The following is a 57,671-nucleotide window of genomic DNA, read 5'->3' on the forward strand; positions in this document are numbered from 1 at the left end:
AATACAGGTTTATTGAATAACTATGTTTATCCACTTATAGGTGATAAAAAAATCCAATCATTTTCAACATTAAATGTCGATCAATATATTAATAAATTGACTAAAACTAAAAATGTGAATTATGGTGTAAGAAAAAATGCACCTCAATATGTATCGCCTAACACAATAAAATCAGTAGTAAAATTATTAAGATGTGCATGGCGACAAGCTCTTAGATGGGAAGTTGTAAAGAAAAATGTGTTCATTGATTGTAATTTACCTTATTGTGAATCTAAGGAAAGAGAAATATGGACAGCAACAGAAATACAGCATGCTTTAGAAATATGTGAAGATCAAATATTATATTTGTGCATAAACTTGTCTTTCTCTTGTTCACTGAGAATAGGTGAATTATTAGCACTTACTTGGGATAATGTATTTATTGAAGATGAAGATTTTGAAAAAGACAATACTAGATTAATTATAGATAAACAATTTGTTAGAATTGATAAGGAAATGATAGGTGTTTTAACTAAGGATGAAATCTATAAACAATTTGATACACAATTAAAAAGAGAATGTAAAACAGTATTGGTTTTAAAATCACTTAAAATGAATGGTAAAGCAAGAACTGTGTGGATACCTCGAACAGTTGCTTATATGTTAAAAGAGTGGAAGAAAAAACAAAATGAAATAAAAAAGAAATTTGGTAGTATCTATGATGAAAATGATCTTGTTATTTGTTTTGAAGATGGAAATCCAATAGAAAAAACAAATATTGAAAAAAGATTTAAAAAGTTTATAAAAGTGAATAATCTACGAGAAGTAGTATTTCATTCTTTGAGACATTCAAGTGCAACTTATAAACTTAAATTAAGCAAAGGGGACATCAAAGCAACCCAAGGGGATACTGGTCATAAATCAGCCGATATGATAACTAAAAGATACGCACATATTATTGATGAAGATAGAAAAGTTAACGCTACAAAATTTGAAGATGAATTTTATGCTTCTAATGAAACAGAGGAAAAAGATGATGCATCAGAATTGTTGGATATACTAAAAAATAATGATGCATTAAGAGAACAATTAAAAAAAATGTTATCTTTATAAATGGACTACAGGTCCATTTTTTTCATTGAATTTAAGGCTAAATTACTATAAAATTATTAAAAACAAGGGTTTTCCTAACAATGGCTGTCATAAGTGAGTTCGAATCTAACCGAGGATGAATTAGAAAACATAGTAAAATCAAGGCTTTTGAAGGAATATTTCAAACGAGAAAATTTGATGTTTTCTAACAGATTTCTAACAAAGACATAAAAAAACAGCAAAAAATAGATAAAATTAGAAAAATTATAAGAGATCAAGAAATCTTCAAAAGTGTTGGTGTATATAGACTTTAAGGGATTGGAGAAAAAAATCAAACTAAAAAAATTGGTGGTTGTTAGCCTCCTAAGCGATAGATCGGGTGTTCGAATCACCTCGAGGACGCCAATATGATTAAAAAGTCTTGATTTCTCAAGGCTTTTTTATTAATTGAAATTTGGCAATAGAAGTGAAAATAATAAATAAAAATTGATAGAAAGAAATGTGTAATGTAGATGATTGTTTAAATAGTTCAATTAATTACAATAGATGAGGTTGAATATGATAATAGGTTTTTTATTTACTATAAAGGGTGCATTTAATATATTGAAGGGGTTAAACTATTTTATTTTCAAAGATAATTTTAAAATGATTCCTATGGAATTAACATCTGTATATAAATCACCTGTTAGTGTTTATGAAATTACGTATATATATTGTTATCAATCTATTCATCAAGGAACGAATGTAAAATATAAAACCAAAGGACATGATTATAAAAAAGAAGTAGGAGATACTGACTTCTTTTATTATGATGAAAGATTACATATTGTTTATGAAGATGAAGAATATGTTACTTCTTATATGATTTTAGGAATATTTTTATTTTTATTTGGATTAAGAATAATTTTTTTGTACATATAAAAGAGGATATGATATTTTAAATTTAATGCAAAAAAGATTGTAGGACAGTATCTACAATCTTTTTTGTTCTATAATGAGAACAAAGCTCCTAATATTTGTATTTGTGTTCTGGTATCAGAACACAAGATGCTATTTGATGTTTTTTGTTCTATAATGAGAACATGAAATAATATGACATTTATCAATTGTATTTATATACAAAGATGATAAAATGAAGTCACAAGGGGGATTTGTATGGAAAAAGAATTGAATTGGGCAGTCATAGGAACAGGTGTGATTGCTAATGAAATGGCACAAGCTTTACAAAGGATGGATAAAACACTTTATGGAGTTGCTAATAGAACACAGGCAAAAGCTATTGATTTTGCAAAGAAGTATGGTGTTAAAAAAGTCTATGATGAAATTGATGAAGTGTTTGATGATGAAAATGTTGATATTATTTATTTGGCAACATCACATAATACGCATTATCAATTTATAAAAAAGGCGTTAGAACATGGAAAGCATTTATTTGTAGAAAAATCAATTACGTTAAATAGTCGTGAATTAGATGAAATGATAGCACTTGCTAAAGAGAAAAATTTAATTCTTGCAGAAGCCATGACCATTTGGCATATGCCAATCTATAAAGAATTATGGAAAATCGTGCAAAGCGGTGAACTTGGTAAAATGCAAATCATGACAGTAAACTTTGGAAGTTTTAAAGAATACGATATGAATAATCGTTTCTTTAATATGAATCTTGCTGGTGGGGCTTTATTAGATATTGGGGTCTATGCTCTTTCTGCAGTACGTAGTTTTATGTCTAAACAGCCAAATGAAATTGTAAGTCAAGTGAAGTTTGCACCTACAGGCTCTGATGAACAAGCAACGATTTTACTTAAAAATGAAGATCAACAAATGGCAACGATTGCTTTATCAATGCATTCAAAACAACCTAAAAGAATTATGATTTCTTTAGAAAAAGGGTATATTGAAGTTTATGAATTTCCTCGTGGACAAAAAGCAACGATTGTGGATGCTGTAACAGGGAAACAAACAGTTATTGAAAAAGGAAATACTGAAAAGGCACTTTATTATGAAATGTGTGATATGGAAGAAGCTGTTAGAAATCAAGATGATTCACATTTAAATTTAGAGTATACAAAGGATGTCATGGATATTATGAGTCAACTTCGTAAAGAATGGAAAATGCAATATCCAGGAGAAAAATGGTAAGGACAAATTTTTTGTCCTTTTCTTTATGCAATGATAAAATAAAGTAAATAAAGGAGGATCATTATGGATAAAGTATTAAAATTTTTAAAAGACGCAGAAACTTATTATTTAGCAACAGTAGAAGGTGATCAACCAAGAGTAAGACCCTTTGGAACAGTACATGTTTTTGAAGGAAAGCTTTATATTCAAACAGGAAAAGTCAAAGATGTTTCAAAACAACTTCATCAAAATCCTAAAGCAGAAATTTGTGCTTTTAAAAATGGAGAATGGTTACGAGTAAGTGGAAAATTAATCGAAGATGATCGTAATGAAGCAAGACAATCTATGTTAGATGCTTATCCAAGTTTACAAAAGATGTATAAAGCAGATGATGGCAATACGGAAGTTTTCTATTTTGAAAATGCTACAGCTATTTTTTCATCATTTACTCACGAACCACAAATTATTAAATTTTAATCATAAGTTATCTATTAAAGAAGCTATAATTATTTATATAAATGGACAAATAAGATGAATTGTCAATATATGGATAGATAAAGAGGATTATGCATTGTTGTTAATATTTCATTTAATATAATAGAATTAGATAAAAGAAAGGATGAAATATCTATGTTAAAGAATGAAAAAGGACAAGCAGTTGCACCAAAAACAGTCATAATGACAAAAAAAGATTTTGAAGATCAAGGAAATACCCGTGTTTATTGGTTAGGTGGAGGAGGAGCCATGATCAATGACCATGGAACAGTGATTATGATAGATCCCCTATTAGAAGGCTTTGATATGCCTTTATTGATTGATATGCCAATTGATGTAAAAGATGTACCGCATGTTGATGCTATTTTAGTATCCCATGTAGATAACGATCATTATTCAAGACCAACGTGTAGAGATTTAAAAGATATTTGTAAAGAATATCATACTTCTTATTATGTTGCTTCTTTAATGAAAGAAGAGTGTGGTGTAGATGGAATTGGACATGATATAGGAGATCATATTCAAATTAATGATATTGATGTTGAACTTACACCTGCTGATCATGCTTGGTAAAATCAAATTGCTAAATATAATTATCGTGTATGGGAAAATCGTGAATATTGTGGTTTCTATGTAAAAACACCAACAAAGAAAATTTGGTATGTAGGAGATTCTAAATTGATGGACTGTCAATTACATATGGACCCGCCAGATGTTATGTTCTTTGATTTTGCAGATAATCCTGTGCACATTGGTTTAGAAAATGCCTATAAACTTGCCAATATTTATCCAAATACAAAACTTGTTTTAATTCATTGGGGAAGTGTTGATGCACCTGAAGCAAGTGCCTTTAATGGAAATCCACAAGATATTTTAGACAATGTCGTTAATCCTGAAAGAGTTGTTATTTTATCACCGGGTGAAGAATATGTTGTTGATTAAGAAGTAGAAATCATGAAATACAGTGAAGTTAAAGATTTTAATTATGATGATTGTTTTAAACTTAGATGTTTAATTGTTGAAAAACATGACAAACATAAAGAACCATTTACGATTAGAATTTATATGGATGATCTTATTATCTTTCAATATATCATGCAAAGATGAAGGAAATGTTTCTCGTGGTAGAACCCTTCTTTGTACAAAGCAAAGTGAGTGTTGTTTTAGGTATCAAGCTAAGTTATGGTTATAAAGATTTATGTTTTAGCTTTAAAATCATCACTTCATCAACAAATGCCACTTGCTTGGAAAAAGGAACAATTTTTTTTACCAGCAACAACTGTTTTTATCAAATGTGCAAGAGAATACTTTAAGAGATGATAGAAATATCATCTATTTTAATACCTAAAAGGTATCGTTATTGATAAATTATAAGTATTAGATATTTAAAATAAAGCGAATTATAATAAAGATGTAAAGAAAGAGTGATACGAATAACAATTGAAGAAGCAAGTAAAAAATATAATATTCCAATTCATATCCTTAAAGAATATGAAAGTTGGGGATTGTGTTAAGAAGTTAAAAAAGTAATGGGATCTTGGCAATATGATGAAACAGACTTAAAAATATTAAGTTTGATTATGACATTATACGATTTAGATTTTTCGGTTTAAGAAATAGAAAAATATATGAAACTTTCTTTAAAAAAGAATGAAAATGAATGTTTAAAACTATTAAATAAAAAAAGAAAAGGAATCTTAGATGAAGTTCATCTAAAAGAAAAACAATTATCCAGAATTGATTATTTAAGATATGAAATGGATCGGGGAAATAAGAAATGAAAAAGATTTGTACATTGATGTAACCTTTACTTTTAGTTTTTACCTGTAGTGCTTGTAGTAGTAAAAAAGCAACCGCTAAAAAGAAAACAAAACACAAACAGATTTAAAGGAAGCCAATTCAAAATCATTAGTTATTTATTTCTCTTGGTTTGGAAGTACTCAAAATATTGTCAAGGAAATACAAAAACAAACCAATTCAGACATCTTTGAAATCATCCCAGAAGTAGCTTATAGTGATGACTATGATACGGTTGTTGATGATGCGAAAAAGGAATAACAAGAAAAATCAAGACCAAAGATTAAAAATAGAGTTGAAAATATTGATGAATACGAAACCATTTACGTAGGATATCCAAACTGGTGGGGAGATATGCCTATGATTCTTTATACATTCTTTGATGATTATAATTTATCTAACAGAACGATTGCACCATTTTGTACAAGTGGTGAAAGTAGATTGTTAGATACTGAAAAAACAATTCAAGTAGTGGTACAGTGGTAAAAGGATTGCACGTTTCAAAGTCAGCATTAAAAGAGGATTCAAACGATGTAAAAGAATGGGTAAATGAAATTAAATAAAAGGAGAGAAGAAGGATGAATTTATATGCAACAGATAAAGAATATAAAGAAAGATTTGATTATTTTTTAGAAGAAGTTAAAAATGATGAAGGAAATAAATTAGATGAACCTACTCGTTATTTAGCTATCTTATCCGTTTTAATGGGAAACCAAGGAATTTGTGCTTATGAAGAAGTTCTTGAAAAAGCTTTAGATGTTTTATCACCTATACAAGTTAAAGAAATGGTTTATCAAGCAACTGACTATTTAGGATATGGAAGAATGCTCGAATTTTTAAAAGTTACAAATGAAGTATTTAATAAAAAGGAAATCGAACTTCCATTACAGTCACAAACAACAACGACTATTGAAGATAGATTAGAAAAAGGAATTCAAGCACAAGTAGATATCTTTGGGGAACATATGAATGAAGCTTGGAAAAAAGCAACTGTCAATAAATGGTTAGCAGCTAACTGCTTTGGTGATTACTATACAAGAACAGGTCTAGATTTAAAACAAAGAGAAATGATTACTTTCTGTTTCTTATATGGACAAGGTGATTGTGTTCCTCAAGTTATGGCCCATATTCAAGGAAACTTAAATTTAGGTAATGATAAAGCTTTCCTTACAAATGTTGTTTTACAATGTGTTCCATATATGGGATATCCTCGTAGCTTAAATGCACTTGCTTGTATTAATAAAGTAGAAGACTAAATATTGAATATTTGTGGTATTGCAAAGCAATACCACTTTTCATATATAGAGGGGTGGGAAAACGATGGAAACTATTGTATTACAAGGAAGTCCAAATAGTAAAGGATCAATGAATATCCTCTGAAAACTTTATCAAGTGAGCAAATGAAAAGAGGTATGAAGTAAGAAGCTTTAAGGTTTCGAAAATGAATATTAAACCTTGTCTTGGCTGGGTTGCCAAATCATTATTACGTAATGATTTCTTTATGGACAAATATAGGATTTTATAACAAAAAAAGGGTTTAGCTGAACCCTTATTCAATTTCTATCCAATATCTTTGAATTGTTTTACTATCTTTAACAATTTCATTTTCTAAAATGGCACCATTGTTTTTAATTGATTTTGCAGAACCAATATTATCTTTATCACAAACAAGTAATACTTTATCAATATTTAACTTTTGACATTCTTTTAAAGCTAAACCGATGATTTTAGTTGCATAACCTTTTCTTCTTTCACTGGGTCTTACCCCATCTCCAATATGTCCACCATAATTTAATAAATAATCATTAAGTTCATGACGAATGTTGACGGCTCCAACCATTTTGTTTCTTTCTACATCTAAGGCGAAAAATGTTGAATCTTCTACCAAACCAGGTTTTGGATTTTTTAAATCAAGATTATTAATATAATAATCAAAATTATGATAATCATTTTTAAAAATAGAAGCTGGAGAAGTATTAGCTTCAGAATGATTATTATTATAATCAATCCACTCCTTCAACATATCAACAATTAAATCTTGATATTCATTTGATGCTTTTACTAATTTAATAGACATAATATAATCTCCTTTTATTGAAATATTTCTATTATTATAACATTTGTAGAACATAATAAAACCCTTTATTAAGTTGTACTTAATAGAGGGAAAGTGCGTATTATCTATTTTATTAAATATTTTAATAAATCTTTAATTGTGACAATGCCATAAAAACATGGGTTTTTTAAAACAATAATATCTTCATAAAAATGTGAATGTTCATTTTCAAGAAAAAGTTGACAAACATTTTTAATAGGAAGATGTGATGGAACAATCAAAGAATCTTTAAAAAGATTAGGTTCAACAATATCTAAATCACAAAGTATATTTTCTCTTTTTAAATAACCTAAATAATGTCCTTCATCATTGATAACATAAATTCTTTGAGTGGTATTATTTTCTTCAAAAATTTGATAAGCATTATTTATATTTTGATAGGTTTTTAATGTACAAGGGAAATGACAAAGAGAATCTATTGTAGGAATATCTAATGTTTTCTTATATTTGTTGTATAATTTTTTGATAGTTTCTTTGATATCTGGTAAAAGATCATCAAAATTATCAACAGGTTTCTTTAAATAATAACCTTGACCATATTCAATACCTAATTGAATTAAACATTCAAGTTCTTCCTTTGTTTCAATACCTTCAACAATTAATTTATAATGCATAACTTTACAATAGTTGACCATGACTTCTACCATTGTACGCTTATCTTTATTTAAATGAATATCTTGAATAAGTTCTTTATCTAATTTGATATATTCAGGTTGTGTATGATTGATTCTATTTAAATTAGAATAACCTGAACCAACATCATCAATAGCAATTTCAAAACCTTGACTACGATAATGTCTAACGGCTTGTTTAAATAAATGTTTATCCTCAATAGAAGTTGTTTCCGATAATTCAAAGACAATATTATTAGAATCTAAATGATATTTTTTTAAATATTCTTTTGTAAATCCTTGAACAAAATCTGAATCTAATAAAATATTAGCATCTACATTAATAAATAACTTCTTACCTAAAGGCATTTGTTGACTTGCTTTAATAGCACATTTACGACATAGTTGATCTAATTTCCATGATTGTTCAAGTGTATTGGCAATCTTGAACAATTCTTCAATATTAAGAGTACATGATTCTAAAGTGATACGGCTTAAGGCTTCAAAAGATACTATTTCTCCTGTTTTTAAGGAAACAATAGGTTGAAAAACACTTTTTATTTTCTTTTCATTAATTATTTTAAAAAATTCATTGATTTTCTTTTCGTTTAATTTCATTTATCTATCCTCTATTCTTTTTAAAATATATAGAAAGAAGAATGATATTTCTATCAATAAAAACTAAGGAAATTGTAAAAAATAGGTAAAAAGATTTTGTTATAATAAAACAAAGGAGAAAGCATATGAAAGAAATAGAATATAAAGTACTAGGTGTAGATGATTTAGAATTATTAGTAAAGATAAGAATAAAAGATTTAAAAATGTTTTCTAATCAAAAAATAACAAATTCTACAATAGAAAACATTAGAGTTTTTTATAAAGAAAAAATGTTAAAAGATGAATGTCATACATTGGTGGGCTATCATTTAAATCAAATTATTTCAACAGCTACAATTTACTATTATGATATCCTTCCAAGTAATGAAAATTCCAAAGGAAAAGTTGGACAAATAACGAATGTTTGGGTAGATGAAAATTATCGACATTTAGGGATTGGTAGATATATGGTAGAATATCTTATTGAAAATTATCAAAAAGATGTTGGAATGATTTGTTTGAATAGTTCAAAAGAGGGAATAAACATGTATTTACATCTTGGATTTAAAAAGAAAGATAATTATTTGATTTATAAGAATGGATAGTGTTGAATAATATTATTTACAATAACTATTTTTCTTTATAAAATTGGACGAGAAGTAAGTATACCGTTGCCAATATGCGGAATAAAAATGGTTGTAAGTAGTAATCCTTCACTATTGAGAGAGGGTTTTTATTTTATAAAAAAAGGAACATTAATTTTGTTCCTTTAAACTTTCTTTATAGCTTCTTCCAATAGGAAGATGTGTTTGTTCTTTTAAAATAACTTCTTGATTTTTAATTTCTTGAATAAATCTTTTGTTAATAATGTATGATTTGTGAATTTGAATAAAATCAAGAGATTGTATTTCTTTAATAAATTGACTTAATGTTTTTCTTTCAATCATTTCTCCATTAATAGAATGAATAATAATTTGATGTCTAAGTGATTCGATATAATAGATTTGTGATAATCTTATTTTTGAAGTAATTCCATTTCTTTGATAAAGATAATATTGAAAGTTTTTTTGAATTTGTTTTTGAATAAAATCATGATAATGAATAAATTGCTTTTCTAATTCATTATTAATGAAATAAAGATGTGTTTGCATTTGTAAACAAATGCTTACAAGATCAAAATCTTTAGGTCCAATAATATAAATAAGTGTACTATCTAATTTCTTAAGATGATTTAAAATATTTAAATCATTCTTTTTTTCTATTTCTACAAAATAAATATCTTGAATTGTTTGATGTGTATAATTCGTAAGTTTATATTCTATTTGTAAATCATTAAAGAATTGTTGAATAAGTGGTTCTATTTGTTTGTAATGTTTTGAAATAAGAGAAATTCTAATCATGTTTTTTCTCCTTTTCAATAGCTACAATATATTGATCAAGATTTTTATTTGAACGTATGACATCTAATAAATGATAAGAATCAATAAAACATACACCATTTTTTTTCATGAGTTCAATGCCTTTACTAAAAGTTTCTTTATCAGAACTTACTAAATTTTCAATAATATATTGAGAACCATCCAACATATTAAATTTAAACACAATTTTATTTCCAGAACCATTTACTAAATATTTTGATGGATAAAAAGAATAACGATAATAAGAGATTTGTACAAAATCAATTTGTGAAAGTTTTAAATTGATTTGATATCTAGGATATTTATTTTTAAAAAGAAAAGAATAAAGATACTTTGCTTTATCTAAATTTTTATCAAAATAAATGTATCTTAAATATTTTTGATCAACTTCCCACATAGTATTAGCGAAAACTATTCCTGGTAATACTAAACTATAAATTATTAATAATATAATAATAAGAACACCAAAAAACATTATTCTTTCATAAAAATGTTTATACATGATAAAGAAAACACCTAACCACCAAACAACAAAAAGTAAAATAACAAAGTTTAATAAGATGATTTTTCTTTTCTTTATTTTTCCAACAGTAACTTTCATAACTTCCTCCTGTACGCGTATTATAACATAGTTTTTTTATTTGGATTTTGTTGTTGGGGACAGGTTGATGGTTGTTGGTGCCTCTTTGCTATTTATTTAAAAGAATAGGATTAAAGTATAGATAAGGAGGAAAAGAAGATGAAGAAAAAGGTAATAATGATCGGTGTTGTTTTAATTGTGTGTTTAGGAACTATTTTTTATAATATGCAAAAGAGGGATCCTTATAAAAGTTATAATCATTTAAAAACAAGTGAAGTTTTAAAAGTAAAGGAATTTAATCGATATTGGGTTTATTTTTATTCAATGGATAATCAAGAAAGCATGGATTCTAAAAATGGGATAGCTCGTCTTAATAAGGCAGTAAGTAATGTTTATTTTGTGAAAATAAAGGATAAAGAAGTAGTTATTGAAAATCAAAAAGTTAAATCAGCTACATTACTTTATATAAAGGATCATCAAATAACAAAAGAATACAAAGGATTAAAACAATTAAAAGATCATAGTGATGAAATATTACAAATGAGTTGGTAGAAAAAAGTTTAAAGCTTTTTTCTACTTTTTTAGTATAATGATAAAAAAGAGGAAAAAGATGATGAAAGAAATAAAATTAACGGATATTAAAGGTGTAAAAGTAGGACAATATGAAAATCAAGAAGCAGCTACAGGATGTAGTGTTGTTATTGTAGAAAATGGAGCGACAGCTGGAGTAGATGTTCGTGGTGGAGGTCCTGCTACAAGAGAAACAGATTTATTGAATCCAATCAATATGGTGCAACAAATTCATGCTGTTATGTTAAGTGGTGGGAGTGCTTTTGGTTTAGATGCAGCTAGTGGTGCCATGCAATATCTTGAAGAACATGGTGTTGGTTTTGATATGTCTGTAGCAAGAGTACCAATTGTATGTGGTGCTTCATTATTTGATTTATCGGTGGGAAATTCTCATGTAAGGCCAGATAAAGAAATGGGGTATAAGGCTTGTCAAGATAGTGAAAATGATTTGATTAAAGAAGGAAATTATGGCGCTGGTTGTGGTGCTAGTGTTGGTAAACTTTTAGGATTTGAACATGCCATGAAAGGTGGTATTGGAACATATGGTGTACAAGTTGGAAATGTTCAAGTAGCAGGGATCGTTGCTGTCAATGCTTGTGGAAATATTATTGATTATCAAACGCAAGAAATATTGGCAGGTGTTAATATTGATAAAAAATGTGTTTCGGCTAGTCAAATTATTTTAGATCAAATGGATCAACTTAGAAAATTACCGGATGGTAATACAACCATTGGATGTATTGTAACGAATGTCAAACTGACTAAAGCACAATGTACAAAGATTGCTGGAATTAGTCATAATGGCTACGCTAAAAGTATTGATCCAGTTCATACAATGAGTGATGGGGATACAATTTTTGTATTAAGTACAAATGAAGTTGATGGAATGGTTGATGCTGTTGGTATTTTAGCTGTTGAAGTCATTTCTAAATGTATTCAAAGAGCGATTAAAAAAGCTAAGAGTGGATATGGTTTATTAGCTTATCAAGATTTGAAAAAATAATCGAAAAAGCATATAATTTTCTCGTTCGTATATTTTGATATTAAAAGAGATCTATAAGACTCTTATTAAGACATTTGAAATAGCGAATACCATAAAAACGTTGCATCTTTTATGAGCGACAGTAGGAGGATTATATGAAGTCGAAAAAGACACAGTACATGACTTCAATGGCTTTATTTTTAGCGATTGAAATCATTCTTGTTGTGACACCCCTTGGATATATTCCAATTGGACCATTAAATGCCACAACAATGCACATTCCTGTCATTATTGCAGGAATCGTATTAGGAAAAAAAGCAGGAGCTGAGTTGGGTTTTGTTTTTGGATTAACAAGTTTAATCAAGGCAACGATTCAACCAGGCATTACATCTTTTTGTTTTTCCCCATTTGTGACAATAGGCACAATGTCAGGAAATTACAAAAGTCTTTTGATTGCTTTTGTTCCTAGAATTTTACTTGGCTATTTAGCTGGACTCGTTTTTGGAATCATGAAAAAGAATAATCGTGAAAACTTAGGTGTTGTTGTAGGTGCTTTAACAGGAGCTATTACAAACACAGTGCTTGTTTTATCAGGAATATACATATTCTTTGGTGAAGCATACGCGAGTGCGGTAGGAGTGCAATACTCTACTTTAGTAACGGTATTATTAGGAGTTGTTTCTACAAATGGTATTTTAGAAGCTATTCTAGGGGCAATTGTTTCACTAGCTATCTACAAAGCATTAAAACCAATCTTAAAATCAAAGCAGGTCGATTGACCTGCTTTTTAAAGGAGATCTTTATGAAATACATATTTGTTAGACATGGAAAGACACATTTTAATGAAATACAGCTCAAACAAGGATGGTGTGATTCACCTCTTACAAAGCAAGGAATAAAAGAAATAGAAAATATGGCAGAACAGTTAAAGGATTATAAAATAGACGCTGCTTATACTTCTCCAATATTACGAGCAAAAAATACAGCACAAATAATTTTAAAAAATCATTCTGTTTTATTAAATGAAGATGGTCGTTTAAAAGAAGTGAATTTTGGTCTTTTAGAAGGATTACCCTGTTTATTTGTAGATAAACTTCAATTAGAATCTTCTAATTGGTTAGATGATTTACAAATGGATTATACTGGATATGAAGGTGAAAATGTTGAAGATGTAATTCAAAGACATTTTGAATTATTAAATGATATAGAAAAGAAATTTCAAGATGATGATACGATTTTAATGGTAGGTCATGGATGTTCTTTATATGCATTTATTAAAACGTTATTAAAAAATAAAACACTTGATTTTCCACAAAATGCCAGTGCAATTATAGTTAATAAAGTTAATAATGAATATCAATTAGAAACAGTATTGAATCCAAAATAAAAAATCTTGAAAATCTTGAAATAATCAATAATTTTATTGACATGAGTGGCATATGATGGTAATATCTACGTGCAATAAAAAGTAGTGGAAAGAAGAAGTGCCTACTTCTCGCCTGATTGATTTTGTCGATAGGCAAATGTCACTAAGATTTAATCTTAATGTCAATGGTGGGTACTCAGTGTGCTCACTTTTTATTTCAACTATAATAATTGGAGGTGGCTTTTATTAGCAGATTTGATAACAGAAAACCAAAACAACCTGATGATTTAGTAAACGAAAGAGTTCGTTTTAAGGAAGTGTTGGTTATTGATCAAAACGGTGATCAATTAGGAGTAAAAAGTAGTAGAGAAGCGTTGGATATTGCTTATGATGCAAATTTAGATTTAGTTTGTGTTGCACCTAATGCAAAACCACCAGTTTGTCGTATTATGGACTTTGGTAAATATCGTTTTGAACAACAAAAGAAAGCAAGAGAAATGAAGAAAAACTCTAAAGTAGTAACTTTAAAGGAAACTCAATTATCAGTAACTATTGATACTCATGATAAAAATGTTAAATTAAAAAGAACATTAAAATGGTTAGAAGAAGGAAACAAAGTTAAAGTTGCAATCAGATTTAGAGGTAGACAACTTGCACACGTTGATTTGGGTAAAAAAGTTATTGATGACTTTGTTGAAGAATGTGCAGAAGTTGGTCAAATTGAAAAACCAGCAAAATTAGAAGGACGTACTTTAACAGCTATATTAGCACCAAAAAAGAAAAAATAATTAATGGAGGAAACAATTATGCCAAAAATTAAAACACATAGCGGATTAAAAAAACGTTTAAAAAGAACAGGTAGTGGAAAATTAAAACGTAGCCATGCTTACATTTCACACTTATCACACAATAAAACTCATAAACAAAAGAAACACTTAGCAAAAGCTACAGTAGTAAGTGCTTCAGATTACAAGAGAATTAAATCAAGATTACCTAAATAATTTTAGTTAAAAATAAATACAGGAGGAATACACAATGGCAAGAGTTAAAGGTGGATATACAACTAGACATAGAAGAAAAAAAGTTATTAAATTAGCCAAAGGATATTTTGGAGCTAAACATAAATTATATAAAACTGCTCATGAACAAGTAATGCACTCAATGGCATATGCTTATAGAGACAGAAGAAACTTAAAAAGAAATATGAGAAAATTATGGATTGCACGTATTAACGCTGCAGCTAGAATGAATGATATCTCATATTCTAAATTAATGCACGGTTTAAAATTAGCTAATGTTGAAATCAACAGAAAAATGTTATCTGAAATCGCTATTTGCGATCCAGAAGGTTTCACAGCTATCGTTGAAACAGCTAAAAAAGCTTTAAATGCTTAATAAATCATGGACCAACTGAGTTGGTCCTTTTTTAATTATCATATTCGTTGACATTCTTTTTAAATAAGTATATTCTTAAATCATAGTAAAACGATAGGAATAAGGAGAAATGGAAAAATGAGCAAAGTAAAAAACAGTTTTTTAGACCTAGTAGGGAATACACCACTAGTAAGAGTAAACAACTTAATCAAGAAAGATGAATTGAAAGCGGATGTACTCGCAAAACTAGAATACTTCAATCCCGCAGGATCAGCCAAAGATAGAATTGCAAAAGAAATGATCCTAGATGCACTAGAAAAAGGATTGATCAATGAAAATACAACATTGATTGAACCAACAAGTGGAAATACAGGAATTGGACTATCAGCTGTAGCAACAGCATTGAATCTAAAGATCATTATTACAATGCCAGAAACAATGTCGGTAGAAAGAAGAAATCTTATGAAGGCATATGGAGCTGAATTAGTCTTAACACCAGGAAGTGAAGGAATGAAAGGAGCAATCGCCAAAGCAAAAGAATTGGCATCACAAATCGAAAACAGTTTCATTCCAGGACAATTTGAAAATCCAGCGAATCCAACAGCACACTATAAAACAACAGGACCAGAAATCTATGAACAAACAGAAGGAAAAGTAGATATCTTTGTAGCCGGAGTAGGAACAGGAGGAACAATTTCAGGGATTGGGAAATACTTGAAAGAAAAGAATCCAGAAGTAAAAGTAGTGGCAGTAGAACCAGCAAGCTCACCGGTATTATCAACAGGAAAAGGTGGAGCACATAAGATCCAAGGGATAGGGGCAGGATTTGTACCAGAGACATTGGATACAAAGATCTATGATGAAATCATTACAGTAGAAAATGAAGATGCATTTGCGACAGGAAAAGAAATGGCAAAGACAGAAGGAATCTTAGTAGGGATTTCATCAGGAGCAGCATTATATGCAGCTAAAGAACTAGCCAAGAGAGAAGAAAATGCAGGGAAGATAATTGTCGTCTTATTACCAGATGGTGGAGATCGTTATTTATCAACACCTTTAATTCAAGATTAGGGAAATTATTTTCCCTTTTTTTAAAAGGAGGATATAGGGATGAAAAATTTTCAATTCAAGATACAACAAGAAGTATTAGATTTAGGGGTAAAAATAAAAGGTGTAAGAATACATGGTATTAATAATACTGTGTATTTTTCATCTTTAAATGATTATATTGATGTTCATGTTAAACGTCTTTTAGAAAATAATACACTTGATACGTTAAAAGAAAATCAAATTATTCAAGGTTTTTATGATTTACATAAAGAAGTAGGAATTCCTAAAAGAAAGAATTTACCTGCAAGTGAAAATCTATTAAAGAATTTATTAAAAAAACAAGGATTTCATAAAATTAACCCATTAGTAGATATCTATAATCTAATTTCAATGGATACTAAACTTGCATTAGGGGCGCATGATTTAGCAAAAACTGAAGGAAATATTAGTTTAAAGTTAACAACAGGGAATGAAAACTATATTCCTTTAGGTAGCGAAGAAGCAAAAGTTGTTAAAGCAGGTATTTATAGTTATATAGATGATGCTAATGATATTATTTGTTTTAGTGAAATAAGACAAGTTGATAAAACTAAAGTCACAAATGAAAGTGAAGATATCTTTTTTATAGTTCAAGGAAATAAGGAAACATCTGATAAGTATGTAGAAGAAGTAGCTAAAGAATTGATTACAGTTGTGACTTATTATTTAAGAGGAGTAGGAGAAATTATTTAAGACATTTTAGAGCATATTCTAAAATATTTTTTTATTTTATGAAAAAAATCAAAATAAAAGGGTTAACATGATAAAATAATCAAGTCTTATCCAATTTTGCTAAATATGTCGAACTCGACATATTTTTTGTTGTTATTTAATGAAAGCGCTATTATAATGGAAAAAGGGAATTGGGGAGATGTCAATGAATCAAGAATATCAAGTGCTTGTTGTGTTAGATTTGTTGGTGACACAAATGAACAAATTTGCAAGTAGAAAACTAAAACCTTATGGAATCAAGTTTAATGAATTGAATATTATTCGTTTTATTGAAAAGGCGGATGGTCCGGTTTATCAAAAAACAATTTGTCAAGAATTTCAGCTTTCTCATTCAACAGTAGTGGGAATTGTTTTTCGCTTAGATGATTTAGGTTATCTTTTAATTGGTAATAGTCGTGTGGATAAAAGACATACGAATGTTACAATTACAGAAAAGGGAAAACAATTGATTCAAGAGACAGAAGATATCTATCAAGAAATCATAGGAAAGATGAAAGTGATTATTTCTGATGAAGAAATGAACACAATTATTCAATCTGTTGATCAAATCAAAGAATTATTTAAATAGGAGGTTATTATGGGAACATTTAGGTTTTCAATGAGAATGCTTGTTAAAGATTATAAAAAGAGTCTTTTTTATGGGATTACGTTAATATTTGCGGTTGCCGTATGTTTTGTATTTTTCAATATTATTAATAATCCAGATTTAGCTGATCAAGCGATTGCTAGAAGTGGTGGTACATGGAATGATGTACAAATGCCTTTTTCTTCAGTTTTGTCATTTTTAATTATTTGTTTTTGTTGTTTTATGATTTTCTTCGCAAATAATTTCTTTTTATCAAGAAAGACAACAGAACTTGCTATTATGGCTATGTCTGGTTCAGGGTACATTAATTCAACGATGTATGTTTTATATCAAACATTTACTTTGTTGATTCTTGCTACGCCTTTAGGAATTTTAATTGGGAGATGTGTGGTTCCTTTTTCAAATGATTACATGTATCAAATGTTAAGCGTTTCTAAAGATCCATCCATTATACCAAGTGAAGCTTATCTTTATTCCTTTATCTTAGTTGCCATTGTTTTATCAATGATTTGTGTTTTAACGGCAGGCTTTTTACATAAAAATGATATTCAAACTCTTTTAAGTCAAGAAAAAGAAATGAAAGTTAAAAAAAATACAAAAAAAGTGTTTCACTTACTTTTTTTGGAATCTATATTTTTGGAATTGTTATGATGTTTATGAATCCCCATGAACCAACTGCTTATATTGCACCAACGCTTGTAGGGTTATCGGGGGCAGTAGGGGGGATTCGATATGTATTACCAGATATTGTAAGGAATTTAAAAAGAGGAATTTTTCTTACAAAAAGATATATTCTTATTTCAATTTCTAATTTAAATTATTCAATTCAAAGATCACTTCTTTTATTTTCTTTAATGACGGTAGCTGTTACAGGAATGCTTGCCATTCTTGCTTCTAATATTCATTCACCACGTGAATTTACGACAGGAGTTATTGGTTATGTGGTCGTTATTGTTTTACTAGTTGTTTCGATTATTTATAAGTTATCGATGGAAGCTATGACTAGAAAAACACTTTTCTTGAATTTATGGAAAATCGGTTATACCAAAAAAGAACTTAATAAAATAGTACGACAGGAAGTTATTAGTTATTATTTTGTTTTGATTTTAATTCCGCTTGTTTATATTGTTTTTATATCAGGACGTTTTATTTATTATGGAGATATGTCACTTCAATTTGCATTTATCTATGTTTTATCTTATGTTATACCAATTATTATTTCAGGATTTATTACTTATGTTCAATATATCAATGCAGTAGTTAAACCAATCAAAGGAGGAAAATAAAATGGAAAGAAAAGAAATACTTGTTGCTGATAAAATTACAAAAATTTATGGAATTGGAACAAAAACACTTTATGAAGCTTTACATGAAGTTTCACTAACAATGTATGAAGGTGAATTTGTGTGTATTATGGGACCTTCTGGGGCTGGTAAATCGACCTTCATTAATAACCTTTCAACTATTGATATTCCTACAAAAGGAAAAGTCTTTATTAATGGTAAAGAAGTACGTGTTATGTCAGAAGGGGAAATTGGTAAGTTTAGATATGAAAATTTAGGTTTTATTTTCCAAGAATTTAACCTCTTAGATAGTTTAACTATTTTTGAAAATATCGCTGTACCACTAACTCTTGCAAATGTGGATAAAAAAGAAATTACCAAAAGAGTCGAAGAAGTTGCTAAAAAACTCGATGTAGCGCAAACTCTTGATAAATATCCTAATGAATGTTCAGGTGGTCAAAGACAAAGAGTAGCTATTTGTCGTGCTTTGGTTACTAGTCCTAAATTGATTGTTGCTGATGAACCAACTGGAAATCTTGATAGTAAAAACTCTCATGAAATTCTTTCTTTATTTAAAGAACTTAATGAAAAAGAAGGTGTCTCTATTTTAATGGTAACACATGATAGTAAGATTGCTTCTTATTCTTCTAAACTATTATATATTAAAGATGGCATTATTGATCGTACGATTGAAAGAGAAGGATTATCACAAAAAGAATATTTTTATAAAATAGTTGATATTAATTCAAGTGAATCACAAGAGTTGTTTGAATAATGGGTATCATTAAACTTGCATTTGTTTCTTTAAAGAAAGATATGTCAAAAAGTATCTTTTACTTTTTGACCTTTCTTCTTACAACTATTTTTATATTCTCTTTTTTTAATCTTACGTTTAATCCTTATTCAGGCATTCATTTGGGAAAAGATGATACAACCTTTGTGACGCCCGTTGCAGTCTTTGTGATTGTTATTGCTATGCTTTGTGTTTTTCTCGCAAATAACTTTTATGTTTCTAATAAAGGAAAAGAAATTTCGATTATTTTGATGTCAGGAGCAAGTATTTATCAATTAGGCTTCTACTTATTTTTACAAGTTTTTACAATCATGCTTTGTGCGATTCCTTTAGGTCTTGTTTTAGGTTATTTACTCATTCCAACAATCAATTCATTATTTATGATGACTTTTAAATATAGCGGACAGCTTTTCTATTTATCAAGCCAAACTTTTCCAGCAACATTTATGATTCTTGCTTTTGAAGTTATGTGGTGTTCTATGTTGAATTTAGGTTATTGTGTAAGAAGTACGATTAATTCTATGATTCATGATAAAAATAAAATAGATTTAAGTGGTTTAAAAGGTCCACAAATTACGAGTAAAGTTTTTATTATTCTTTATTTTGTGCCAATGGTTTTATTCTTATTTGTGAAAGATTCAACTTCTTATATGTTTATAGCTTTATTTGGCTTGATTGGTATATCAGGGCTTATTAAAAAAGTATTACCAGAATATATTCGAAAAAGACAAAGAAATAATTCATTAGAGAATTCAGAAGATTTAATTTCATTAGGATTTTTTCATAGTGATATTCAAAAAATCTTTGGATTATTGCTGATTTCGTTGCTTTCCTCTGTTTTACTTACTTGTATTATCGTTTATACAATAAAACAACCACTTGTTTCAATGGTTGCTTTAATGTCTTATGTTTCAGTGATGATCTTAATGTCATTGACGATTGTTTTTAAAATAGGAATGGAGCTTTCTAAAAGAAAAGGTAATTTTGAAAATCTTTGTCGTTTAGGTTTTTCTCTTGAACAATTAAAAAGAATCATAAAAAAAGAAATGATTTGTTTCTATGGTGTTATTCTTTTACTTCCATTATCCTATCAAATCATTATCTTATGTAATTTACTTCTAAGAGCTAAAATTACGTTTTATTTATTTTTAATTATCTTAATTATACAAATTGTTCCTTTATTTATAAGCTATTTATTAAGTATCAAACTTTATAAAGGCATTTTACCAACTTCAATCATTATGGAAAAATAATTATTTAAAGAATCTTTTAAAAAAGGATTCTTTTTTCTTTACTTCAAAAGGATTACAAGGAGAGTCGGTCTTTAAATCATAAAATGTGACTTCTTGGTTTGTGGTTTCAAATACACAATAAGTAGGATGAGGGTACTGACCGCGAGGAAAAGTCATACTTCCTGGATTGATAAAAATTGTGTTTTCTTTTTTATAATAAGTTGGATTATGTGTATGACCAAAACAAACGACATCTAGATGATGATTGGAAGCATACGCTTCAAGTTCATAAGGGGATTCATCAATGTGGAAAAGATGTCCATGACAAATAAAGAATTTCAAATGATCAATATCCAGTGTTAGATCTTTTGGTAAATCAACAAAATCATTGTTTCCTCGAACATTATAGAAGTGATCTACTTCTAAAGGAGTATAAGGCATATAGATATCACCACAGTGAATATAATAAGATGCTGGATGATTTTTAATAAATTGTAATAGGGTTTGTTTGGTCATGGAATGACTATCGGATAAAATCATAATTTTCATAAATAACCTCCTTAAATATGCTATAATTATTTTATCATAAAATAAGAAAGTGAGGTATTTTATGTCAGCATTTATACAATTTAAAGATGTGAAAAAAACTTATAAAGTAGGAGATGTTGAGATTCATGCCAGTAATGGTGTCAATTTTGAAGTTAATAAAGGTGAATTTGTGGTTATTGTTGGACCGAGTGGAGCAGGTAAAACAACGATCTTAAATCTACTAGGAGGAATGGACCAACCTACAAGTGGTTCGATTATGGTTGATGGTCAAGATGTTGCGCGTTATGATGAAGCAAAACTTACGCAATATCGAAGAGATGATATTGGTTTTGTGTTTCAATTTTATAATCTTGTGCAAAACTTAACAGCTTTAGAAAATGTTGAACTTGCTTCACAAATATCTAAAGATCCTTTAGATGAAAAAATGGTTTTAAAAAGGGTAGAACTAGAAAATCGTATGAATAACTTTCCTGCGCAATTATCAGGTGGAGAACAACAACGTGTAGCAATTGCTAGAGCGATTGCGAAAAATCCTAAATTGCTTTTATGTGATGAACCAACGGGAGCTTTAGATTATTTAACAGGGAAAGCTATTTTAGCTTTGCTTAGAGAAATGTGTGATAAGTATAAAATGACAGTTATTGTGATTACTCATAATAGTGCTTTAGCCCCAATGGCAGATCGTGTGATTCATTTAAAAAATGGAAAGGTTGATCAAATGTTTTTAAATGAACATCCTCAACCTATTCAAGAAATTGAGTGGTAATAATGAAAAGAAATGCTTATGTTAAAAATCAAATAAGAATTATTAAAAAAACAAAAGCACGATTTTTATCTATTTTTTGTATTGTTTTTTTAGGGGCTTCATTTTTTGCAGGACTTCGACAAAGTCCTTTGATTATGAAAGAATCAATGCACGATTATTTACAAACATATAAATGGAATGATTTGAACTATATTGCAACATATGGTTTTGATGAATCTATTATTCAAAAAGTTGAAAAAGTAAAAGGAGTAGAAGCTGTTGATTATGGTTTTCGCTTTGATGCTTTAATGTCATATGATGAAAAAGCAAATATCGGGATGACAGTTTATAGTGATGATGATTTTTCAAAGGGGGTAGACCTACCTGAATTATTAAAGGGAAGATACCCTCAAAAAGATAATGAATGTTTGATGGATTATCAGTATATAAAAAAATCATCTTTGAAATTAAATAATCAAATTACTTTAGAAAATGATTATGGTAAAAAAGAATATAAAATTGTAGGAATCATTAATGATAGTCGTTATGTAAGTGATTTAGAAAGAGGTACAAACAGTTTAGGTGATGGGAATAATAGTGGGTTTATTCTTGTTTTAAATCAAGGAAATGAACATATGGCTGTTCCTGATGAATTGTTTGATTTACATGATCAAAAGACTTTTTATAATGATTTGCGTATTCATTTAAAAAATGAAAATCATTTATATGAATTTGATGATGATTATGATGAGTATGTAAAACCAATCAATAAAAAAATCAAAGCAATTTTAAAAGATTATAATCTTGTTTTTTACAATCAAACAAAAGAAGATGCTTTGAATAAAATAGCTGATGGTGAAAAAGAGTATCAAGATGGTCTAAAACAATATCAAGAGGGAATGGATGCTTATCAAAATGGTATGAATCAATATCTTGATGGTAAAAAACAATATGATCAAGGATATCTTCAATATCAACAAGGCTTAAAAGAATACCAAAGTGGTTTAAAACAATATCAAGCTGGTTTAAGTCAATATCAAACAGGGTATCAAAAATACCAAGAAGGACTTAAACAATACCAAGCAGGTTACCAGACTTATTTAGATTATGTAGAAAAAGTTGATCAATATGATACATCTATCCAAACTGTTGAAGCTGCGTTAAGTCAATTTGGTGGTTATGAACAAGCTAAAAATATTCCAAGTGATTCACCTTATTATCAACAAGCACAAACTTTGATTGCAAGCTATGATCAATTAAAACAAAATGAATCACAAATAAATACTTTAAAAACACAATTACCTGTTATTAAACAAGAACTTGATCAAAATAAAACGGTTTTAGATCAAACAAATGCTCAACTTGTACAAAGTAAACAACAATTAGATACCTCAAATCAAAAAATAAAGGCTTCTAAAGCTCTTTTAGATCAAACAGGAATCAAACTTGCTGATTCTAAAAAACAATTAGACGAAGCTAAAAATACTTTAGATAGTAACTTACCACAATTAGAAGAAGCTAAAGTAAAATTAGATCAAGCACAAAGTGATTTAAATGAAGCTAAACAACAAGCAGCTGATTTACAAAAAGGAAAGATCATTACCTTAACTAAAAATGAAAGCGCAGCAATCTTAAGTTATAGTGGTAACTGTGATTCAATCTCAGCTTTATCAATTCTGTTCCCAGTGCTCTTTTTCTTAGTAGCAGCTCTTGTTTCAATGACAACAATGACAAGAATGGTTGAAGAACTAAGAGTACAAAATGGAACATTAAGAGCGTTGGGCTATAAGAAAAAAGATGTGATTATGCAATATTTGATCTATGCTTTTCTAGCAACATTCTTTGCTAGTAGTATTGGAATTGTTTTTGGAACATATTTCTTTCCAAGTATTATTTACTATTTATATCGTATTATGATGTTTGATATAGGAGCACCAACACGTATTATTTTTGAACTAGCAACATGTATACAAACATATATTATTTCAGTCGTGATTATTTTATTTGTCACTTTTATGGTTTGTTATAAAGAATTACAAGCTGTTCCAGCGCAAATTTTAAGACCGAAAGCGCCTAAGCTAGGGAAAAGGATATTACTTGAAAGAATTACTTTTATTTGGAAGAGATTATCATTTAATCAAAAGGTAACAATGAGAAATATCTTTAGATATAAAAAGAGATTCTTTATGTCTGTTATTGGAATAGCAGGTTGTACAGCACTGATCGTTGTTGGTTTTGGAATCAAGTATTCCGTTTCTCCACTAGCAAGCGAACAATATGGCAATATGTGGATTTATGATGGTGTTGTAAATTATAAAGATGATTTAACAGCAACGACAAAAAAACAAGCACAAGATGATTTTAAAGGGCAATCTCAAGTGAAATCAACAATGGGTATTTACAATAAAACGATCACGATTGATCAACAAATGGTAACAGTTGAAATTCCAAGTGAAACAAAAGATTTTGATCAATATATTCATATGAGTGATTATCAAACAAGCAAGACTTTAAATCTTAAAGATGATGGTGTTTACATCAATGCAAAACTTGCTGAAATATTAGATTTAAAAGTTGGTGATCAACTTACATTATCATTAGATAATAAAGATTATAAAGTAAAAATTGCAGGTATTTATAAGCTTTATTTTAGACATTATATTTATATGTCTCCAAAATACTATGAAAACTTAACCAAAGATGAAGTTCATTATAATAGCCAATATTTTAAATTAAATAAAAAAGCAAGTGAAAAGAAACTTACAAATTATTGTGATCATCATGAAAATATTACTTCTATTCAATATGTCAGTGGTATTTCAGAAGGATTCTATAGTCAAATGGAAAGTTTAGATAGTGTTGTCTTTATTTTAATTGTTTGTGCAGGTGCACTTGCGTTTATTGTTTTATATAATCTAACAAATATTAATATTCAAGAAAGAAAAAGTGAAATTGCAACGATTAAGGTTTTAGGTTTCTATCCAAAAGAAGTCTATGATTATGTCTTTAGAGAAAACATTATTCTAGCCTTTATTGGTTCGATTGTTGGACTTGGTCTTGGTAAGATTATTCATGCTTATTTGATTAGAACGGTTGAAGTAGATATGGCGATGTTTATTAGAACAGTTAATATCAGATGCTATATGATTGCTATTATTTTAACAATGGCATTTACATTCTTGATTAATCTTTATATGCGAAGAGTTCTTAAAAAAATAGACATGGTTGAGTCTTTGAAAAGCATAGAGTAATCATAAATATTATTTAGGATTACGTAAAATTAAGGATTTTTTCAAAAAAAATTAAAAAAAACTGAATCTTCTAAATCCATTGCTATGGTTGACATTCAAGGGATTTACTACTTGTATAGACAGGACAAAGGGTGGATTTTTAGTTGATTTTACGTTATAATACGTTTGTATTTGTTGAAAGGAGGAGACGAATGGAGAGAAATATTAAGGAAAGAGTTAGTCAATATGTAGATGAAAACAAAGTCAAAGAGAAGTTAACTCAGTTTTTCCAAGAAAAAATTGTCAATAGAAAAGCGATGTTTATACCTATTACAGGTGTTGCAACATTTATGTTAGTAGGATACGCTGCTGCTGATACAAAAGCACCAGAAATCACATCTGATCAAATTGAGGTTCCTTATGGAGAAAAATTTGATGTTGATACTGTAGATGTAACTGACAATCGTGATAGCAAAGATGACATTCAAGTAAGTGCTGATCTGGCATCATTAAATGTTGAACAATTAGGGGATTATAAGGTTACTGTAACAGCTACTGATTCATTTAATAATGAAACAACAAAAGAAGTTACAGTAAAAGTAGTGGATCAAGAAGGTCCAAAATTTGAAACTTTAGGTTCAAATGAAGGTTATGTAGTTGAAGTTCCTGTTAATGGAAGTAGTGATTTATCAAGTTATGTAAAAGCATCTGATAATGTAGATGGTGATGTAACACCATTTATTGAAGCAGATAAAACTTTAGATACTTCTAAATTAGGGACACAAACAATTACATTAAAAGCCACAGATGTTTCAGGAAATGAAACAGAAAAAACAATTGATTTTGCTGTGACTGATGATGATGCACCAGTAGTTACATTGAAAAATGGTGCAGATGTTACATTAAATTATGGGTCAGATTTTAACTTATCTGATTATGTAGATGTTACAGATAACTTTGATGGTGTCATTCAACCTCAAGTAGAAGGAAGCATTGATAACCATAAAGAAGATGGTGTACAAACTTTAACAATTAAAGCAACTGATTCATCTGGTAATGAATCTTCTGCTCAATTGAATGTTGCTGTAAAAGATACAGAAGCACCAAAAATTTCTTTATCAAAATCAGAAGTTTCTGTAAACGTAGGAGCAAGTTTAGATTTATCTAACTACTTATCAAGTGCAACTGATAATAAAGATGGAGATGTAAAAGGAAAAGTATCAATTCCTTCTGTAAGTACTTCGAAAGCTGGTTCTTATACAGCTACTTATACAGTAAGTGATGCTGCTGGAAATCAAGGTAGTGCGTCATTAACTGTAAAAGTTAATGCGGTACGTACTTCTTCTAAGAAAGGTTCTGCAGCTACTGGTACTACTTCTAGACCAAATTATTACGGAACATCAGTTGTAGGTGCTGCCTATTCAAGACTTGGGTGCCCTTACGTATGGGGTGCTGAAGGACCAAATACATTTGACTGCTCTGGTCTAGTAAAATGGTGTTATGCTAAAGCTGGTAAATCTTTACCACATTCATCAAGTGCGATGAAATCATCTGGTACTGTAATCAGTATTTCGAGTGCACAACCTGGGGATATCTTATGGAGACCAGGACATGTAGCAATTTATATTGGTGGTAACCAATACATTCATGCTCCACAAACTGGAGATGTTGTAAAAGTTTCATCTGGTGTAAGTAGCTTTACATGTGCAATTAGACCTTAATATTAAAAAGTCGTGGAAAAATCACGGCTTTTTTTGTACTTTAAAAGAATATATTTTTAATAATGAATGAAATTAATTATTGATTGTTTGGGTATAATAAAATTGAAAAAAGATTGATAAATTCTACAAATTTGCATTTTTAAATAAAATGTGTTATAATAATAAACGGTTAAAAAATTCAAAAGGAGAACATTATGAAAACAGACATACAGACCAAGCTCAAAACATTGTTTGATGAGAAAATTAAAAACAGAAAAGCAATGTTTATTCCAATCGCTGGGGTAGCTGCATTTATGTTAGTAGGTTATGCTGGTGTGGATCATGAAAATCCTGAGATTGTATCAAGTCATATTCAAATTCCTTACGGTGAAAAGTTTGATACGGATGCAGTTGATGTTGTTGATAATCATGATAGTAGAAGTGAGCTGTTAGTAGAAGCTGATGATGATTCCTTAGATGTTAAACAATTAGGAACATATCAAGTTGAAGTGCGTGCAACAGATCAGTTTAATAATACTGATGTTAAAACAATTCAAGTAGATGTTGTTGACGAAGAAGCACCAAAATTAAAAACGTTAGGTGCAAATGATGGATATTATATTGAAGTACCAGTTTATGGTAGTCAAGATTTATCTTCATATATTAAAGCAGTGGATAATGTAGATGGAGATGTGACACCATTTATCGAAAGTGATAAACAATTAGATACTTCAAAACAAGGAACACAAACAATTAATGTTTCAGTAAGTGATAATAGTGGTAATACAACTGAAGAAGCGTTTAAGTTCTTTATTGCTGATATGCAAGCTCCAGAAATTACTTTAAAATCAGGAAGTGATATTACAGTAGATTATGGTAGTGAATTTAAATGGCAAGACTATGTATCAATTAGTGATAACTTAGATACAAATATTCGACCTAAAGTAGAAGGAACAATTGATACTAAACAATTAAATCAACAAAAAGAAATGACAATTATTGTTACTGATGGCGCTGGTAATTCATCAAAAGTAACATTGAATGCTACTGTTAAAGATATTACTGGACCAAATATCGTTTTATCAACAAATAAAGTATCTGTTGATAAAGGAAGCAATGTTGATTTAAAATCATATATTACATCTGCCGTAGATAACTTAGATGGTGATATGAAAGATAAGATTTCATTCAATACAATTGATACTTCTACAACAGGAGTAAAGACAGTCACATATACAGGTGTGGATTCAGCAGGTAATAAATCAGAAGTACAATTACAAGTGGAAGTAACATTCTCTGGAGAAAGAATTGTTAATACAGGTCTTTCTAAAAAAGGATGTCCATATGTATGGGGATCAACAGGCCCTAATTCATTCGATTGTTCAGGATTTACACAATGGGTATATAGACAAAATGGTATTTATATTCCAAGAACTTCATCAGAACAAAAAGCTGCTGCTAAAAAAGTAGTAAGTTTATCTGAACTTGAAGTTGGAGATATTTTATGGCGTTCAGGACATGTAGGAATTTATATTGGAAATGGACAATATGTTCATGCACCACATACAGGAGATGTTGTTAAAGTTTCTTCTGGTGTAGGTAAATTTACATGTGGACTTAGATATCAATAAAGGTTTCGATTTGAAACCTTTTTTTTTGCCTTTAAAAACGATATAATATACCTAAAGAGGGTGATTTTTTTGTATATTGCAACAAGTAGTCAATTAAAAAGATATGATCAAGCATTGTTGGATTATGGCTATTCAATTGAGCAATTAGTAGATAAAGCCAGTGATTGTTTATTGAAACATTTTGATAAGTATCAACATATTATGATTGTTTGTGGGCCAGGGAATAATGGTGCTGATGGGATTTCATTAGGAATTAAATTACACCAAGAAGGTAAAGAGGTATTACTTTGCTTAACGGGAAAAGAAGAAAAACTCAGCCAAGCAAATAGATATTATCTTGATCAAGCACAATCTTTATCGATAGAGTGTTTATTTGTAAGTGAAGAAACACTTGAAGAATTTCAAAAAAGTGTTCCACATTTTGATGTGGTAGTTGATGCATTATTTGGCTTTGGACTTAATAGTGATTTAAGAGGAATTGTTAAATATGTTGTTGATCTTATAAATAATATAGAGGTAGATGTTATTGCGATAGATATTCCTACAGGTTTAAATCCTGATACAGGAAAACCTTATAATAGCTGTATTTGTGCGTATCAAACAATAACGTTAACAGCTTATAAGCTTGCTTTTTTAAATCCAGAGAGTGAAATGTATACAGGGAAAGTCATTTTAGAATTATTAGACGCTAAATCTTTTCATGAAGAAATGCTATTTTCACAACCAGTTGATTTTAAATGGGCCAAATATCATATAAAAGAACGTTTCTATGATGGACACAAAGGAACTTATGGAAGAATTATGCATGTAACAGGGTGCTATCATTATCGAGGAGCTGCACTTTTAGCAGCTAAAGCAGCTGTTTATACAGGAAGTGGATTAGTTACGGTTTGGTCTAATGAAAAAGTAATTGATGCATTAAGTTTGTTTTGTCCTGAGGCGACATCGTGTCAAAGACAGTATTTTGATGAACATTTATTACAAGGAAAAGAGGCAATTCTTATAGGAAGTGGACTAGGTTTAAATGATGATAGTGAACGCTTTGTCTGTGAACTTTTAAGTCATACACAAGTTCCAGTTGTGATTGATGGTGATGCCTTGACCATTCTTGCAAAACATCCAGAATTATTAGAAAATCATCATTCCTCTTGGATTTTAACACCACATCATGGAGAATTTAAAAGATTTGTGAATTTTAACCAAACAAGTGAACTAGTGGATCAAGCGAATGCATTTGCAAAAAAATATCATGTTACCTTAGTTTTAAAAGGTCCACATACTCTTATTAGTGATGGAAATGAAACATATCGTATTATGTCAGGAAATAAAGGAATGTCATCTGCAGGTATGGGGGATACACTTGCTGGAATTATTAGTAGCTTTTTAGGACAAGGTTATTTGCCAAAAGATGCGGCTATTTTAGGAACGTATTTACATGGTTTATGTGGTGATGAAGTCTATAAAGAAAATTATACGGTTGTTGCTTCAAAAGTAATTGACCAAATTCCTCAAATGATGAAAAAAATGAAAAAAGATTGATTACGAAACGTGTTCGTTTCGTAATTTTTTTTACCTTTTTTAAAAAAAATAAAAAGAAAAACATCCAAAAATTGTCTATATAATAATAGGAGGAAAAATTATATGGACAAAGTACTAGAAATCACATCAAACGATCATATTATTATGATTAATAAACTCTGTAAAAGAATATTAGGACATCCTGAAATCTTAGGAAGAATCATTAAAGGATTTATTAAAGAAGCTGAGGATGTATTTTTAGAAGAAATCATTGATGATGATATACTTAAATAAAGATCATAATATCAAAGATAAGTATGAAGATAGTGATTGGATAAAGACACCGTTAGTCATCTTTTTAAATAATACATACGATCTTTTAGTAAAAAAAGAAGTTATGAAAGAATATGGATTTGAAGAAATAGAGAAGGAAGTTAAAAAGATATGTAATTTAGGAGAAATGATAGCCAGAGAAAATATAGAAAAAGGACATTCTATGGGGCTTGAACAAGGACAAAAGTTGGAAAGAATTACATTAATTAAAAATATGACGGAAAGTTTACAATGTTCCATGCAAAGAGCTATGGATGTTTTAAAATTGACAGCTGATGAAAGAAAAGATGTTGAAGAATATTTTAAATCTTAAAATCATAGGCGATATGAATTTCATATCGCCTATTTTCTTTTAATGATTGTTACATTTCTTTGACCATCATGATTGACACGATGTGAAAAGAATAAATCATTATTTTCATTTGTACAATAAGAAGAAACTTGAATATTTTCTTCTAAAACCCCTAAATTTAATAATTGTTGTTTATTTAATCCTTTATTGTCTAATAAATAATGAGTTTCATCTGTTTTTTGATAAAAAGGTGAAGTATCAAAGTTCATTTTCTTAACTTGATTAATCACATCATCTTGCACTTCTAAGTGCTTTTTAGAAAGACAAGGACCTATTAAACAATACATTTCTTTTGGATTACAATTTTCTTTTTCAATAAGATAACGAATTGTATGATCAACAATTTGTCTAACTGTACCAAGCCATCCTGAATGAATAGCACAAACGATTTTTTGATCTTTGCAATAAACTAAAATTGGTGTGCAATCAGCATGAAATGACAGTAAGAATAAATCTTTATCTTTCGTATAAGTTGCATCTACTTCATAGAGGTCATCTGTTTGTTTTAACATATTGGTACCACCATCTTTCATTAAAAAGACTTGTTTTAAATTGGTAGAATGTGTTTGTCTAGGGGCTACCATATGTTCTAAATCTGTATTTAGTAATGAAGCAAGTTCTTGTCTATTTTCTAATACTTTTAAATAATTTGGATTATTTAAAGAAATATCCCCTAATTTCCTAGTTGTTGTATATGCTTCTACATCTTCATGTAAATTCCATTTTATTAATTTCATTTGTTTCTCCTTTACAAAAGTCCAATTCTTTTTAATACATGACCATACCTTATATTAGGAGGTGTTATTATGAGTTGTAATTGTCAACAAAATACATGCTGTCAAGGACAATATGGAAACTTTGATAATAACGGTTATGCAAATTATTTTAATTCAAATATAGGAAATGGTTTTACTCCACAACCAATTATCGCTCCTAAGAAAGTATGTACAACATTTCAAAATCAATATGTAGAACAACCTATTATTTGTCCAATTGAATGTCGTCGCGTTAATAACATTGTTTATGTTCCACGTTATTACCCTCGCTATGAACAAACATGTTATACACAAACAAATCGTTACTAAAAATAGATGCTTAGCATCTATTTTTTTGTAAGTTCTTGTAAAAACTCATCATCTGGATCAATATAGATTGTTTTATAATTATCCAAAATTACTTTTCCTGGTTTACTACCTGCAGGTTTTTTGAGTGTTTTGACGAGTGTATAGTTTACCGGAACACTACTTGAATTTTTTCCTTTTGAATAGTATGCAGCAATTTTAGCAGCTAAACGAATCGTATATTCATCTAAATCTTGTGCTTTAACAATGACATGGCTTCCCGGCATATCTTTTGCATGGAACCACATATCATAACGATGCGCATATTTAAATGTTAAATAATCGTTTTGTAAGTTATTTTTACCAATATCGATTTCAATTCCATCTTTTGTAAGATATTGTTGAAATTGAGGACGTTTTTTCTTACGAATTGTATTTTTTTGTTTTTTCTTTTTTAAATATCCTTCGTTTTCTAATTCTTCTTTGATTTCTAAAGCATCATAATATGTTGCTTGTGACATAGCGGTTATTAAAGAATCGAAATATTCAATTTCTTTTTCAGTTAAATCAATTTGTTCTAAAAGAACATTGATTGAATTTTTAGCTTTTTGATATTTTTGATAATATTTTTGAGCATTGGCTTTTGGATCTAATTTAGGATCTAAAGTAATATCTAATTTTGTATTATCATAATAATTGTCAACTTCAACATGAGTCATTCCTTTTTGTATTAAATGTAAAGAAGCATATAATAAATCCCCTTTAATACGATAATCATCACTATTATGTGAATCATCTAAGGTTGCTTTTAATTTCTTTAATTTTGAAGTATTTTTTTGATATTCATTTTGTATAAATTTTAAAAGATTACTTGTTTGTTGTTTAATTCTTTCTTTTTGATCTATTTCATTAAAGTGAGTATCTAAACCATCAAATAAAGAATATTTTGAAGTTTCTCCTTGTAAATGTGTCAGTTCAATAACATGAAAATATTCTTTATCATTCACTTTAGTAATATAGAGATTTTGAGAATTTTCTATTTCTTTCATAATCTCTTTAAAAGATTCATCTTGATCAATACGATATAAGATTTCTTTAGATAAAATAGGAGACATTCCTTGATAGATTTTAGTAAGTTGGTTATCTTCTACAAATTCGCTTCTAAAAGGATCAAGTTTTTTTATCATTGGTGGTAATTGATAAAGGGCTCCGGGTTGTAAAAATCTTTCACTATTCATACTTGGTGAAATATGTTTAATACAATCAATGATTTTATCGTTTTGACCTACTAAGATAATATTTGAATGTTTACCCATCACTTCTACATAAAGAATATATTCAATATAATCACCTAATTCATTATGACAGCTAAAAGTGATTTTAAAAATACGATCCAAATCGATTTGTTCAATATCTTTAATATAACCACCTTCTAAAAGCTTACGATAAAGCATAGTAAGCGGATTAGGAGATTCTGGTGTTGGATAAGATAAAGATGTTAATTGAACACGTGCATACATTGGATGACTTGAAATCAATAACTGATAATTCTTCTTATTTGCACGAACTTGAAATAAAAGTTCATATTTTGATATTTGATAAATTTTATTGATACGACCGCCTTTTATTGTTTCTATCAATAAATTTTTTACTTGATGCATCATAATGCCATCATATGCCATAGTTATCACCCCAAAATACTATAACATATTTGAAATTTAATTGACATTATCTCTTTGTTATTGTAGAGTTATTTTTATAAAAAAAGGGGTGTGGAAAAATTGAAAAGAGGAATGTTAATCATTCTTAGTGGGCCTAGTGGTGTTGGAAAAGGAACAGTGAGAGAAGAATTGTTCAAAGATGATAGTTTAAATTTAAGTTATTCTATTTCAATGACAACAAGAAAACCTAGACCTACAGAAACAGATGGTGTGGATTATTTTTTTGTTGATGAAAAAAGCTTTGTTGATAAGATTGCTCAAGGTGGCTTATTAGAATGGGCAAGATTTGTAGGTAATTATTATGGTACCCCTAAGGATAATGTAGATCGATTATTAGATGAGGGTAAAAATGTCGTTTTAGAAATCGAAGTTCAAGGAGCATTGCAAGTCATGAAAAAATGTCCTGATGCATTGACTATTTTCTTGGTACCACCTTCATTAGAAGAATTAGAAAGACGTATTCGTGGTAGACGTACTGAAAGCGAAGATATCGTAAAAGAACGTTTGGATAAAGCACGTAAAGAAATTCAAACAAAAGATGAATATAAATATGTTGTAGAAAATGACGATGTTCATCTAGCAAAAGATAAAATAGCAAAAATTATTAAAGAACATCAAAAGTAACTGTTGGTTTTTATAACTGACAGTTTTTTTGATAAAGCTACAATAGATGTGGTAAAATACAAACAAAAGAGAGGTGGAAATATGTATATTGTTAAAGTTCTTGTGGAACATGCAATCTATAAATTAGATACGACCTATGACTATTTATCTAAATATCAAGTTTTGGCAGGTTGTCGAGTCCATATCCGTTTTGGTTATCAACAACTTGTAGGTTATGTCGTTGAATGTCAAGAAACACTTTTTACTCAAAAACAATTAGAAGAAAAAAATGGTTTTAAATATTCTTTTATCCAAGATGTCATTGATCAAAAACCATTACTTAATCAAGAATTACAAGAACTTGCAAATTATCTTTCAAAACAAACGCTTTCTACAAGAATCAGTTGTTTACAATGTATGCTACCACCTCAATTAAAACCAAGTACCAATCATAGTGTTGGCATTAAATATCAAAAAGTTGTTTCCTTTGTAAAAGATATTCCCCTTAAAACAACAAAACAACAAGAAGCTTTAAATTATATAAAAGAACACGATTTATTACCCATAAAGGATTATCCTTTTTCAACAGCTCTTTTAAATAATATAGAAAAACAAGGAGCAATTATTTATAAACAAGTAGAAGTTTATCGAAATCCTTACAATGAACATCTACAACAAGAAGATTATCCCTTGACTACTAGCCAACAAAAAGTTGTTAATCAAATATTAGCATCTTTTCATCAATTTAAAACCTTTTTACTTTATGGAGTCACAGGTTCAGGAAAAACAGAAGTTTATTTACACCTTTCTAGATTTGTGATTGAACAAGGAAAAACTGTCTTGATGCTTGTCCCTGAAATTGCTTTGACTCCAATGATGGTCTCTGCTTTTAAAAGCCGTTTTGGAAAAAGTGTCGCTATCTTACATTCAAAATTATCAGCGGGAGAAAGATATGATGAATATCGTCGAATCATTGATGATGAAGTAAAAATCGTCGTTGGAGCAAGAAGTGCTGTTTTTGCACCACTGGAAAATATAGGTTTGATTATTATGGATGAAGAACATGATGCCAGTTACAAACAAGAAAGTCCACCACGTTATTTAACATCTCAAGTAGCGAGAAAAAGGGGTGCTTATCATCAATGTCCAGTTGTTTTAGGTAGTGCCACACCTTCTCTTGAAAGCTATAGTCGTGCTTTAAAGGGTGCCTATGAATTATGTATACTTTCTCAAAGGGTCAATCAAAAACCTTTACCACAAATTGAATTGATTGATATGGTCGAAGAAATGAAAGCACATCATTATGAAGTATTATCAAGGAAGATGAAAGCTAAAATACAAGAAACAATCGATAAAAATGAACAAGTGATTTTATTGCTTAATAAAAGAGGTTATTCAAGTTATGTTCGTTGTTTAGATTGCGATGAAGTATTAAAATGTCCTCATTGTGATGTATCTTTAACTTATCACAAAGATACTCATACAATGCGTTGTCATTATTGTGACTTTCAAGTACCTTACCAGCAAAAATGTAGTCATTGTGGAAGTACTAATATTAAACTGATTGGTAGTGGTACCCAAAAGATAGAAGAATATTTACAAAATAATTTTATAAATTCAAGAGTGATTCGTTATGATGTTGATTCTACAAGAAAGAAGCAAGGACATCATCAATTGCTTAAACAATTTGAAAATCAAGAAGCAAATATTTTAATTGGGACACAAATGATTGCTAAGGGATTAGATTTTGAAAATGTGACTTTTGTAGGAGTTATTAATGCAGATCTTTCTTTAAATATTCCTGATTTTAGAGCAAATGAAAGAACATTTCAATTATTAGAACAAGTTTCTGGTAGAAGTGGTCGAGGGAAGAAACAAGGAACAGTGATGATTCAAACGTATAACCCTGATCATTTTGTTTTACAATGTGTTAAAAATCATGATTATCAAAGTTTTTATCAAAAAGAAATGGAAATGAGAAAACTTGCGAAATATCCACCTTATTGTTATTTAATAAGTATTTTAGTGCAAGGTAAAAAAGAAGATGATGTGACTTTTTGTAGTCAACAAATAAAGGAATATTTAGTAAAACAATTACCGAAGGCAATTGTTTTAGGACCTGCTAATTGTACGATTTATAAGATGAATGATATTTATCGAAAGAGAATGACACTTAAAATAACGAATACAACACATGTTTATGAGGTATTGCATGCAATGAGTGATTATTATAATAAAAAAGGAAGAAAGGTAAATGTGATATGTGATTTTAATCCATACACAACGATATAGTTATGGCAAGAGAAAATGCATTTATGATTTTAAATCAATATTTTGAAGATGAGAGTTTTTTAAATATTGCTTTAAATGAACAATTAAAGAAAAGTAATTTAAAAAGAGAAGATAAAGATTTATGTACAACCATTGTTTATGGAACAATTCAAAATCTTTTATATATTCAATATCAACTTCAACCTTATATTAAAGGAAAAAGAGTAAAGAAAAAAATAAGGGCACTTCTTTATATGTCTTTATATCAATTGATATATTTAGATAAAATACCTGAATATGCCATTATTAATGAAGCGGTTAAAATAGCTAAAAAAGAAGGTTATCAAACAAGTCAATTTGTAAATGCGGTATTGAGGAATTTTACAAGAAACGAAAGAAGATCATTAGAGGAATTAGATGAATTAGAAAAAATCTCGATTATGACATCACATCCTTTATGGATGGTCAAAATGTTTAATAAACAATATGGCTTAGAAAAAACAAAAATGATTTGTGAAGAAGATAACATGCCTCCTACAAGAAGTGGGAGAGTCAATACATTAAAAACAACAAAAGAAGAGTTATTAAAAGAAAGCTGTTTTGAAGAAGGAACATTGTCTCAAGATGCTCTTTTATATAAAAGAGGAAATCTAGCCTATACTTCTTATTACAAAGAAGGTAAAGTAACGATTCAAGATGAATCAAGTCAATTAGTAGCAAGACTTTTAGATCCTCAAAAAACAGATTACGTTTTAGATATGTGTAGTGCTCCAGGAAGTAAAACAACACATCTTGCAGCATTAATGGAAAATCAAGGAAAAATAGAAGCCTATGATTTATATAAGCACAAAGTAAAATTAATAGAACATAATTTAAAACGTTTAGGTGTTAAAAACGTACATGTTCAAGCAGGTGATTCTACAAAGCTCATAGAACACTATCCTCCTGAAACGTTTGATCGTATTTTATTAGATACACCTTGTTCAGGATTTGGGGTTTTAAAACGTAAACCAGAAATTAAATATCATGATTCGAGTGTGATGGATGGTTTAATCCCATTACAAGCACTTTTATTAGAAAATGCGTATAATTTATTGAAAAATGATGGTACAATGGTTTATAGTACATGTACAATCAATAAAAAGGAAAATGGAATGATGATTGAACATTTTATTCAAAAACATCCTGATATGAAAGTTATTGAACAACGTACAATTTTAAATTATGAATATCACACAGATGGATTTTATATGTGTAAAATGAAAAAGGGATAGAAGATGGAACATTTATATAATTATTCTTTAGAAGAATTAACTGAATATTTTAAATCAATCAATGAAAAACCTTTTAGAGCAAAGCAGGTTTTTCAATGGTTATATCAAAAAAATGCTTTTGATTTTCAAGAAATGTCTAATATATCAAAAGATTTAAGAGAAAAATTGGAAAAACAATGCATCATTGATACCTTTGAAATACAAGAAAAACAAGTATCAAGTGATGGAACTATCAAATACTTATTTAAAATGATTGATGGTAACTTAATAGAAGCCGTTTTAATGAGACATGATTATGGTCAATCATTATGTGTAACAAGCCAAGTAGGATGCAATATGCAATGTGCATTCTGTGCTAGTGGACTTTTAAAAAAACAACGTAACTTAACAGCTGGTGAAATGGTGAATCAAGTCATGGCAGTCACTAAAGATACAGGTATTCGTGTTTCACATGTTGTTGTCATGGGAACAGGTGAACCTTTTGATAACTATGATGAAGTGATGAAATTCGTTAGAATTATTAATCATCCTCATGGTTTAGCTATTGGAGCAAGACATATTACGATTTCTACATGTGGACTTGTCAATATGATTGAAAGATATAGCAATGAAGGGATTCAAACAAACCTTGCTATTTCTTTACATGCCCCTAATGATGAAATTAGAGACCAATTAATGCCTGTAAATAAAGCGTTTAATATGGATGCTTTAAGAAAAAGTGTTGCAGATTATATCGAAAAAACGAATCGTAGAGTGACATTTGAATATATTTTATTAGATGATGTCAACGATTCACTTGCACATGCCAGACAGCTTGCTCATTATATGAGAGGATTGAATGCGTATGTGAATTTAATTCCTTATAATAGTGTTGATGAACATGGTTTTAAACCAAGTAGTCATGTAGAGGAATTTAAAGACGAACTATTAAGATTACATATTAACTGTACGGTTAGAAAAGAACATGGTAGAGATATAGATGGAGCATGTGGTCAGCTAAGAGCAAAACGTAGTGGGGTGATATAATGGAATATTATGCATTGACTGATATTGGAAAAATCAGAGAAAAAAATCAGGACCAGGCAGCAACAGCAATTAATTTGAAAGATCAGGTTTTAGGTGTTGTTTGTGATGGTATGGGAGGACATAAGGCAGGAGAAATTGCATCTCATGTTGTAGAAGAACATGTACTTACATGTTTTAAAGCCAATCCACCTTTTTTGGATGATGAAGAAGTGACAAATTGGTTAATGGATACTGTTTTAGAAGCTCACCAAATTGTAAAAAGAATGGCTAATATGCAAGAAGATACGAAAGGAATGGGAACAACTGTAGCGATTGCGGTGGTTGATGGTGATGATGCTTTCTTTTGTCATGTAGGTGATAGTCGTATTTATGTTTATGATGATCAAGAAATTATTCAAATGACAAGAGATCATACATTAGTGAATGAACTTATTCAACGAGGTGCGATTACTGAAGAAGAAGGAAAGAATCATCGTCAAAAGAATGTTTTAATGCAAGCTATTGGTGTTGAAATGAATATTGTACCAGATATTCAAAAGTATAAATTAAATGGGAAGAATATTTTGATTTGTAGTGATGGGTTATTTAATTCTTTAGAAGATGAGGAAATTTTAAATATTGTTAAAAAAAATATGAATGTTAAAGATAAAGTTCATCTATTGATTGAACAAGCAAATGAACATGGTGGACATGATAATATTGCTGCTGTGTTAATAGAAGGAGGACGTTAAAAAATGAATAAAATCATTGCTGAACGTTATGAATTGATTGATATTATTGGTCAAGGAGGAATGGCAGATGTTTATCTAGCAAATGATACGATTTTAAATCGTACAATTGCTATCAAGATATTACGTACATCTTTAGCGAAAGATCCAATTTATATTGCAAGATTTCAAAGAGAAGCTTCAGCAGCAGCTGCGCTTTCACATAAAAATATTGTTGAAATTTATGATGTTGGTGAAGATAATGATCAATACTATATTGTCATGGAATATGTACCTGGTAGAACACTGAAAGAATTAATTGCTAAAAGAGGAGCTTTACATGTAATGGAAGCTATTGACATTATGAAACAAGTACTTTCAGGAACAGCAAGAGCACATCAAATGGGAATTATTCATCGTGATTTAAAACCACAAAATATTTTAGTAACGGATACAGGAACAGCTAAGATTGCTGATTTTGGAATTGCTTCTATTCAATCACTTACACAGTTTACACAAACAGATGTGATTATGGGTTCTCTTCATTATTTAGCACCAGAATTAGCACGAGGAGAAAAAGCGACAGTTCAAAGTGATATTTATGCTTTAGGAATTGTTTTTTATGAATTATTAAGAGGACAAGTACCATTTAATGGTGAATCTCCAGTGAATATTGCTTTAAAACATATGCAAGAAGATTTACCATCACTTAGAGAATTTAATCCATCTATTCCTCAATCAGTAGAAAATATTATTATTAAAGCAACTGCTAAAAACTTAAATGATCGTTATAAAAGTGCTACGGAAATGTTAGAAGATTTACAAACATGTTTATCTAGAACAGATGAAGAAAAACTTGTTTTTGATCATAGTGATGAAGTGAATGATCCTACGATTGTTGTAAATCCACGACAAATCTTTGATGAAGAAGAACCAGAAGAAGTTGAAGAAAGAGCTGTTGAAAAGAAGAATAATAATGGTAAAGGAAAACAAATTTTAGAAAAATTAAAAAATCCTAAAGTTCTTGCAGGAGTCGTTGCAGGTGTTGTTTTGATTATTGGAATTATTTGTTATTTCTTACTTTTTGGTGGAAATAAACAACCAAATGTAATGCCAGATTTAGTTGGATTGAAACAAAGTGAAGCAGAAAAAATATTAAAAGATTATGATGTTACAATTAATAAGACAGTTTTTAAAGAATTATCTGATGATTATAAAAAAGGTTTAATTACAAAAACTGATCCAGAAAAAGGTTCTTCTATTAAAGAAGGAGATGTTATCACAATTACTGTTTCAAAAGGTAAATATATTGTTTTAGATGATTATACGGGATTAAGTTATGATGAAGCTAAAAAGAAATTAAATAAGATTGGCTTTAAAGTTGATATAAAACGTGAAGTTTCTGATAAAAAGGCGGGAACAGTTTTAGAACAAAGTTTAGAAAAAGGTTATAAACAAGATCCTACAGATAAAGATCGTACAATTACACTTACGATTTCTAAAGGATCCTATGTGATTTTAGATGATTATACAGGTATGAGCTATGATGATGCCTATAATAAATTGAGTGGTTTAGGATTCAATGTTACAAAACGTGAACAAACTTCTGATCAACCGGCAGGTACCGTTATTGATCAAAATTTAGCGAAAGGCTATAAAGTAGATCCAACAGATACAAATAGAAATATTACTTTAACGGTTTCTACAGGATATAGTCAAACAGTTCCTTCTGTTGTTGGTTTAACACCTGATAGTGCGAAGTCGAATCTTGAAAACTTGGGATTTACCGTTTCTATGGAAGGAACACAATTCCCAGAATCTGGTGGAGATGAACGTTATATTGGTGCAGTTTATAAACAAAGTATAGTTGCAGGAACAAAAGTAGATAAAAAAGGAACAACAATTACAATCTATTATTATGAAGACTAACATAGATAAAGGGCGTATTGTCAAGGCATTAGCTGGTTTTTATTACATTGATGATGGTCATGAAGTTCATCAATGTCGTGCCCGTGGAAAATTTAGAAAACAAGATATAAAACCAGTTGTTGGTGATTTTGTAGAATTTCAAAAAGGTAACCATGATGATGGTTACCTTCTCAAAATATTAGAGAGAAAAAATGTTTTAAGAAGACCACCGATTGCAAATATTGATCAAGCATTACTTGTTTTTTCAAGAAAAGAGCCTGATTTTTCAACAATATTATTAGATAAGTTCTTATTATTGATAGAACACTATCACATTAGACCAATCATTGTTATTTCTAAAATGGATATTGAAGGGGATGACTCTATTTATCAATATATTCAAGAATATAGAAATGCAGGGTATACTGTGATTGAAACAAGTTCTAAACAAAATAAAGGAATAGATGAAATCAAGGAAATCTTTAAAGATCAAGTGACTGTGATTACTGGACAAAGTGGTGTTGGTAAATCAACGCTTTTAAATGCGTTAGATATTTCTTTAAATTTAGAAACAAATCAAATATCGAAAGCTCTTGGAAGAGGGAAACATACGACAAGACATGTTGAACTCATGAATTTATATGATGGTTATGTAGCAGATACTCCTGGTTTTTCATCTCTTGAATTAGAGATGGAACCAATAGAAGCAGCGAGAGCATATCATGATTTTGATGAATATGCTACTGATTGTAAGTTTAGAGGATGTTTGCATGATAGTGAACCTCATTGTGCTGTTAAAGAGGCTGTTGATGAAGGAAAGATTTCTAAAGAACGTTATGAACATTATTTAACAATGTTAAAAGAATTAAAGGAAAAAAAGGAGAAACGATATGATTAAAGTTGCACCTTCTCTTCTTTCAGCAAATTTTGCTTGTTTGAAAGATGATATTGAAAAAATTGAAAATGGAAAAGCTGATTGGCTTCATTATGATGTTATGGATGGACATTTTGTACCTAATATTTCTTTTGGATATAGTATTTTAAAAGATGTTTCTAAAGTAACAAATTTATTTTTAGATGTTCATTTAATGATCAGTGAACCTCAAAAGTATGTAGATGAATTTATTAAAAGTGGAGCAAATTTAATTGTTTTTCATATTGAAGCAATGGAAAATAAAGAAGATACTTTAGCACTTATTCATCATATTAAAGAAAATAATGTACAAGTAGGAATAAGTATTAAACCAAATACACCGGTTGATGCTATTCAAGATTATTTATCTTTATTAGATGTTGTTTTAGTGATGTCAGTTGAACCGGGGTTTGGTGGACAATCATTTAAAGAAATTGCTCTTGATAAAATTAAAGATCTAGCTACTAGAAGAAAAGAAAATAGTACACACTATTTAATTGAAGTAGATGGTGGTATTAATGCTACAACTGGAAAACAATGTAAAAATGCAGGAGTAGATGTTTTAGTTGCTGGAAGTTATGTATTTAATAGTGATGATTACACACAAAGGATTACTTCTTTAAAATGAAAATAGCGTTATGTGCAACACATTTGTTTAATATGACATTACCTCAAGATAGAGATTATATTGGTGTTGATCATGGGGTAGAAGAATTATTAAAGCAAGGAATAACACCGAGGTTTGCAATAGGCGATTTTGATTCTTTACAAAATAGAAAATCATTAGAAGATTTAAATATTCAAATCTTACCGGAAAGAAAAGATGTTACGGATACGCATGCTGCTATCGAATATGCAATTTCTAAAGGTTATGATGAAATTGAATTATATGGTGTTACCGGAGGACGTTTAGATCATTTCTTTGCAGTTATGTGTTTGCTTGAAAAATATCAAGATGTTTCTATAAAGGTTATTGATCAACAAAACTGTATTCAATTATTAAAACCTGGAATTCATCATATATATAATCAAGAATATTATTATTTTTCATTATTTGCTTTAAATGAAAGTATTCTTTCTATTAGTCAAGCTGAATATACATTAGATCATTATTTGCTTAAAAGAGATGATCCATTATGTGTATCGAATGAAGTTAAAGGTGAATATACAATTATTGAAAATAATGAAAATATTATTTTAGTTCAATCAAGAGATGCTCAATAGGCATCTTTTTTGATTGCTCAATATTTACCAAATAAGATATTAAATTTAATAAATGGACAGGTGTAAAAGATGTTTTTAGAATAAAGTGTTATATTATAAGAAGAATATTTAAAAGAGGATGGGTGAACTAAAGTGGAACAAACAGTAAGTAAAATTGAAGAATTATTAGAGAAGCCATGCTATGTGATAGATTTTCTTCCTGAACAGGTAAAACCAAGTTCAAGAGGACAATTTTTTGATGTGGAATGTTATTTACTCAATAGTGATAAACATTTTTTGCTGAAAGATAAATTTGTAAATATCATTATAAAATTAATGTGTTATTATCATGTATCTATACAATTGGATGATTGGATTGACCGACCATCTTTACAAATATTAGAGGATGCAATCAATACAATCATGAATAACCATTCAGGTTGGTTGAATATATTGCTTCCAGATGAAACTGTTCTTGTGGTTTTTGAGTGGGATAACTTAAATTTAACAGTGTATAATCCATCAAAGGAAATACAGGCACTTATGCAAAAGATAGCTTGTTCAGAAGGCCTTTTTTGGCGAAAATCAGATATGATTTGATAATATTTCAAAATTAGAAATGTTTTATAAGAGAAGCAAATAATTCTTATATAAAATAAATTAATGGAGGGTGTTTGTTTTTATATAATAACATGAAAAGATTTTTTGTAGAAAAACTGTGTTTTTGTTTTCTTTTTTATTATATGCTATGATATCAAAAAGGATGTGATGGTATGTTATTAATTGATAAACTAACAAATAAAGTTGATTTTTCTAAAAGTGAAATTATAATTGCTGATTTTATTATTCAATTAGGAGAAAAGATAAAAAATTATTCAGCAAGAAGTATTGCTAAAGAAACTTATACATCACCAGCGACTGTTTTAAATTTATGTAAGAAAATAGGTATTGAAGGTTTTGATAACTTTAAGAAGGCTTATTTAAGTGAAATTGAGTATTTAAATCAACAATTTGGAGTAGTTGATCCTAATTTACCCTTTGATCAAGGAGATACTATTTTTAAAATTGCTAATAAAATGGGTTCTTTATATGAAGAAACAATTAAAGATACATTATCTTTATTACATCATGATTTATTTCAAAAAGCTGTTCAATTATTAAATAATAATAACAATATTCATATTTATTCATATGGAACAGCTTTAAATATAGCAGAATCATTTAAAGAAAAAATGATGAAAATAGGAAAGAATGTATATATTACTAATAATTTAAATTATCAACGTTATGAAGTAAATTGTATTCCTAAAGGGGATTGTGTGATTTTTATTTCTTATTCTGGGGAAACCAAGACACTTATCAATATGGCAAAAACATGTCAAAAGAAAAATATTCCTTTTTTAAGTTTAACTTCTTTTGGAGAAAATACGTTAAGTCAAATGAGTGATGCTAAATTGTATATTTCTACAAGAGAAAATTTAACGCATAATATTGCAAATTTTAATAGTAATTTATCTATTTATTTTTTATTGGATTTATTGTATGCTTCTTATTTTTCTTTAGATTATGAAAATAATTTTAATAAAAAATTACAACTTACATCTAAATCAGAAAGTACAAGACATTCTTCAAATCCAATATTAATGGATGAATCTAAACAGTGTTAAATAATAAAAAATATTTAATTCTAAAATTTTTAAACATTGTTAAAAACGAAAGCTATTCAATTATAAAAGCCTTTCTTCTATGTTTTAATAACCATAGAAGGAGGGCTTTTTAAATGAAAATATCAGATCAATTCTTATGGGGAGGTGCAACAGCAGCTAATCAATATGAAGGTGGTTACCTTGCAGATGGAAAAGGATTAAGTATTGCCGATGTAGAGATGGGAGGAAATATTGATCATCCTCGAGAAATACATGAGAGTGTGCATCCTCATACTTATTATCCAAGTCATGAAGGAACAGGCTTTTATGATCATTATAAAGAAGATATTGCTTTGTTTGCGGAAATGGGATTTAGATGCTTTAGAATGTCTATCAATTGGACACGTATTTTTCCTCTAGGAGATGAAGAAAAACCGAATGAAGCTGGATTGAAATTTTATGATCAAGTTTTTGATGAATTATTAAAATATCATATAGAGCCAGTGGTGACAATTTCTCATTATGAAACACCATTACATTTAGTTCAAAAATATGGTTCATGGAGAAATAGAAAAATGATTGATTTCTTTATGAATTATTGTCAAACAATTTTTAAACGTTATAAAGATAAAGTAAAATATTGGATGACTTTTAATGAAATTAATGAAACGATGAATAAGAAAAATCCTTATCATCAAGCTGGTATTCTTTTTCAAGAAGGAGAAGATAAGGCATCAACTGTTTTACAAGCAAGTCATCATATGTTTGTAGCAAGTGCCAAAGCAGTTATTTTAGGACACCAAATTAATCCAAATTTTAAAATTGGCTGTATGGTTCAATATCCAGAAAGCTACCCAGCAACTTGCCAACCAATAGATCAAATAGCTAAAAGAGAATATATGTTGTTTACACATTATTATTTAGATGTGATGTGTAGAGGATTTTATACGAATACATGTTTGGCTAAACAAGAACAATTGGGAGGAAAATTGATTATTGATGAGGGTGATGAAGAAATATTAAGAAAGGGAACGGTTGATTTTATTGGCTTTAGTTATTATTTTTCTTCTATTGTTTCTTATCAAAGAGATGGTTCAATTAATGCTAAAGGACGTAATCCTTATTTAGAACTTACGGATTGGCGTTGGCATATTGATCCTTTAGGATTAAGAGTTGCACTTAATGAATTATATGATCGTTATCAAATACCATTATTTGTTGTTGAAAATGGATTAGGGGCTGTTGATCAACTTAATGAAGATGGTACTGTAGATGATCAATATCGTATTGATTTTTTAGGAAAACATATTGAGGCTTTAAAACAAGCTATAAAAATTGATCATGTTGATGTTATTGGTTATACAACATGGGGATGTATTGATTTAGTTTCTGCTGGAACAGGAGAAATGAAGAAAAGATATGGTTTTATTTATGTTGATAAAGATGACCAAGGAAATGGAAGTTTAAAAAGATATAGAAAGAAATCATTTTATTGGTATAAGAAAGTAATTGAAACCAATGGACAAACAAAATTTGAATAGGAGGAGAAAATGATGAATAGTTTTTTTGATAAAATGGGTGAGAAACTGATGCCATTTGCATCTAAAGTAAGTGCAAATCGTTATTTAAATGCGATTAAAGAAGGTTTCTTTGGCGTAATGCCAGTTATTATTGTTGGTTCTTTATTCTTACTTTTTACAAGTATTCCTATTAATGGTTATAGTGAATTTATGACAGGACTTTTAGGGGAAAATTGGAGTCAAATATTTATGGTTCCTTATCGTATGAGTTATGGAATCATGTCTATTTATGTAGTTGTAGGAATTGCACGCTCTCTTGCACATTTTTATAAAGTAGATACAAGAGAGTCAATTGTTGTATCATTTATTGCTATCTTCATGTTAACACCTGTTTTAGTAACAGAAGATGGACTAAAAGGATTACCACTTGATAATTTTAGTGCATCAGGATTATTTTTAGCAATTATTACAACTTGTTTAGCAGTAGAAATCTTTAGATTTGTTGTTCAAAAAGGATGGACAATTAAATTACCAGATTCAGTACCTCAAAATGTTGCTAAACCATTTGAAGCTTTAATTCCAGTAGCTATTATCTTTATTATTTTTAACTTTGTAAGAATTGGTTTTGAAATGACAAGTTTCAAAAGTGCACAAAATTTCATTTTTACAATGTTACAACAACCATTACAATCTATTGGTAGTACATTACCAGCTACAATTTTAGTTTTATTAATAGAATCAATTTTATGGATCTTTGGTTTACATGGATCAAGTATTGTTTCTTCAGTAATGAATCCTATTTGGAGATCATTATCTGCTGAAAACGCTGCAGCAATTGGACTTGGAAAAGCTGCTACACATATTGTCAATTATCAATTTATTGCTAACTTTGTTAAATTAGGAGGAACTGCAGCTACTTTAGGATTAGCACTTGTTATTGTCTTTACTGCTAAATCATCTAGATATAAAGCTTTAGGTAAATTATCATTAATTCCTTCATTATTTAATATTAATGAACCATTGATCTTTGGTATGCCAATTGTTTTAAATCCAATTATGGCTATTCCATTTGTGATTGCTAATATTACAATGGCAATTGTCACTTATGCTTCTACATATATTGGATTAGTCCCAGTAAGTATTGGAGTTGAAGTTCCTTGGACAACACCACCAATTATTTCAGGTTTCTTATTATGTGGTATTAGAGGAGCTTTATTACAAATTGTATTATTATTAATTTCAATGGCTATCTATTATCCATTCTTTAAAATGTTAGATAAACAAGAAGTCAAAAAGGAATCTATTGAAAAGGCATAATTGCCTTTTCTTTAATATAGGGGGAAAAATATGTTATATAAATATGAAGAAGATTATGTTGAACAAGAAGCTGATTATTCTATAGAACTTTTAAAACAGTTAGCAACTATTCCAGCACCATCTTATCATGAAGAAAAAAGAGCACAATTTTGTAAACAGTGGTTTAAAGAAAGAGGTATTGAGACAACAATTGATAAGATGAATAATGTTGTTATTAAAATGTTTGATGATAATCAAGATATTGCTGTATTTTGTGGGCATCTTGATGTTGTTTTTGCTGATATGGAACCGTTAAAAATAACACAAAAAGGGAATTATTTATATGGACCAGGAGTAGGAGATGATACAGCTAATGTTGTTCATTTAATGCAAGTGATTCATTATATTCACCTTCATCATTTACATGGAAAGACAGGTGTTTTATTTGTTTTAAATACGTGTGAAGAAGGATTAGGAAATTCTAATGGGTGTCGTTATATTGTTGAACAGTATAAAAACCGTATTAAATCATTTATTTCTTTTGATGGATATTTGAATCAGTGTACAAATAGTGCTGTAGGTTCTAAACGTTATCGTTTGACTGTTCATTGTCAAGGAGGACATTCTTATGCTGATTTTGGTAAAGAAAATGCTATTGAGACTTTAAGTAAAATTATGTATGAATTAAGTCATCAACAAATACCAACAGAAGCTAAAACAACTTATAATTTTGGAAAAATAGAAGGTGGAACAACAATTAATGCAATTGCTTCTACAGCTACATTACTTTATGAATATCGTTCTTCTATGCAAAACTGTTTAGATATCATGGAGAAACAATTTCAAGAAATTGTTTCTCACTATTCAAATGTAGAAATTGAAATTTTAGGAGTAAGACCTGGAAATGGTTTATTAAATAGAGAGAAATTTGAAAAATTTACAGATCATAATATGAGATTGATTAAAGAATATTATTTAGATGATGTAGAAAAATGTGCTAATGGTACAGATTCAAATATTCCTTTATCTTATGGAATATGTGCTAATACGATTGGAACTTTAATGGGAGAAAAAGCACATACTTATGATGAATGGATTGATTTAGATTCTTATAAGATAGGTTTTAAAGTCATGATGAATATTATTTTAGAATATTTTAGGGATTAAAATGAGTGTTTATTTAGTAATTAATAAAATTTTACAATTGTTTATGATGATTGTTTTAGGTTTTATCTTAGGAAAAATGAAAGATTTTGATGAGAGTTTTATTGATAAAATGAATCGTTTTGTTTTAAATATAACAATGCCTTGTTTAATTATTTCATCTGTAAGTGCCAATAAAAATGGTATTCCTTATCAAGATTTATTTTTATCAATGATTATTTTAATTATTATATTACCTATTTTTGCTTATTTGTGTTTGAAAATAAGTTCTTTAAAAGATAAATCACTCTATTTATTTATGATAATCTACCCTAATGTAGGTTTCATTGGTTTTCCTCTATTACAATCATTATTTGGTAAACAATCGCTTTTATTAACAGCTTTAATCAATATGCCTTTTAATCTATCATTGTTTACTTTAGGAATGATGATTATGTCAAATAATAAATCATTTCAAATAAAAAAACTCATTACGCCAGGAATTATTGCTTCATTGATTGCAGTGTTATTATATATTTTTTCAATATCATTACCTGAAACATTGTTACAACCTATTCAATTGATAGGTAATATGACAACACCATTAGCAATGATTATTATTGGAGCAACACTTTCTAAATATCCTATCAAGAAAATATTACTCGATAGAAAGATTTACTTATTTACAATATTCATTGATTTAATCATTCCAATGATTTTTTCACCATTAGTTCATTTTCTTATCAAAGATACAATGATTCAAGCAATGACGATGATTATTTTAGGGATGCCTGTAGCTAATGGTGCTGTTTTATTTGCGAAAAGATATCAACAAAATGAATTTTTAGCAGCAAAAACAGTTTTTCTATCAACTTTATTATCAATTATAACAATACCGGTGGTGGCTCTATGTTTCATTTAAATAAAAAATGTTTTTTAACATTGATAACAGTTATTTTAGGTGCTTTTGTACAAGCTTATGTCATTAAAGTCTTTATTCAACCAGCTAATTTATTATCAAGTGGATTTACAGGAGTTGCGATATTGATTGAAAAGATTACATCAACTTATTTTCATTTCTCATTTTCTACTTCTTTAGGAATGATTGTATTAAATGTACCAGTAGCTATTTTATGTTATAAAAGTATTAGTCCTAGATTTACGTTCTTTTCTTTATTAGAAGTTTTTCTAGCAAGTTTCTTTTTAAAAATAATTCATTTTCCACCTTTTTTTGATGATACTTTATTGAATGTGATTTTTGGTGGAACTCTTTATGGATTAATGACGGCAAGTATTTTAAAAATGAATGCTTCAACAGGAGGAACAGATTTTGTTGCATTATATATTTCTAATAAAAAAGGAAAATCGATTTGGAGCTATGTTTTTATTTTTAATTCAATTATATTATTGATTTTTGGATTTATGTTTGGTTGGATCCATGCAGGATATTCTATTTTATTTCAATTTATTTCTACTAGAACAATAGATTTATTTTATCATCGTTATGAACGCGTTACTTTACAAGTAACAACAAAAAAAGCACAAGCTGTGATGGATAAATATATTAAAAATTATCGACATGGAATATCATGTGTTGAAGCTATTGGAGGATATAGTCATGAAAAGATGTATTTATTACATACAGTTGTTTCTAGTTATGAGGTTTTAGATATTGTAGAGTTAATGAAAACAGTAGATTCTCATATTATTGTTAATGTTATAAAAACTGAAAATTTTTTTGGTGGCTTTTATCGCCCACCGATTGATTAAAGCAATTGAAAGATTGCTTTTTTCTTTTTAAAAAAGAGTTATAATAATAGAAAGAGTTAAATAATGTTTCTAAAGAGATTGACAATGGAGAATTATATGTTATACTTAAGTAGTAATCATTCCTAATAAGGAATTAAAAAAAGGAGAAAAGAAATATGGCTAAATTTGTATGTAAAGTATGTGGATATGTTTATGAAGGAGATGCAGCACCAGCTGAATGTCCAGTATGTCATGTAGGAGCTGACATGTTTGAAGAAGTAAAAGGTGAAATGAAATTAGCGGCAGAACATGAATATGGTATTTACGCTAAAACTGTAAAAAATAATCCTGATATTAGTGATGAAGATAAAAAATATATCTTTGATCAATTAAAAGCAAACTTTGAAGGTGAATGTTCAGAAGTTGGTATGTATTTATGTATGGCAAGAATTGCTCATAGAGAAGGTTATCCTGAAATTGGTTTATATTGGGAAAAAGCTGCTTATGAAGAAGCAGAACATGCTGCTAAATTTGCTGAAATGTTAGGAGAAGACTTAGAACCAAATATGAAAGCAACTACTAAAGATAACTTAGCTTGGCGTGTTGATTGTGAATTTGGAGCAACAGCTGGTAAAGTTGAACTTGCTACATGTGCTAAAAAGAATAACTTAGATGCAATTCATGATACTGTTCATGAAATGGCTAGAGATGAAGCTAGACATGGTAAAGCTTTAAAAGGTTTATTAGATAGATATTTTGGGAAATAATAGAATTATTGAATTATAGAAGGGCTCAATTGAAATGAGCTCTTTTTATCTACAGTAGTAATTAAATTCTCAAAAATTAAAATATTATAATCAAAAAAATGTGAAAGATATTTATTGAAGTATGATAGTATTAAGTTGCTAGATATAAATATTTAGCAACGCCTTTTTTATTATTACTATACACTATCTAAATTATAACTTTAAATAAACATGCATCCTTCCCACCTGCAGCGCCTGCACAAGCAACAGTTACAAAAAATTTAGAGTTTGCAGAAGCTAAAGGAAATGAAACTGATGGTGTTTATAATGTTGAAAAAACATCTAAGTTAAATTTTGCTACAGCATTCCCACATGCAGGGCTATATGAATATAATGTAAAAGAAACTCAAGGTACTGATAAAGGAATGACATATTCTACAAAAGAATATCGTTTAAGAGTTTATGTAGCAAACAATACAGATAAGTCTACATACATTAAATCTATAACTGTAGTAGATACAGAAACTGGAGAAAAACCAGATAAGTTATCATTTAAAAATACGTATGAAAAAAATGGTGGGGAAGATTTTAAAGAAAATCAAGCCTTAGTTGTAGAAAAACAAACAGTAGGAGAATTAGCAGATAAAACTAAAAACTTTACTTTCAGATTAACATTAAGAAAAGCAAAGACAGCAAAAGATGAAACAATCATCGGAAAAATTGGAAATAAAGAAGTAAAATTTACATATGGAGAAGAAAAAGAATTCCAATTACGTGATGGTGAACAATTAGTATTTGAAAAACTACCAGCAGGGACAAGATACAACGCAGTCGAAGTTGGTGAAACTGATGGATATACACCAAAAGTAAAAGTCATCGAAGACGGTAAACAAAACGCAGATAAAGCAGGAACAGATGCAGGTGATTTATCAAGTGCTGCAACAGGACAAACAAACTTAGTAGGTGAAAAAGAAAATAGAGTAACATTTGTCAATACTTATAAAGATGTAGCAGTAACAGGAATTATCACAAACAATATGCCATTTATCGTATTAGCTGGATTATTAGCAAGTGCAATCATTGTTTTAGCTGTTGCTAAAAAGAAAAATGTCTGAATAATTTGTAAGTTTTCTACAATAGATAAACAAAGGGCCTTTATATCATAGATGATTGCTATAGTATAAGAGCCTTTTTCTTTATGAAAAAAATATTATATCTTTGAAATAGTTTTATTCAAAAGAGTTTGTCAAGAAAAGTGTGCAAGTAATTTAACAATTACTAAAATAGGTTATTCAATTGTAAGTGTCAAATAAATAATGGATGAATTCAATACAATAAGGATGTACTTAATAAGGAGGCGCATCTTTTTTGATAATTAGAGGAAAAGAAAAATGGAAGGAAGTTATCGAAGCACAGAAACAAAGTGGTTTGACAATTAAAAAGTATTGTAATGACAATCCTATTTGTATTTCCAGCTTCTATAAACAAAAGGCTTTGATTCTTGATGAAGAAAATATTTTTATTCCTGTCATCATTGATAAAAGTAATGATTTTATTGATTTTGATATTGACCGTCATCGTATTTTCTGTTCCAAACAAAATTTCATGATTTTATTGGAGAACCTGCTATGCTTATCAATAATGATGAAATCAAAAATATTTATGTTGCCAAGCAGTTTTGTGACATGAGAAAACAAATTGATGATCTTGCTTTGATTGTTACATCTCAGTTCAGCATGAATGTCTTGGATCATAGCCTGTTTATTTTTACTGATTTTTCACCAAGTTACATTTGGCTTCGTAGGATTATAATGTCTGTTTAATAGATTTTTTAGTTTGTCAGAGAAATCATGACTAATCGTTGTTTGAATATATGGCTTAATATATTTTGCCTTGAGATTGTTTTCCTTCATGATCGAGTAAACATATTTTTGACTTACCTTGTCACCCTTTTTGTTCAGTAGTTCTGTTATTTTTGGTGATCCATATATTTCATACGATTCCTTATGGGTTTTCTTTTGCTTTTCTTCCTTGACAGCTTTATAAATATCTGTTTTGTTTATTTTCCCAGTATGCCAATAGCCTTTTTTAACACTTCTAACGCATCTTGTGTATCTTTTAATTCTTTTCTTAATCTTGCAATTTCTTTAGCCTCATCACTAGAAAAATTACCAGATCCTCGAGACTCAATTTTATTGCTATTTTTATTTGCATCTTTTATCCATTTATGAATTGTACTATCTGCAATACCAAAACTTTTAGCAATAGAAACTTTGGATTCTTCAGGATGTTGGTTAGCATAATCTACAACTCCTTGTTTAAATTCATCATCAAATACTGGTTTTGTCATAGTCTTTCTCCATTTCTTTTTTTACTTATGACATTGTACCAAATGATGTTTAATTCTTCTATTTAACTTGTACAGTTTTTATACTAACATCAATATTTATATTATTATACTGTGGTTTGGAAAAATAAAAAATTGTATTTCATCAACGTTTCATAAATGGTGTGTATAATATTATTGAAAGTAGTTATAAAAGGCTTTTGTTTAAAAAATAAAAGAGGAATAAAGGAGGATAAAATTATGGGAAAAAAGTAGCCAGAGGTGCATTCCTATTACTTACGTTATGTTTGAGCTTAAGTACAGTTGGGTGTAAAAAAAGTAATGAAAGCAATAAAATTAAAGAAGGACAATCAATAAGTTCTGAAGAGAAGGGTACGTCAACTAACAAAAAGGATAAAAATGCAACATTTAAGCCGTCAGATTATACTTTAAAAACAAAAAAAGAATATGTTTATGAATATTTAGGCCTTAAATTTAAACTTTCAAATAAATTTAAAAAGTATATGAATGATAAAAAGATAGCGATGTTAGATGATCAAAGTCCTATAAATAAGGAATTAAAATATGCTTTTTTAACTTTTAATAAAATGACTAAAGAGCAAAAAAAAGCAGTTGTTGATAAAAAGGAAGGTGGTTATGAAAAATGGGAAAATGGGCTTAAAAGAATTGGAACTATTGGTATATTTGAAAAAAATACAGCAGAAGAAAAAATATCTAAAATGACAAAATGTGATACTCATACTAAAATAGGAGTTTCAAGTGATGGAAAATACGATTGCTATTTTAGTACGAACAGCGGATCTGAAATTAAACTTCTGAATGAATTTAAAAAAACTGAGATTCAAATTATAGAAAAAAAAGAACGTCCTAAAAACGGTTTTGTTCTATCAGAAAAAACTGATTTAGAAAATACAGAAGCATTTAAAAAATAATCAGTTAGGATTTTACAAGTAAATATTTTGAGAAGTATGGTAAACGTATTTACAATTTAGCGTAAAGTTTGTGTAAAAGAGATTTCAAATTTAGTTGAGGTTTAGAACAAAATAAAAATTAAATGTTTTAATATTGTTAGTGTTGTTACAGATAATGTTGATGATAATGGTGAAAACAAGGGAGTAATTGAAAAAGAATTAACAAAAATAAAAAATAAGTAAATGTAAAGCGGTGAAAGGTATATGGTTAATTAGTTTTAAAAAGGCCGTACTTTCTCTTTAGTAATTGTCTTTATTAATATGACTGTGACTTACTATGGATATAGTCATGGAGCGACTAGAGTTGAATTGGAGAAGGCAATAAGAATTTGCTTGGAGTGTGTTGGAATTGGATAGAATTAAAAAAATTGAGACATTTAAGCTTGATAAGAATTTGAGAAAATTGAAATATATAATATTGATTGTATTTGTAATAATACTTCCTCTATTTTTAGTTGATATTTTAGGACAAGGGTCTCCATATTTTTGTAAGCTTATTAGTCCAATTGGTATGCTTGGACTTTGGAAGCTATTTATTCAGTTATTAGCCCAATTTCAGTATTCAGGCATAGACTAGACGAAGAAAAGTGCATCAGTTGCGGTAATGTGAAAAAGTTTGCTAAACGAATATAGATCCAGTTGAAAATTGTAATCATCTAGAATGTATCAGATGTGGACGATGCAAAAATGCTTGTCCTGTGGATACAATTAGTTGTGGAATAAAAAAATAGAGAGGAGCTTATTAGAAAAGTGATAAAAAACGCAATAGCATACATTACAAGAAAAAAAAATAGAACATTTATTATTTTTGTTATTTTAACAATAGTTCTTTCTTGTTTGTATTCTTGTTTAACAATAATGAAATCAAGCAATGAAATAGAAAAGACTTTATACGAAAGTTCTAATTCTTCAATATCAATAACAAAAAAAGATGGTAAATATTTTAATGTTAATCAATTTAAGGATATTGAAAAATTAAAAGAAATTGAAGAAACAATAATTCAATATGATGGATTAGCAAAACTAAAAGATGCTAAAGTAATTAGCGGGGAACAAAAAATAAATAGAGAAGATTTATCTGACGAATTTAAGAATGTTGTTTCACTCGAAGCTACAAATAATACTAAAAGAAATATTTTATTTAGTAGTGGAGTATTTACAATTAAAGAAGGTAAAAATATAGGAGAAAATGATAAGAATTCAATTATTGTTCATGAAGAATTTGCTAAACAAAACAATCTAAAATTAGGTGATGAAGTTGATCTTGAATTACTAGATATTGAAAAAAGTGGAAAAATAAAAAGTCATAAATTTAAAATTATAGGTATCTTTTCTGGCAAAAAACAGGAAACATATACAGGATTATCTTCTGATTTTAGTGAAAATATGGTATTTGTAGATTATTCAACAAGCCAAGAGATATTAAATAAATCAGAAAATAATAAAATCGCAAATAAAATTTTAATGTATTCTGGTAGTGCAGAATCTACAGACTTAGCCTTAAACAAATTGAAAGAGTTTAAAATTGATGAGTCAAAGTATTTTGTTGAAAAAGATTCTAATGCGTTTGAAGAGTCTTTAGAGTCAGTGAGTGGAATAAAACATATAATAAAAATAATGACTTATTCTATTATGTTAGGTGGGATGGTTGTTCTTTCGTTAATCTTGATTCTATGGTTAAGAGAAAGAATTTATGAAATAGGTATATTTTTATCTATTGGAACATCTAAGATACAAATTATAATGCAATTTATATTCGAGTTAATATTCATATCGATACCAAGTATAATATCTTCCTTATTTTTAGGAAATGTATTACTAAAAGTAATTGTAGATGGATTCATTAACTCAGAGGATTCAATAATTTCCGGTGGAAGTTTAATAAATAATAGTGGTTTTATGTTAAATATAGTAGCACTTGGACAAAGTTATTTAATATTAATAAGTATTATTGTTTTATCAGTTGTATTTGCTTCTTCATTAATATTAATCAAGAAGCCTAAAGAAATATTATCAAAAATAAGTTAGGAGAAAATAATGGATATATTAGAAATAAAGAATGTAGCATATAGTTATGAAAATTCTAAAGAAAAAGTTTTGTCAGGAGTAGATCAAAAATTTGAACTTGGGAAGTTTTATGCGATAGTAGGAAAGTCAGGGACAGGAAAAACTACACTTCTTTCCTTACTTGCTGGACTTGATAAACCTAAAACAGGAAAAATATTGTTTAAGAATGAAGATATACAAAAGAAAGGATATAACAATCATAGAAAAAATAATATATCTTTAGTATTTCAAAACTACAATTTAATAGATTATTTAACACCGATTGAAAATATTAGATTAGTAAACAAATCAGCAGATGAAAGTATCTTGTTTGAACTAGGTTTAGATAAAAAACAAATAAAAAGAAATGTTATGAAATTATCTGGTGGACAGCAACAAAGAGTAGCTATTGCTAGAGCATTGGTATCAAATGCGCCAATAATACTAGCTGATGAACCTACTGGTAATTTAGACAGTGTTACTGCTGGAGAAATAATTGATATATTAAAGACGTTGGCTAAAGACAAAAATAAATGTGTAATAGTTGTAACACATAGTAAGGAAGTAGCAGATTCTGCGGATATCATTTTAGAACTAAGTGGTAAAAATTTGAAAAAAGTAAATAAAAAGAATTTGGAGGTTGAATAATGAT

The 57,671-nt window shown here is 28.8% G+C and carries 66 protein-coding genes and 2 pseudogenes (1 of these 68 running past the window's edge); 59 read left to right on the plus strand and 9 right to left on the minus strand.

Translation table 11 applies throughout. The features are described 5' to 3' along the window. The 10 genes and pseudogenes from C7U54_RS09285 to C7U54_RS09320 form a co-directional block, all read left to right on the plus strand. Positions 1-1,092 (plus strand): site-specific integrase (locus C7U54_RS09285; protein WP_107030103.1); only part of this gene is annotated, 1,092 nt, incomplete at its 5' end. Between the two features lie 537 nt (positions 1,093-1,629). Beyond that, positions 1,630-1,992 (plus strand): hypothetical protein, encoded by a 363-nt coding sequence (locus C7U54_RS09290; RefSeq protein WP_107030104.1) that lies wholly within the window; start codon positions 1,630-1,632, stop codon positions 1,990-1,992. 234 nt (positions 1,993-2,226) lie between these two features. Then, positions 2,227-3,210 carry a Gfo/Idh/MocA family protein gene (locus C7U54_RS09295; protein ID WP_107030105.1) on the plus strand — a complete coding sequence of 328 codons (984 nt, stop codon included), beginning with the start codon at positions 2,227-2,229 and terminating at the stop codon, positions 3,208-3,210. A 63-nt stretch (positions 3,211-3,273) separates the two neighbouring features. After that, positions 3,274-3,666, plus strand: coding sequence for a pyridoxamine 5'-phosphate oxidase family protein (locus tag C7U54_RS09300; protein ID WP_107030106.1), 393 nt, complete (start codon positions 3,274-3,276; stop codon positions 3,664-3,666). A 294-nt stretch (positions 3,667-3,960) separates the two neighbouring features. Next, a pseudogene (locus C7U54_RS09305) lies at positions 3,961-4,626 on the plus strand (MBL fold metallo-hydrolase). A gap of 12 nt (positions 4,627-4,638) precedes the next feature. Then, on the plus strand, positions 4,639-4,791 hold the full coding sequence (locus tag C7U54_RS14600) for a hypothetical protein (RefSeq protein WP_155522452.1): 153 nt from the start codon (positions 4,639-4,641) through the stop codon (positions 4,789-4,791). 75 nt (positions 4,792-4,866) lie between these two features. Beyond that, positions 4,867-5,004, plus strand: a complete 138-nt coding sequence (locus C7U54_RS14605) for a hypothetical protein (RefSeq protein WP_155522453.1) — start codon at positions 4,867-4,869, stop codon at positions 5,002-5,004. Positions 5,005-5,312: 308 nt separating this feature from the next. Beyond that, positions 5,313-5,465, plus strand: a complete 153-nt coding sequence (locus C7U54_RS15230) for a hypothetical protein (protein WP_227352247.1) — start codon at positions 5,313-5,315, stop codon at positions 5,463-5,465. A gap of 133 nt (positions 5,466-5,598) precedes the next feature. After that, a pseudogene (locus tag C7U54_RS15555) lies at positions 5,599-5,967 on the plus strand (flavodoxin). Between the two features lie 92 nt (positions 5,968-6,059). Continuing rightward, positions 6,060-6,737 (plus strand): carboxymuconolactone decarboxylase family protein, encoded by a 678-nt coding sequence (locus C7U54_RS09320; RefSeq protein WP_107030107.1) that lies wholly within the window; start codon positions 6,060-6,062, stop codon positions 6,735-6,737. Between the two features lie 293 nt (positions 6,738-7,030). Here C7U54_RS09320 and C7U54_RS09325 read toward each other — a convergent pair whose 3' ends face one another. Beyond that, complete coding sequence (locus C7U54_RS09325; RefSeq protein WP_107030108.1) at positions 7,031-7,558, minus strand: GNAT family N-acetyltransferase; 528 nt, start codon at positions 7,556-7,558, stop codon at positions 7,031-7,033. 104 nt (positions 7,559-7,662) lie between these two features. Beyond that, on the minus strand, positions 7,663-8,826 hold the full coding sequence (locus tag C7U54_RS09330; RefSeq protein ID WP_107030109.1) for an EAL domain-containing protein: 1,164 nt from the start codon (positions 8,824-8,826) through the stop codon (positions 7,663-7,665). Between the two features lie 125 nt (positions 8,827-8,951). Here C7U54_RS09330 and C7U54_RS09335 point away from each other — a divergent pair, with 125 nt between their 5' ends. Beyond that, positions 8,952-9,410: a GNAT family N-acetyltransferase gene (locus C7U54_RS09335; RefSeq protein ID WP_107030110.1), complete on the plus strand. Its 459-nt coding sequence runs from the start codon at positions 8,952-8,954 to the stop codon at positions 9,408-9,410. Positions 9,411-9,560: 150 nt separating this feature from the next. Here C7U54_RS09335 and C7U54_RS09340 read toward each other — a convergent pair whose 3' ends face one another. Together C7U54_RS09340 and C7U54_RS09345 are read right to left on the minus strand one after the other, a co-directional pair. Further along, on the minus strand, positions 9,561-10,205 hold the full coding sequence (locus tag C7U54_RS09340) for a LytR/AlgR family response regulator transcription factor (protein ID WP_107030111.1): 645 nt from the start codon (positions 10,203-10,205) through the stop codon (positions 9,561-9,563). Beyond that, positions 10,198-10,824 (minus strand): hypothetical protein, encoded by a 627-nt coding sequence (locus tag C7U54_RS09345; protein ID WP_107030112.1) that lies wholly within the window; start codon positions 10,822-10,824, stop codon positions 10,198-10,200. The genes C7U54_RS09340 and C7U54_RS09345 overlap by 8 nt, the downstream gene beginning before the upstream one ends. Before the next feature lie 138 nt (positions 10,825-10,962). On the opposite strand from C7U54_RS09345, the gene C7U54_RS09350 reads away from it, so the two are divergent. The 14 genes from C7U54_RS09350 (at position 10,963) to C7U54_RS09410 (ending at position 20,831) form a co-directional block, all read left to right on the plus strand. Further along, a complete protein-coding gene (locus tag C7U54_RS09350; protein ID WP_107030113.1) occupies positions 10,963-11,355 on the plus strand; it encodes a hypothetical protein in 393 nt (130 codons plus the stop codon). A 58-nt stretch (positions 11,356-11,413) separates the two neighbouring features. Then, positions 11,414-12,376: a P1 family peptidase gene (locus C7U54_RS09355; RefSeq protein ID WP_455737475.1), complete on the plus strand. Its 963-nt coding sequence runs from the start codon at positions 11,414-11,416 to the stop codon at positions 12,374-12,376. A 134-nt stretch (positions 12,377-12,510) separates the two neighbouring features. Beyond that, positions 12,511-13,134: an ECF transporter S component gene (locus tag C7U54_RS09360; RefSeq protein WP_107030114.1), complete on the plus strand. Its 624-nt coding sequence runs from the start codon at positions 12,511-12,513 to the stop codon at positions 13,132-13,134. Positions 13,135-13,157: 23 nt separating this feature from the next. Continuing rightward, positions 13,158-13,742: a histidine phosphatase family protein gene (locus tag C7U54_RS09365; protein WP_022002090.1), complete on the plus strand. Its 585-nt coding sequence runs from the start codon at positions 13,158-13,160 to the stop codon at positions 13,740-13,742. 209 nt (positions 13,743-13,951) lie between these two features. Beyond that, the gene (gene infC, locus C7U54_RS09370; RefSeq protein ID WP_032089875.1) at positions 13,952-14,509 is read left to right on the plus strand and encodes a translation initiation factor IF-3; all 558 of its coding nucleotides are present in this window, start codon (positions 13,952-13,954) and stop codon (positions 14,507-14,509) included. An 18-nt stretch (positions 14,510-14,527) separates the two neighbouring features. Continuing rightward, entirely contained in the window at positions 14,528-14,722 is a 195-nt protein-coding gene (gene rpmI / locus C7U54_RS09375; RefSeq protein ID WP_022002088.1) for a 50S ribosomal protein L35, read from the plus strand. A 34-nt stretch (positions 14,723-14,756) separates the two neighbouring features. Next, on the plus strand, positions 14,757-15,116 hold the full coding sequence (rplT, locus tag C7U54_RS09380) for a 50S ribosomal protein L20 (RefSeq protein WP_022002087.1): 360 nt from the start codon (positions 14,757-14,759) through the stop codon (positions 15,114-15,116). Positions 15,117-15,233: 117 nt separating this feature from the next. Continuing rightward, positions 15,234-16,166 (plus strand): cysteine synthase A, encoded by a 933-nt coding sequence (gene cysK / locus C7U54_RS09385; RefSeq protein ID WP_107030115.1) that lies wholly within the window; start codon positions 15,234-15,236, stop codon positions 16,164-16,166. A gap of 39 nt (positions 16,167-16,205) precedes the next feature. After that, positions 16,206-16,877 (plus strand): B3/B4 domain-containing protein, encoded by a 672-nt coding sequence (locus C7U54_RS09390; RefSeq protein ID WP_107030116.1) that lies wholly within the window; start codon positions 16,206-16,208, stop codon positions 16,875-16,877. A 184-nt stretch (positions 16,878-17,061) separates the two neighbouring features. Continuing rightward, positions 17,062-17,484, plus strand: coding sequence for a MarR family winged helix-turn-helix transcriptional regulator (locus C7U54_RS09395; protein WP_107030117.1), 423 nt, complete (start codon positions 17,062-17,064; stop codon positions 17,482-17,484). Positions 17,485-17,493: 9 nt separating this feature from the next. Then, positions 17,494-18,153, plus strand: coding sequence for an ABC transporter permease family protein (locus tag C7U54_RS15240; protein ID WP_241522599.1), 660 nt, complete (start codon positions 17,494-17,496; stop codon positions 18,151-18,153). Further along, a complete protein-coding gene (locus tag C7U54_RS15245; protein WP_241522600.1) occupies positions 18,150-18,788 on the plus strand; it encodes a hypothetical protein in 639 nt (212 codons plus the stop codon). Before C7U54_RS15240 ends, C7U54_RS15245 begins: the two co-directional genes overlap by 4 nt. Before the next feature lies 1 nt (position 18,789). After that, positions 18,790-19,560, plus strand: a complete 771-nt coding sequence (locus tag C7U54_RS09405; protein WP_107030118.1) for an ABC transporter ATP-binding protein — start codon at positions 18,790-18,792, stop codon at positions 19,558-19,560. Positions 19,561-19,700: 140 nt separating this feature from the next. After that, positions 19,701-20,831 carry an FtsX-like permease family protein gene (locus tag C7U54_RS09410; protein WP_162297509.1) on the plus strand — a complete coding sequence of 377 codons (1,131 nt, stop codon included), beginning with the start codon at positions 19,701-19,703 and terminating at the stop codon, positions 20,829-20,831. Here C7U54_RS09410 and C7U54_RS09415 read toward each other — a convergent pair whose 3' ends face one another. Further along, positions 20,832-21,359: a metallophosphoesterase family protein gene (locus C7U54_RS09415; RefSeq protein WP_032089881.1), complete on the minus strand. Its 528-nt coding sequence runs from the start codon at positions 21,357-21,359 to the stop codon at positions 20,832-20,834. 61 nt (positions 21,360-21,420) lie between these two features. On the opposite strand from C7U54_RS09415, the gene C7U54_RS09420 reads away from it, so the two are divergent. The 7 genes from C7U54_RS09420 to C7U54_RS09445 all read left to right on the plus strand — a co-directional run bounded on the left by C7U54_RS09420 (position 21,421) and on the right by C7U54_RS09445 (position 30,829). Next, a complete protein-coding gene (locus C7U54_RS09420) occupies positions 21,421-22,125 on the plus strand; it encodes an ABC transporter ATP-binding protein (protein ID WP_022000750.1) in 705 nt (234 codons plus the stop codon). 2 nt (positions 22,126-22,127) lie between these two features. Beyond that, positions 22,128-25,355, plus strand: coding sequence for an ABC transporter permease (locus C7U54_RS09425; protein WP_107030120.1), 3,228 nt, complete (start codon positions 22,128-22,130; stop codon positions 25,353-25,355). A 191-nt stretch (positions 25,356-25,546) separates the two neighbouring features. Further along, positions 25,547-27,055: a C40 family peptidase gene (locus C7U54_RS09430; RefSeq protein WP_241522601.1), complete on the plus strand. Its 1,509-nt coding sequence runs from the start codon at positions 25,547-25,549 to the stop codon at positions 27,053-27,055. 194 nt (positions 27,056-27,249) lie between these two features. Beyond that, complete coding sequence (locus C7U54_RS09435; protein WP_107030121.1) at positions 27,250-28,665, plus strand: C40 family peptidase; 1,416 nt, start codon at positions 27,250-27,252, stop codon at positions 28,663-28,665. Between the two features lie 60 nt (positions 28,666-28,725). Next, positions 28,726-30,204, plus strand: a complete 1,479-nt coding sequence (locus C7U54_RS09440) for an NAD(P)H-hydrate dehydratase (protein ID WP_241522602.1) — start codon at positions 28,726-28,728, stop codon at positions 30,202-30,204. A gap of 102 nt (positions 30,205-30,306) precedes the next feature. Further along, positions 30,307-30,477 carry a hypothetical protein gene (locus tag C7U54_RS14610; protein WP_155522454.1) on the plus strand — a complete coding sequence of 57 codons (171 nt, stop codon included), beginning with the start codon at positions 30,307-30,309 and terminating at the stop codon, positions 30,475-30,477. Further along, on the plus strand, positions 30,458-30,829 hold the full coding sequence (locus C7U54_RS09445) for a hypothetical protein (protein WP_107030123.1): 372 nt from the start codon (positions 30,458-30,460) through the stop codon (positions 30,827-30,829). Before C7U54_RS14610 ends, C7U54_RS09445 begins: the two co-directional genes overlap by 20 nt. A gap of 29 nt (positions 30,830-30,858) precedes the next feature. On the opposite strand, the gene pgeF is transcribed toward C7U54_RS09445, so the two are convergent. Then, positions 30,859-31,605 carry a peptidoglycan editing factor PgeF gene (gene pgeF / locus C7U54_RS09450; RefSeq protein ID WP_032089887.1) on the minus strand — a complete coding sequence of 249 codons (747 nt, stop codon included), beginning with the start codon at positions 31,603-31,605 and terminating at the stop codon, positions 30,859-30,861. A 69-nt stretch (positions 31,606-31,674) separates the two neighbouring features. Between pgeF and C7U54_RS09455 the strand changes: the two genes are divergently transcribed. Then, on the plus strand, positions 31,675-31,953 hold the full coding sequence (locus C7U54_RS09455) for a hypothetical protein (RefSeq protein WP_022001654.1): 279 nt from the start codon (positions 31,675-31,677) through the stop codon (positions 31,951-31,953). 17 nt (positions 31,954-31,970) lie between these two features. Here the strand turns inward: C7U54_RS09455 and C7U54_RS09460 are convergent, their stop codons facing one another. Then, positions 31,971-33,611, minus strand: a complete 1,641-nt coding sequence (locus tag C7U54_RS09460) for an Rqc2 family fibronectin-binding protein (RefSeq protein WP_107030124.1) — start codon at positions 33,609-33,611, stop codon at positions 31,971-31,973. A gap of 99 nt (positions 33,612-33,710) precedes the next feature. Here C7U54_RS09460 and gmk point away from each other — a divergent pair, with 99 nt between their 5' ends. From gmk to C7U54_RS15560, 20 genes are all read left to right on the plus strand, one after another. Then, positions 33,711-34,274, plus strand: coding sequence for a guanylate kinase (gene gmk, locus C7U54_RS09465; RefSeq protein ID WP_107030125.1), 564 nt, complete (start codon positions 33,711-33,713; stop codon positions 34,272-34,274). Positions 34,275-34,355: 81 nt separating this feature from the next. Further along, positions 34,356-36,545: a replication restart helicase PriA gene (gene priA, locus C7U54_RS09470; protein WP_022001657.1), complete on the plus strand. Its 2,190-nt coding sequence runs from the start codon at positions 34,356-34,358 to the stop codon at positions 36,543-36,545. Positions 36,546-36,547: 2 nt separating this feature from the next. Then, positions 36,548-37,798, plus strand: a complete 1,251-nt coding sequence (gene rsmB / locus C7U54_RS09475; protein ID WP_107030126.1) for a 16S rRNA (cytosine(967)-C(5))-methyltransferase RsmB — start codon at positions 36,548-36,550, stop codon at positions 37,796-37,798. A gap of 3 nt (positions 37,799-37,801) precedes the next feature. Next, complete coding sequence (gene rlmN / locus C7U54_RS09480) at positions 37,802-38,824, plus strand: 23S rRNA (adenine(2503)-C(2))-methyltransferase RlmN (RefSeq protein ID WP_107030127.1); 1,023 nt, start codon at positions 37,802-37,804, stop codon at positions 38,822-38,824. Then, complete coding sequence (locus C7U54_RS09485; RefSeq protein WP_107030128.1) at positions 38,824-39,555, plus strand: Stp1/IreP family PP2C-type Ser/Thr phosphatase; 732 nt, start codon at positions 38,824-38,826, stop codon at positions 39,553-39,555. Before rlmN ends, C7U54_RS09485 begins: the two co-directional genes overlap by 1 nt. 3 nt (positions 39,556-39,558) lie before the next feature. After that, entirely contained in the window at positions 39,559-41,460 is a 1,902-nt protein-coding gene (gene pknB, locus C7U54_RS09490) for a Stk1 family PASTA domain-containing Ser/Thr kinase (RefSeq protein ID WP_107030129.1), read from the plus strand. Between the two features lies 1 nt (position 41,461). Then, positions 41,462-42,337, plus strand: coding sequence for a ribosome small subunit-dependent GTPase A (gene rsgA / locus C7U54_RS09495; protein WP_107030153.1), 876 nt, complete (start codon positions 41,462-41,464; stop codon positions 42,335-42,337). After that, positions 42,330-42,980, plus strand: coding sequence for a ribulose-phosphate 3-epimerase (rpe, locus tag C7U54_RS09500; protein WP_107030130.1), 651 nt, complete (start codon positions 42,330-42,332; stop codon positions 42,978-42,980). The genes rsgA and rpe overlap by 8 nt, the downstream gene beginning before the upstream one ends. Continuing rightward, positions 42,977-43,576 (plus strand): thiamine diphosphokinase, encoded by a 600-nt coding sequence (locus C7U54_RS09505; protein WP_107030131.1) that lies wholly within the window; start codon positions 42,977-42,979, stop codon positions 43,574-43,576. The genes rpe and C7U54_RS09505 overlap by 4 nt, the downstream gene beginning before the upstream one ends. A 132-nt stretch (positions 43,577-43,708) precedes the next feature. Then, a complete protein-coding gene (locus C7U54_RS09510) occupies positions 43,709-44,155 on the plus strand; it encodes a hypothetical protein (RefSeq protein WP_107030132.1) in 447 nt (148 codons plus the stop codon). Positions 44,156-44,328: 173 nt separating this feature from the next. Continuing rightward, positions 44,329-45,222 (plus strand): MurR/RpiR family transcriptional regulator, encoded by an 894-nt coding sequence (locus C7U54_RS09515; RefSeq protein ID WP_107030133.1) that lies wholly within the window; start codon positions 44,329-44,331, stop codon positions 45,220-45,222. A gap of 113 nt (positions 45,223-45,335) precedes the next feature. Beyond that, on the plus strand, positions 45,336-46,742 hold the full coding sequence (locus C7U54_RS09520; protein WP_107030134.1) for a 6-phospho-beta-glucosidase: 1,407 nt from the start codon (positions 45,336-45,338) through the stop codon (positions 46,740-46,742). 9 nt (positions 46,743-46,751) lie between these two features. Continuing rightward, a complete protein-coding gene (locus C7U54_RS09525; RefSeq protein WP_241522603.1) occupies positions 46,752-48,038 on the plus strand; it encodes a PTS sugar transporter subunit IIC in 1,287 nt (428 codons plus the stop codon). Positions 48,039-48,068: 30 nt separating this feature from the next. Then, complete coding sequence (locus tag C7U54_RS09530) at positions 48,069-49,184, plus strand: M20/M25/M40 family metallo-hydrolase (RefSeq protein ID WP_107030135.1); 1,116 nt, start codon at positions 48,069-48,071, stop codon at positions 49,182-49,184. Position 49,185: 1 nt separating this feature from the next. After that, the gene (locus C7U54_RS09535) at positions 49,186-50,082 is read left to right on the plus strand and encodes an AEC family transporter (RefSeq protein WP_107030136.1); all 897 of its coding nucleotides are present in this window, start codon (positions 49,186-49,188) and stop codon (positions 50,080-50,082) included. Further along, complete coding sequence (locus C7U54_RS09540) at positions 50,070-50,930, plus strand: YitT family protein (RefSeq protein ID WP_107030137.1); 861 nt, start codon at positions 50,070-50,072, stop codon at positions 50,928-50,930. The genes C7U54_RS09535 and C7U54_RS09540 overlap by 13 nt, the downstream gene beginning before the upstream one ends. 155 nt (positions 50,931-51,085) lie before the next feature. Beyond that, the gene (locus C7U54_RS09545) at positions 51,086-51,676 is read left to right on the plus strand and encodes a rubredoxin-like domain-containing protein (RefSeq protein WP_022000839.1); all 591 of its coding nucleotides are present in this window, start codon (positions 51,086-51,088) and stop codon (positions 51,674-51,676) included. Positions 51,677-51,870: 194 nt separating this feature from the next. After that, a complete protein-coding gene (locus C7U54_RS09550; RefSeq protein WP_241522605.1) occupies positions 51,871-52,770 on the plus strand; it encodes a DUF7601 domain-containing protein in 900 nt (299 codons plus the stop codon). Between the two features lie 253 nt (positions 52,771-53,023). Next, positions 53,024-53,344 carry an IS66 family insertion sequence element accessory protein TnpA gene (gene tnpA / locus C7U54_RS14465; RefSeq protein WP_146137626.1) on the plus strand — a complete coding sequence of 107 codons (321 nt, stop codon included), beginning with the start codon at positions 53,024-53,026 and terminating at the stop codon, positions 53,342-53,344. Further along, a complete protein-coding gene (locus C7U54_RS15560) occupies positions 53,341-53,478 on the plus strand; it encodes a hypothetical protein (protein ID WP_158546530.1) in 138 nt (45 codons plus the stop codon). Before tnpA ends, C7U54_RS15560 begins: the two co-directional genes overlap by 4 nt. On the opposite strand, the gene C7U54_RS15565 is transcribed toward C7U54_RS15560, so the two are convergent. Then, entirely contained in the window at positions 53,434-53,790 is a 357-nt protein-coding gene (locus C7U54_RS15565; protein WP_107030140.1) for an IS3 family transposase, read from the minus strand. The genes C7U54_RS15560 and C7U54_RS15565 overlap by 45 nt on opposite strands. After that, positions 53,715-54,005 carry a transposase gene (locus C7U54_RS09565; RefSeq protein WP_107030141.1) on the minus strand — a complete coding sequence of 97 codons (291 nt, stop codon included), beginning with the start codon at positions 54,003-54,005 and terminating at the stop codon, positions 53,715-53,717. The genes C7U54_RS15565 and C7U54_RS09565 overlap by 76 nt, the downstream gene beginning before the upstream one ends. 521 nt (positions 54,006-54,526) lie before the next feature. On the opposite strand from C7U54_RS09565, the gene C7U54_RS15250 reads away from it, so the two are divergent. The 6 genes from C7U54_RS15250 to C7U54_RS09590 form a co-directional block, all read left to right on the plus strand. After that, entirely contained in the window at positions 54,527-54,934 is a 408-nt protein-coding gene (locus C7U54_RS15250) for a hypothetical protein (RefSeq protein ID WP_230312859.1), read from the plus strand. A gap of 285 nt (positions 54,935-55,219) precedes the next feature. Then, positions 55,220-55,330 (plus strand): CD1871A family CXXC motif-containing protein, encoded by a 111-nt coding sequence (locus C7U54_RS15470; RefSeq protein ID WP_318025949.1) that lies wholly within the window; start codon positions 55,220-55,222, stop codon positions 55,328-55,330. Positions 55,331-55,602: 272 nt separating this feature from the next. Further along, entirely contained in the window at positions 55,603-55,704 is a 102-nt protein-coding gene (locus C7U54_RS15670) for a 4Fe-4S binding protein (protein WP_455737477.1), read from the plus strand. 19 nt (positions 55,705-55,723) lie between these two features. Continuing rightward, on the plus strand, positions 55,724-57,001 hold the full coding sequence (locus C7U54_RS09580) for an ABC transporter permease (protein ID WP_107030142.1): 1,278 nt from the start codon (positions 55,724-55,726) through the stop codon (positions 56,999-57,001). 9 nt (positions 57,002-57,010) lie between these two features. Next, positions 57,011-57,667: an ABC transporter ATP-binding protein gene (locus C7U54_RS09585; protein ID WP_107030143.1), complete on the plus strand. Its 657-nt coding sequence runs from the start codon at positions 57,011-57,013 to the stop codon at positions 57,665-57,667. Then, positions 57,667-57,671, plus strand: partial view of an ABC transporter permease gene (locus C7U54_RS09590; RefSeq protein WP_107030144.1) — the beginning only. It continues 1,372 nt past the right edge of the window; only the first 5 of its 1,377 coding nucleotides appear in the window; the start codon lies at positions 57,667-57,669; its stop codon lies beyond the right edge, outside the window. The genes C7U54_RS09585 and C7U54_RS09590 overlap by 1 nt, the downstream gene beginning before the upstream one ends.

It is taken from the genome of Faecalibacillus intestinalis (assembly GCF_003024685.1).
GTDB classification, from domain to species: domain Bacteria; phylum Bacillota_I; class Bacilli_A; order Erysipelotrichales; family Coprobacillaceae; genus Faecalibacillus; species Faecalibacillus intestinalis.

Bases quoted from the DNA above. Each gene is read 5' to 3' on its own strand.
- C7U54_RS09455 (WP_022001654.1), top strand. From the start codon at position 31,675: ATGAGTTGTAATTGTCAACAAAATACATGCTGTCAAGGACAATATGGA.
- C7U54_RS09540 (WP_107030137.1), top strand. From the start codon at position 50,070: ATGTTTCATTTAAATAAAAAATGTTTTTTAACATTGATAACAGTTATT.
- C7U54_RS09340 (WP_107030111.1), bottom strand. From the start codon at position 10,205: ATGATTAGAATTTCTCTTATTTCAAAACATTACAAACAAATAGAACCA.
- C7U54_RS09445 (WP_107030123.1), top strand. From the start codon at position 30,458: ATGATGATATACTTAAATAAAGATCATAATATCAAAGATAAGTATGAA.
- C7U54_RS09415 (WP_032089881.1), bottom strand. From the start codon at position 21,359: ATGAAAATTATGATTTTATCCGATAGTCATTCCATGACCAAACAAACC.
- C7U54_RS09425 (WP_107030120.1), top strand. From the start codon at position 22,128: ATGAAAAGAAATGCTTATGTTAAAAATCAAATAAGAATTATTAAAAAA.
- C7U54_RS09525 (WP_241522603.1), top strand. From the start codon at position 46,752: ATGATGAATAGTTTTTTTGATAAAATGGGTGAGAAACTGATGCCATTT.
- C7U54_RS09565 (WP_107030141.1), bottom strand. From the start codon at position 54,005: ATGACAAAACCAGTATTTGATGATGAATTTAAACAAGGAGTTGTAGAT.
- C7U54_RS09515 (WP_107030133.1), top strand. From the start codon at position 44,329: ATGTTATTAATTGATAAACTAACAAATAAAGTTGATTTTTCTAAAAGT.
- pknB (WP_107030129.1), top strand. From the start codon at position 39,559: ATGAATAAAATCATTGCTGAACGTTATGAATTGATTGATATTATTGGT.
- C7U54_RS15560 (WP_158546530.1), top strand. From the start codon at position 53,341: ATGAGAAAACAAATTGATGATCTTGCTTTGATTGTTACATCTCAGTTC.
- C7U54_RS15230 (WP_227352247.1), top strand. From the start codon at position 5,313: ATGAAACTTTCTTTAAAAAAGAATGAAAATGAATGTTTAAAACTATTA.
- C7U54_RS09295 (WP_107030105.1), top strand. From the start codon at position 2,227: ATGGAAAAAGAATTGAATTGGGCAGTCATAGGAACAGGTGTGATTGCT.
- C7U54_RS09405 (WP_107030118.1), top strand. From the start codon at position 18,790: ATGGAAAGAAAAGAAATACTTGTTGCTGATAAAATTACAAAAATTTAT.
- C7U54_RS09325 (WP_107030108.1), bottom strand. From the start codon at position 7,558: ATGTCTATTAAATTAGTAAAAGCATCAAATGAATATCAAGATTTAATT.
- C7U54_RS15250 (WP_230312859.1), top strand. From the start codon at position 54,527: ATGTTAGATGATCAAAGTCCTATAAATAAGGAATTAAAATATGCTTTT.
- C7U54_RS15240 (WP_241522599.1), top strand. From the start codon at position 17,494: ATGGGAACATTTAGGTTTTCAATGAGAATGCTTGTTAAAGATTATAAA.
- C7U54_RS09430 (WP_241522601.1), top strand. From the start codon at position 25,547: ATGGAGAGAAATATTAAGGAAAGAGTTAGTCAATATGTAGATGAAAAC.
- rplT (WP_022002087.1), top strand. From the start codon at position 14,757: ATGGCAAGAGTTAAAGGTGGATATACAACTAGACATAGAAGAAAAAAA.
- C7U54_RS09545 (WP_022000839.1), top strand. From the start codon at position 51,086: ATGGCTAAATTTGTATGTAAAGTATGTGGATATGTTTATGAAGGAGAT.
- C7U54_RS09300 (WP_107030106.1), top strand. From the start codon at position 3,274: ATGGATAAAGTATTAAAATTTTTAAAAGACGCAGAAACTTATTATTTA.
- C7U54_RS09365 (WP_022002090.1), top strand. From the start codon at position 13,158: ATGAAATACATATTTGTTAGACATGGAAAGACACATTTTAATGAAATA.
- priA (WP_022001657.1), top strand. From the start codon at position 34,356: ATGTATATTGTTAAAGTTCTTGTGGAACATGCAATCTATAAATTAGAT.
- C7U54_RS09330 (WP_107030109.1), bottom strand. From the start codon at position 8,826: ATGAAATTAAACGAAAAGAAAATCAATGAATTTTTTAAAATAATTAAT.
- C7U54_RS09485 (WP_107030128.1), top strand. From the start codon at position 38,824: ATGGAATATTATGCATTGACTGATATTGGAAAAATCAGAGAAAAAAAT.
- C7U54_RS09345 (WP_107030112.1), bottom strand. From the start codon at position 10,824: ATGAAAGTTACTGTTGGAAAAATAAAGAAAAGAAAAATCATCTTATTA.
- C7U54_RS09420 (WP_022000750.1), top strand. From the start codon at position 21,421: ATGTCAGCATTTATACAATTTAAAGATGTGAAAAAAACTTATAAAGTA.
- C7U54_RS14610 (WP_155522454.1), top strand. From the start codon at position 30,307: ATGGACAAAGTACTAGAAATCACATCAAACGATCATATTATTATGATT.
- C7U54_RS09460 (WP_107030124.1), bottom strand. From the start codon at position 33,611: ATGGCATATGATGGCATTATGATGCATCAAGTAAAAAATTTATTGATA.
- C7U54_RS09360 (WP_107030114.1), top strand. From the start codon at position 12,511: ATGAAGTCGAAAAAGACACAGTACATGACTTCAATGGCTTTATTTTTA.
- cysK (WP_107030115.1), top strand. From the start codon at position 15,234: ATGAGCAAAGTAAAAAACAGTTTTTTAGACCTAGTAGGGAATACACCA.
- C7U54_RS09435 (WP_107030121.1), top strand. From the start codon at position 27,250: ATGAAAACAGACATACAGACCAAGCTCAAAACATTGTTTGATGAGAAA.
- rpmI (WP_022002088.1), top strand. From the start codon at position 14,528: ATGCCAAAAATTAAAACACATAGCGGATTAAAAAAACGTTTAAAAAGA.
- C7U54_RS09395 (WP_107030117.1), top strand. From the start codon at position 17,062: ATGAATCAAGAATATCAAGTGCTTGTTGTGTTAGATTTGTTGGTGACA.
- C7U54_RS09320 (WP_107030107.1), top strand. From the start codon at position 6,060: ATGAATTTATATGCAACAGATAAAGAATATAAAGAAAGATTTGATTAT.
- C7U54_RS09505 (WP_107030131.1), top strand. From the start codon at position 42,977: ATGAAAATAGCGTTATGTGCAACACATTTGTTTAATATGACATTACCT.
- rsmB (WP_107030126.1), top strand. From the start codon at position 36,548: ATGGCAAGAGAAAATGCATTTATGATTTTAAATCAATATTTTGAAGAT.
- rlmN (WP_107030127.1), top strand. From the start codon at position 37,802: ATGGAACATTTATATAATTATTCTTTAGAAGAATTAACTGAATATTTT.
- C7U54_RS09390 (WP_107030116.1), top strand. From the start codon at position 16,206: ATGAAAAATTTTCAATTCAAGATACAACAAGAAGTATTAGATTTAGGG.
- C7U54_RS14600 (WP_155522452.1), top strand. From the start codon at position 4,639: ATGAAATACAGTGAAGTTAAAGATTTTAATTATGATGATTGTTTTAAA.
- pgeF (WP_032089887.1), bottom strand. From the start codon at position 31,605: ATGAAATTAATAAAATGGAATTTACATGAAGATGTAGAAGCATATACA.
- C7U54_RS09350 (WP_107030113.1), top strand. From the start codon at position 10,963: ATGAAGAAAAAGGTAATAATGATCGGTGTTGTTTTAATTGTGTGTTTA.
- rpe (WP_107030130.1), top strand. From the start codon at position 42,330: ATGATTAAAGTTGCACCTTCTCTTCTTTCAGCAAATTTTGCTTGTTTG.
- C7U54_RS09520 (WP_107030134.1), top strand. From the start codon at position 45,336: ATGAAAATATCAGATCAATTCTTATGGGGAGGTGCAACAGCAGCTAAT.
- C7U54_RS09535 (WP_107030136.1), top strand. From the start codon at position 49,186: ATGAGTGTTTATTTAGTAATTAATAAAATTTTACAATTGTTTATGATG.
- C7U54_RS09335 (WP_107030110.1), top strand. From the start codon at position 8,952: ATGAAAGAAATAGAATATAAAGTACTAGGTGTAGATGATTTAGAATTA.
- C7U54_RS09585 (WP_107030143.1), top strand. From the start codon at position 57,011: ATGGATATATTAGAAATAAAGAATGTAGCATATAGTTATGAAAATTCT.
- C7U54_RS09530 (WP_107030135.1), top strand. From the start codon at position 48,069: ATGTTATATAAATATGAAGAAGATTATGTTGAACAAGAAGCTGATTAT.
- C7U54_RS15245 (WP_241522600.1), top strand. From the start codon at position 18,150: ATGATGTTTATGAATCCCCATGAACCAACTGCTTATATTGCACCAACG.
- C7U54_RS09355 (WP_455737475.1), top strand. From the start codon at position 11,414: ATGATGAAAGAAATAAAATTAACGGATATTAAAGGTGTAAAAGTAGGA.
- C7U54_RS09290 (WP_107030104.1), top strand. From the start codon at position 1,630: ATGATAATAGGTTTTTTATTTACTATAAAGGGTGCATTTAATATATTG.
- C7U54_RS14605 (WP_155522453.1), top strand. From the start codon at position 4,867: ATGGTTATAAAGATTTATGTTTTAGCTTTAAAATCATCACTTCATCAA.